At 40.0% G+C, this 57,671-nt stretch carries 54 protein-coding genes and 2 pseudogenes (2 of these 56 running past the window's edge); 26 read left to right on the forward strand and 30 right to left on the reverse strand.

Annotated elements, in window-relative coordinates; genetic code table 11:
* Positions 1-590: the 5' portion of a zinc-binding alcohol dehydrogenase family protein gene (locus FY048_RS10705; protein ID WP_446091103.1), read on the reverse strand. It extends 421 nt beyond the left edge of the window; only the first 590 of its 1,011 coding nucleotides appear in the window; its start codon is at positions 588-590; its stop codon lies beyond the left edge, outside the window.
* Between the two features lie 99 nt (positions 591-689).
* On the opposite strand from FY048_RS10705, the gene FY048_RS10710 reads away from it, so the two are divergent.
* The 10 genes from FY048_RS10710 (at position 690) to FY048_RS10755 (ending at position 9,646) form a co-directional block, all read left to right on the forward strand.
* Positions 690-1,067, forward strand: a complete 378-nt coding sequence (locus tag FY048_RS10710; protein WP_446091104.1) for a winged helix-turn-helix transcriptional regulator — start codon at positions 690-692, stop codon at positions 1,065-1,067.
* Between the two features lie 148 nt (positions 1,068-1,215).
* Positions 1,216-1,665 carry an ammonium transporter gene (locus FY048_RS10715; RefSeq protein ID WP_446091105.1) on the forward strand — a complete coding sequence of 150 codons (450 nt, stop codon included), beginning with the start codon at positions 1,216-1,218 and terminating at the stop codon, positions 1,663-1,665.
* A 35-nt stretch (positions 1,666-1,700) separates the two neighbouring features.
* A complete protein-coding gene (gene topA, locus FY048_RS10720) occupies positions 1,701-4,337 on the forward strand; it encodes a type I DNA topoisomerase (RefSeq protein WP_446091106.1) in 2,637 nt (878 codons plus the stop codon).
* A gap of 88 nt (positions 4,338-4,425) precedes the next feature.
* Positions 4,426-5,184: a hypothetical protein gene (locus FY048_RS10725; RefSeq protein ID WP_446091107.1), complete on the forward strand. Its 759-nt coding sequence runs from the start codon at positions 4,426-4,428 to the stop codon at positions 5,182-5,184.
* Between the two features lie 135 nt (positions 5,185-5,319).
* Complete coding sequence (locus tag FY048_RS10730) at positions 5,320-5,892, forward strand: HdeD family acid-resistance protein (protein WP_446091184.1); 573 nt, start codon at positions 5,320-5,322, stop codon at positions 5,890-5,892.
* 114 nt (positions 5,893-6,006) lie between these two features.
* Positions 6,007-7,986, forward strand: a complete 1,980-nt coding sequence (locus FY048_RS10735; protein WP_446091108.1) for an ATP-dependent helicase — start codon at positions 6,007-6,009, stop codon at positions 7,984-7,986.
* Between the two features lie 72 nt (positions 7,987-8,058).
* On the forward strand, positions 8,059-8,298 hold the full coding sequence (locus tag FY048_RS10740) for an RNA recognition motif domain-containing protein (protein ID WP_003654760.1): 240 nt from the start codon (positions 8,059-8,061) through the stop codon (positions 8,296-8,298).
* 9 nt (positions 8,299-8,307) lie between these two features.
* A complete protein-coding gene (locus tag FY048_RS10745; protein ID WP_446091109.1) occupies positions 8,308-8,670 on the forward strand; it encodes an ASCH domain-containing protein in 363 nt (120 codons plus the stop codon).
* An 81-nt stretch (positions 8,671-8,751) separates the two neighbouring features.
* Positions 8,752-9,255, forward strand: a complete 504-nt coding sequence (locus FY048_RS10750) for a DUF6586 family protein (RefSeq protein ID WP_004794811.1) — start codon at positions 8,752-8,754, stop codon at positions 9,253-9,255.
* Positions 9,256-9,367: 112 nt separating this feature from the next.
* A complete protein-coding gene (locus tag FY048_RS10755; RefSeq protein ID WP_002114792.1) occupies positions 9,368-9,646 on the forward strand; it encodes a hypothetical protein in 279 nt (92 codons plus the stop codon).
* Between the two features lie 34 nt (positions 9,647-9,680).
* On the opposite strand, the gene FY048_RS10760 is transcribed toward FY048_RS10755, so the two are convergent.
* The 4 genes from FY048_RS10760 to FY048_RS10775 all read right to left on the reverse strand — a co-directional run bounded on the left by FY048_RS10760 (position 9,681) and on the right by FY048_RS10775 (position 13,562).
* Positions 9,681-11,390: a cation:proton antiporter gene (locus FY048_RS10760; RefSeq protein ID WP_446091110.1), complete on the reverse strand. Its 1,710-nt coding sequence runs from the start codon at positions 11,388-11,390 to the stop codon at positions 9,681-9,683.
* Positions 11,391-11,541: 151 nt separating this feature from the next.
* Entirely contained in the window at positions 11,542-11,697 is a 156-nt protein-coding gene (gene rpmG, locus FY048_RS10765) for a 50S ribosomal protein L33 (protein ID WP_003654787.1), read from the reverse strand.
* 12 nt (positions 11,698-11,709) lie between these two features.
* Positions 11,710-11,946: a 50S ribosomal protein L28 gene (rpmB, locus tag FY048_RS10770; RefSeq protein ID WP_000048256.1), complete on the reverse strand. Its 237-nt coding sequence runs from the start codon at positions 11,944-11,946 to the stop codon at positions 11,710-11,712.
* A 167-nt stretch (positions 11,947-12,113) separates the two neighbouring features.
* Positions 12,114-13,562, reverse strand: a complete 1,449-nt coding sequence (locus tag FY048_RS10775) for a coniferyl aldehyde dehydrogenase (protein ID WP_016139340.1) — start codon at positions 13,560-13,562, stop codon at positions 12,114-12,116.
* Between the two features lie 112 nt (positions 13,563-13,674).
* Here FY048_RS10775 and FY048_RS10780 point away from each other — a divergent pair, with 112 nt between their 5' ends.
* The 5 genes from FY048_RS10780 (at position 13,675) to FY048_RS10800 (ending at position 17,511) form a co-directional block, all read left to right on the forward strand.
* Positions 13,675-14,367 carry a TetR/AcrR family transcriptional regulator gene (locus tag FY048_RS10780; RefSeq protein ID WP_005302132.1) on the forward strand — a complete coding sequence of 231 codons (693 nt, stop codon included), beginning with the start codon at positions 13,675-13,677 and terminating at the stop codon, positions 14,365-14,367.
* Between the two features lie 75 nt (positions 14,368-14,442).
* Positions 14,443-15,306, forward strand: a complete 864-nt coding sequence (gene purU / locus FY048_RS10785) for a formyltetrahydrofolate deformylase (RefSeq protein ID WP_016139339.1) — start codon at positions 14,443-14,445, stop codon at positions 15,304-15,306.
* A 381-nt stretch (positions 15,307-15,687) separates the two neighbouring features.
* Positions 15,688-16,443: a TonB family protein gene (locus FY048_RS10790; protein ID WP_424614153.1), complete on the forward strand. Its 756-nt coding sequence runs from the start codon at positions 15,688-15,690 to the stop codon at positions 16,441-16,443.
* A gap of 43 nt (positions 16,444-16,486) precedes the next feature.
* Positions 16,487-17,107 (forward strand): MotA/TolQ/ExbB proton channel family protein, encoded by a 621-nt coding sequence (locus FY048_RS10795; RefSeq protein ID WP_042894723.1) that lies wholly within the window; start codon positions 16,487-16,489, stop codon positions 17,105-17,107.
* Positions 17,107-17,511: an ExbD/TolR family protein gene (locus FY048_RS10800; protein ID WP_446091111.1), complete on the forward strand. Its 405-nt coding sequence runs from the start codon at positions 17,107-17,109 to the stop codon at positions 17,509-17,511. Before FY048_RS10795 ends, FY048_RS10800 begins: the two co-directional genes overlap by 1 nt.
* Before the next feature lie 57 nt (positions 17,512-17,568).
* On the opposite strand, the gene msrA is transcribed toward FY048_RS10800, so the two are convergent.
* From msrA to lgt, 7 genes and pseudogenes are all read right to left on the reverse strand, one after another.
* Entirely contained in the window at positions 17,569-18,093 is a 525-nt protein-coding gene (gene msrA, locus FY048_RS10805) for a peptide-methionine (S)-S-oxide reductase MsrA (RefSeq protein ID WP_252610459.1), read from the reverse strand.
* A gap of 100 nt (positions 18,094-18,193) precedes the next feature.
* Positions 18,194-19,249 carry an Lnb N-terminal periplasmic domain-containing protein gene (locus FY048_RS10810; RefSeq protein ID WP_446091112.1) on the reverse strand — a complete coding sequence of 352 codons (1,056 nt, stop codon included), beginning with the start codon at positions 19,247-19,249 and terminating at the stop codon, positions 18,194-18,196.
* Positions 19,250-19,263: 14 nt separating this feature from the next.
* Positions 19,264-19,773, reverse strand: coding sequence for a dihydrofolate reductase (locus FY048_RS10815; RefSeq protein ID WP_446091113.1), 510 nt, complete (start codon positions 19,771-19,773; stop codon positions 19,264-19,266).
* Positions 19,774-19,817: 44 nt separating this feature from the next.
* Positions 19,818-20,660 (reverse strand): thymidylate synthase, encoded by an 843-nt coding sequence (thyA, locus tag FY048_RS10820; protein ID WP_003654809.1) that lies wholly within the window; start codon positions 20,658-20,660, stop codon positions 19,818-19,820.
* 160 nt (positions 20,661-20,820) lie between these two features.
* A pseudogene (locus FY048_RS10825) lies at positions 20,821-21,190 on the reverse strand (hypothetical protein); the annotation flags it as partial.
* Positions 21,191-21,201: 11 nt separating this feature from the next.
* A complete protein-coding gene (locus FY048_RS10830; RefSeq protein WP_446091114.1) occupies positions 21,202-21,561 on the reverse strand; it encodes a hypothetical protein in 360 nt (119 codons plus the stop codon).
* Positions 21,562-21,639: 78 nt separating this feature from the next.
* Positions 21,640-22,458, reverse strand: coding sequence for a prolipoprotein diacylglyceryl transferase (gene lgt / locus FY048_RS10835; RefSeq protein WP_092707274.1), 819 nt, complete (start codon positions 22,456-22,458; stop codon positions 21,640-21,642).
* 93 nt (positions 22,459-22,551) lie between these two features.
* Between lgt and FY048_RS10840 the strand changes: the two genes are divergently transcribed.
* Complete coding sequence (locus FY048_RS10840; protein WP_446091185.1) at positions 22,552-23,331, forward strand: NRDE family protein; 780 nt, start codon at positions 22,552-22,554, stop codon at positions 23,329-23,331.
* Positions 23,332-23,380: 49 nt separating this feature from the next.
* Here the strand turns inward: FY048_RS10840 and FY048_RS10845 are convergent, their stop codons facing one another.
* The 5 genes from FY048_RS10845 to FY048_RS10865 form a co-directional block, all read right to left on the reverse strand.
* On the reverse strand, positions 23,381-25,714 hold the full coding sequence (locus tag FY048_RS10845; protein WP_446091115.1) for a PhoX family protein: 2,334 nt from the start codon (positions 25,712-25,714) through the stop codon (positions 23,381-23,383).
* 176 nt (positions 25,715-25,890) lie between these two features.
* Entirely contained in the window at positions 25,891-28,071 is a 2,181-nt protein-coding gene (locus tag FY048_RS10850; RefSeq protein WP_446091116.1) for a PhoX family protein, read from the reverse strand.
* 174 nt (positions 28,072-28,245) lie between these two features.
* The gene (gene tatC / locus FY048_RS10855) at positions 28,246-29,016 is read right to left on the reverse strand and encodes a twin-arginine translocase subunit TatC (RefSeq protein WP_004794778.1); all 771 of its coding nucleotides are present in this window, start codon (positions 29,014-29,016) and stop codon (positions 28,246-28,248) included.
* Positions 29,013-29,447, reverse strand: coding sequence for a Sec-independent protein translocase protein TatB (gene tatB / locus FY048_RS10860; RefSeq protein ID WP_446091117.1), 435 nt, complete (start codon positions 29,445-29,447; stop codon positions 29,013-29,015). The genes tatC and tatB overlap by 4 nt, the downstream gene beginning before the upstream one ends.
* Before the next feature lie 12 nt (positions 29,448-29,459).
* The gene (locus tag FY048_RS10865) at positions 29,460-29,678 is read right to left on the reverse strand and encodes a Sec-independent protein translocase subunit TatA (RefSeq protein WP_003654829.1); all 219 of its coding nucleotides are present in this window, start codon (positions 29,676-29,678) and stop codon (positions 29,460-29,462) included.
* A gap of 252 nt (positions 29,679-29,930) precedes the next feature.
* Here FY048_RS10865 and FY048_RS10870 point away from each other — a divergent pair, with 252 nt between their 5' ends.
* Positions 29,931-30,806: an AEC family transporter gene (locus FY048_RS10870; RefSeq protein WP_446091118.1), complete on the forward strand. Its 876-nt coding sequence runs from the start codon at positions 29,931-29,933 to the stop codon at positions 30,804-30,806.
* A gap of 209 nt (positions 30,807-31,015) precedes the next feature.
* On the opposite strand, the gene rdgB is transcribed toward FY048_RS10870, so the two are convergent.
* The 7 genes from rdgB to FY048_RS10905 form a co-directional block, all read right to left on the reverse strand.
* Positions 31,016-31,642, reverse strand: a complete 627-nt coding sequence (gene rdgB / locus FY048_RS10875) for an RdgB/HAM1 family non-canonical purine NTP pyrophosphatase (protein ID WP_446091119.1) — start codon at positions 31,640-31,642, stop codon at positions 31,016-31,018.
* Between the two features lie 174 nt (positions 31,643-31,816).
* A complete protein-coding gene (locus FY048_RS10880; protein WP_017391301.1) occupies positions 31,817-32,404 on the reverse strand; it encodes a tetratricopeptide repeat protein in 588 nt (195 codons plus the stop codon).
* On the reverse strand, positions 32,401-32,994 hold the full coding sequence (gene metW, locus FY048_RS10885; RefSeq protein WP_001217230.1) for a methionine biosynthesis protein MetW: 594 nt from the start codon (positions 32,992-32,994) through the stop codon (positions 32,401-32,403). The genes FY048_RS10880 and metW overlap by 4 nt, the downstream gene beginning before the upstream one ends.
* Entirely contained in the window at positions 32,994-34,154 is a 1,161-nt protein-coding gene (gene metX, locus FY048_RS10890) for a homoserine O-succinyltransferase MetX (RefSeq protein WP_446091120.1), read from the reverse strand. The genes metW and metX overlap by 1 nt, the downstream gene beginning before the upstream one ends.
* A gap of 84 nt (positions 34,155-34,238) precedes the next feature.
* Entirely contained in the window at positions 34,239-35,936 is a 1,698-nt protein-coding gene (leuA, locus tag FY048_RS10895; protein WP_446091121.1) for a 2-isopropylmalate synthase, read from the reverse strand.
* A 490-nt stretch (positions 35,937-36,426) separates the two neighbouring features.
* Positions 36,427-37,110, reverse strand: a complete 684-nt coding sequence (locus tag FY048_RS10900) for a Fe2+-dependent dioxygenase (RefSeq protein WP_446091122.1) — start codon at positions 37,108-37,110, stop codon at positions 36,427-36,429.
* A gap of 107 nt (positions 37,111-37,217) precedes the next feature.
* On the reverse strand, positions 37,218-39,506 hold the full coding sequence (locus tag FY048_RS10905; protein WP_446091123.1) for a TonB-dependent receptor: 2,289 nt from the start codon (positions 39,504-39,506) through the stop codon (positions 37,218-37,220).
* Between the two features lie 414 nt (positions 39,507-39,920).
* On the opposite strand from FY048_RS10905, the gene tig reads away from it, so the two are divergent.
* The 4 genes from tig (at position 39,921) to FY048_RS10925 (ending at position 44,343) form a co-directional block, all read left to right on the forward strand.
* Positions 39,921-41,255: a trigger factor gene (gene tig, locus FY048_RS10910; RefSeq protein WP_016139317.1), complete on the forward strand. Its 1,335-nt coding sequence runs from the start codon at positions 39,921-39,923 to the stop codon at positions 41,253-41,255.
* A 193-nt stretch (positions 41,256-41,448) separates the two neighbouring features.
* Positions 41,449-42,054 (forward strand): ATP-dependent Clp endopeptidase proteolytic subunit ClpP, encoded by a 606-nt coding sequence (gene clpP / locus FY048_RS10915; RefSeq protein WP_003654845.1) that lies wholly within the window; start codon positions 41,449-41,451, stop codon positions 42,052-42,054.
* 106 nt (positions 42,055-42,160) lie between these two features.
* Positions 42,161-43,474 (forward strand): ATP-dependent Clp protease ATP-binding subunit ClpX, encoded by a 1,314-nt coding sequence (clpX, locus tag FY048_RS10920; protein ID WP_042894773.1) that lies wholly within the window; start codon positions 42,161-42,163, stop codon positions 43,472-43,474.
* Between the two features lie 152 nt (positions 43,475-43,626).
* The gene (locus FY048_RS10925) at positions 43,627-44,343 is read left to right on the forward strand and encodes a DUF2846 domain-containing protein (protein WP_446091124.1); all 717 of its coding nucleotides are present in this window, start codon (positions 43,627-43,629) and stop codon (positions 44,341-44,343) included.
* Positions 44,344-44,367: 24 nt separating this feature from the next.
* Here FY048_RS10925 and FY048_RS10930 read toward each other — a convergent pair whose 3' ends face one another.
* The 5 genes and pseudogenes from FY048_RS10930 to FY048_RS10950 form a co-directional block, all read right to left on the reverse strand.
* Entirely contained in the window at positions 44,368-44,922 is a 555-nt protein-coding gene (locus FY048_RS10930; protein ID WP_446091125.1) for a DUF2059 domain-containing protein, read from the reverse strand.
* 141 nt (positions 44,923-45,063) lie between these two features.
* Complete coding sequence (locus FY048_RS10935) at positions 45,064-46,590, reverse strand: fumarate hydratase (protein WP_446091126.1); 1,527 nt, start codon at positions 46,588-46,590, stop codon at positions 45,064-45,066.
* A gap of 229 nt (positions 46,591-46,819) precedes the next feature.
* Complete coding sequence (gene pta / locus FY048_RS10940) at positions 46,820-48,964, reverse strand: phosphate acetyltransferase (RefSeq protein ID WP_446091127.1); 2,145 nt, start codon at positions 48,962-48,964, stop codon at positions 46,820-46,822.
* Between the two features lie 41 nt (positions 48,965-49,005).
* Positions 49,006-50,208 (reverse strand): acetate/propionate family kinase, encoded by a 1,203-nt coding sequence (locus tag FY048_RS10945; protein ID WP_446091128.1) that lies wholly within the window; start codon positions 50,206-50,208, stop codon positions 49,006-49,008.
* A pseudogene (locus tag FY048_RS10950) lies at positions 50,190-50,310 on the reverse strand (hypothetical protein). The gene FY048_RS10945 and the pseudogene FY048_RS10950 overlap by 19 nt, the downstream one beginning before the upstream one ends.
* Positions 50,311-50,968: 658 nt before the next feature.
* Between FY048_RS10950 and edd the strand changes: the two are divergent.
* The 4 genes from edd to FY048_RS10970 all read left to right on the forward strand — a co-directional run bounded on the left by edd (position 50,969) and on the right by FY048_RS10970 (position 55,547).
* Complete coding sequence (gene edd / locus FY048_RS10955; RefSeq protein ID WP_446091129.1) at positions 50,969-52,822, forward strand: phosphogluconate dehydratase; 1,854 nt, start codon at positions 50,969-50,971, stop codon at positions 52,820-52,822.
* A gap of 20 nt (positions 52,823-52,842) precedes the next feature.
* Positions 52,843-53,472 carry a bifunctional 4-hydroxy-2-oxoglutarate aldolase/2-dehydro-3-deoxy-phosphogluconate aldolase gene (gene eda / locus FY048_RS10960; protein ID WP_005302210.1) on the forward strand — a complete coding sequence of 210 codons (630 nt, stop codon included), beginning with the start codon at positions 52,843-52,845 and terminating at the stop codon, positions 53,470-53,472.
* Between the two features lie 186 nt (positions 53,473-53,658).
* Entirely contained in the window at positions 53,659-55,017 is a 1,359-nt protein-coding gene (locus FY048_RS10965) for a GntP family permease (RefSeq protein WP_016139310.1), read from the forward strand.
* 17 nt (positions 55,018-55,034) lie between these two features.
* On the forward strand, positions 55,035-55,547 hold the full coding sequence (locus FY048_RS10970) for a gluconokinase (protein ID WP_446091130.1): 513 nt from the start codon (positions 55,035-55,037) through the stop codon (positions 55,545-55,547).
* A 72-nt stretch (positions 55,548-55,619) separates the two neighbouring features.
* Here the strand turns inward: FY048_RS10970 and FY048_RS10975 are convergent, their stop codons facing one another.
* Complete coding sequence (locus tag FY048_RS10975; protein WP_016139307.1) at positions 55,620-56,885, reverse strand: glutamate-5-semialdehyde dehydrogenase; 1,266 nt, start codon at positions 56,883-56,885, stop codon at positions 55,620-55,622.
* Positions 56,886-57,184: 299 nt separating this feature from the next.
* On the opposite strand from FY048_RS10975, the gene FY048_RS10980 reads away from it, so the two are divergent.
* A protein-coding gene (locus FY048_RS10980) for an alpha/beta fold hydrolase (RefSeq protein ID WP_446091131.1) crosses the window boundary here: on the forward strand, positions 57,185-57,671 show its beginning. It continues 827 nt past the right edge of the window; the window shows 487 of its 1,314 coding nt (coding positions 1-487); it begins with the start codon at positions 57,185-57,187; its stop codon lies off the right edge, out of view.

Below are 57,671 nucleotides of genomic sequence, written 5' to 3' on the forward strand. Positions count from 1 at the left end.
TAGTCAGCACCAAGTTGCTTAACCCATTCTTTAGTTTCTGCTCGTGAAGCTGTCGTAATAATCGTGAGGTTAGTCAACTGCTTGAGTAGCTGGATTGTGATTGAACCTACTCCACCAGCTCCGCCAATCACTAATATTGATGTATTTTCTGGGGTAACTTTGGGCACTTGTAACCGATCAAATAGCATTTCCCACGCTGTGATAGCAGTTAAAGGAAGAGCAGCTGCTTCCGTTGTTTCTAAAGTTTTTGGTTTATGACCCACAATGCGTTCATCAACCAACTGTAATTCACTATTGCTGCCTTGCCGATTGAGTGCGCCTGCATACCAGACTTCATCTCCGACTTTAAATTGAGAAACTTGATCTCCAATTGATTCAACGACACCTACTGCATCCCAACCAAGAGTCTTCCATTGATTATTTTCCGGGTTTACGTTGTTACGAATTTTTGTATCTACCGGATTAACTGAAATCGCCTGAACACGAACAAGTAAATCATGGCCTTTTGCCACGGGAGTGTCGAGTTCAATATCAACGAGTGCCTCTGGCGATGTAATGGGACCTGCTTTCTGATATGCCACAGCTTTCATAAGAATAATTCCTCTTGTTAGGAGTTTGATCATAACGTAAGCTTAAATTTGGTGACTACAGACAAATAACGCTCATAGTGTCAAAAAGGATACTGTAAAATGGCAAAATTACGACATTCAAGTTTTGACTGCTCTCCGGGTTGTTCAGTTGAGGCAGCCATTAGTTTGATTGACGGAAAGTGGAAATGCGTCATTCTTTGGCATTTATTTAATGAAGGCACCTTACGGTTTAATGAAATTCGAAAGCGTGTTCCGAGCATTACCCAAAGAATGCTGACAAATCAGTTACGTGAGTTAGAGCAAGACGGAATTATTCATCGGGAGGTTTACCCTCAGGTTCCACCTAAAGTGGAATATTGCCTGACCGAATTAGGGCAAAGTCTTGAGCAGATTTTATTTGCTTTAAAACTCTGGGGAGATGCCCATATCGACCGATTTGGAAAGTTGACACTTGTTGATGATAGTCAAAACTCTTAAATATATTTGAGTGACAACATTGCAATTTGCACGGTGAAATACTGATATTTTGGGTCTTGCGATCTTATCGGGCATTATTTTTCTGATGTAACTTGCGTTTTCTGGTCAGCTTATGCAACTCTAATAAAAGAGATTAATAGGTTTTGCTATGGACAATATGGGAATTTGGGTTACCGTTATCATTGTTCTTTTCGTACTAGGCTCCATTTTTGGTTTAAGAGTGAGCCCACGTGAAAAGGCACTTGGTATTATGCGAGATAAAGCCCGCAAAATAGGGTTGCATCCACGTGTAATTGTTGCACCTGAATGGACACATGTCCCAATGGCTACTGAAAAACGTGCCAGCATGGTTGCTTATTATAGTGTATTGATTCCTGATGCCCGTTTAACTTTAATGCGTGCTCGTGTTGTAGACGGCAAATTAAAAGTGATTCAGGGTGATGAGAAATTTAATGATTCTCCCATTGCATTAAAAGGGATTTATGCTATTGATATGCAGGCAAACTGTGTAGGGCTTTATTGGGATGAGGAATCAGACCTAAGAGCAACACAATTAGATGAGATGAAGGCTTATCTGTTGACCTTAGCTAAAGCCTGATTTTTAAATTTATTGGTATAGGAATAACATTTTATATGGCGAATACCTCGCGCTCTGCATCTCAAAGCACAGCATCTACTGCACCTGCTGCACCTAAACGTGCCTTAGTGATTGTGGAGTCGCCTGCCAAAGCGAAAACCATCAATAAATATTTGGGTTCGCAATTCATTGTAAAGTCTTCTGTAGGTCACGTACGTGACTTGCCAACAGGTGGCAGTAAATCAACAGAGAAAAAGCCGGCTGCCCGGACTAAACTCACCGAAGCCGAAAAAGAACAAAAAGCTAGTCAGGCTTTAGTTAATCGTATGGGCGTCGATCCTGAACATGGTTGGGAAGCTCACTACGAAGTTCTGCCTGGTAAAGAAAATGTTGTAGCTGAACTCAAAAAACTCGCCAAAGATGCTGATGCAATCTATCTCGCAACGGACTTGGATAGAGAAGGGGAAGCCATTGCTTGGCACTTAAGAGAAGTTATTGGTGGTGATGACAGCCGTTATCACCGCGTGGTATTTAACGAAATTACCAAAAATGCCATTCAAGAAGCATTTAAACAGCCAACACGCTTAGATCTAAATCGTGTGAATGCTCAGCAAGCACGCCGTTTCTTAGACCGTGTTGTGGGCTTTATGGTTTCGCCATTACTTTGGGAAAAAATTGCCCGTGGTTTATCAGCTGGACGTGTGCAGTCAGTCGCAGTAAAACTGGTTGTAGAACGTGAACGTGAAATTCGTGCTTTTATTCCAGAAGAATATTGGCAAGTTTTTGCAGATACTCAGTCTAAAAAAGATGATATTCGTCTTGAAGCATTTAGACAGGCTGGTAAAACCCTTAAATTGAAAAATAAAGCTGAAACTGATGCTTTATTAGATGTTTTAAAAGGGGCTGAATATAAAGTTGCACAGCGTGAAGATAAACCAACTAAGGTTAATCCAAGCGCACCTTACATTACTTCAACTTTGCAACAGGCTGCGAGTACACGTTTAGGCTTTTCTGTTAAGAAAACCATGATGTTGGCTCAGCGTTTATATGAAGCTGGTTTTATTACCTATATGCGTACTGACTCAACTTTCTTGAGTGATGATGCGGTAAGCATGGTACGTGCGCATATTGAAAGCCAATATGGTGAAAAATATATACCAGCAAAGCCAAACCGCTATGGTAACAAAGCGGGTGCCCAAGAAGCCCATGAAGCGATTCGTCCGTCAAATGTTGCGCTTACAGGTGATCAGCTTGCGGGTGTAGAGCGTGATGCTCAGCGTCTATATGATTTGATCTGGCGTCAGTTTGTTGCGTGTCAAATGACACCAGCAGAATATTTATCTTCTACTTTGATTGTTGAAGCAGCGAATGTTGAGTTAAAGGCGAAAGGCCGTACGCTTGTATTTGAAGGTTTCACTAAAGTACGTGGTGCGAATAAGTCAGATGACGACATTATTTTACCTGCTATTAAAGTAGGTGAAATCTTAAAGTTAGAAAAGTTAGATCCAAGTCAACACTTTACTAAACCACCTGCACGTTTTACTGAAGCATCTTTAGTTAAAGAGCTTGAAAAACGTAGTATTGGCCGTCCTTCGACCTATGCTGCGATTATTTCTACCATTCAGGAACGTGGTTACGTTAAGTTAGAAAACCGTCGTCTTTTCGCCGAAAAAATGGGTGAAATTGTGACGGATCGTCTGGATGAAAGTTTTAATAACTTGATGAATTATGCGTTTACGGCAGACCTCGAAGGTCAGCTTGATAAGGTCGCAACAGGCGAGCGTAACTGGAAAGAGTTACTAGACGCTTTCTATGGTGACTTTAAGAAACGCCTAACCAATGCTCAGGGTGAGCAGGGAATGCGCCGTAATCAACCAGTTGAAGTACCAGCAGTACATTGCCCTGAATGCTCACGTCCAATGCAGATTCGTACGGGTACAACGGGTGTGTTCTTAGGTTGTTCTGGCTATAACTTGCCGCCGAAAGAACGTTGTAAGGGTACGTTGAACTTAACACCTGTTGAGTCTTTAGCTGCGCTATCTGATGATGATGGTGCTGAAACTGCAGACTTGATGTCTAAGCATCGTTGTGAGAAATGTGGCACTGCCATGGACAGCTATGTGATTGATGGTGGTCGTAAACTTCATGTATGTGGTAATAACCCTGACTGCGATGGTTTTGAGCTTGAAGAAGGTGAGTTCAAGATTAAGGGTTATGATGGGCCAACGATCCCATGTGATAAATGTGATGGTGAAATGCAGCTTAAGACTGGTCGTTTTGGCCCGTATTTCGCTTGTACAAGCTGTGACAATACCCGTAAAGTCTTGAAAAGTGGTCAACCTGCACCTCCACGTGTAGAACCGATCAAAATGGAACATTTACGTTCAGCGAAACATGATGACTTCTTTGTATTGCGTGATGGTGCGGCGGGCTTATTCTTGGCAGCGAGTAAATTCCCGAAAATTCGTGAAACACGTGCGCCAAAAGTTGCAGAATTACGTAGTGTGGCAGCTCAGCTTGATCCAAAATATCAATTTATTTTACAAGCGCCAGATGTAGACCCTGAAGGTAATCCAACAATTGTGAAATTCAGTCGTAAGAATCAATCACAATATGTAGGTTCAGAAACCCCTGAAGGTAAACAAACAAAATGGAGCCTAATTTATCAAGATGGTAAATGGGTTGAGGGCTAATCAAGTCCAATATAAAAAATGCTAGCTCAGCTAGCATTTTTTATTTCTAAAACAATAAAAGAAAATTTTAATTTTATGGGGAATAAGAATGTGGAAAAACATTCGGGTTTTATGCTTATTAATTATTTTATTGATTGTTGCTGTTCAAGCATGGCGAGATCAAAATCAAGATTGGAATCGACCAGTTGTCGTTGTTTTACATCCTATTAATGCAGATGGTTTAGAGATAACACAGGCCTATATTCATCAGTTGAAAAACGAAAATTTTTGGGCAATCAGAAATTATTTAAGTGAGTGGTCACAGCATTATCGCGGGCAATCAGGAAACTTTGAAATTCGCTTGGGACAGCCGTTACAGCAACGACCACCTGAGGTTCCTCAAAATGCCAATGTCTTGCATGTTATTTGGTGGAGCTTAAAATTTCGTTTCTATGCATGGCGACAAAAACAACCCGAAGACAGTGGAGCATCACTCAAACTTTACTTAAATTATTATGATCCGAATTACCAAAAAGTCCTGATCCATTCGACTGCTTTAGAAAAAGGTCGCATTGGTAGTGTGAATTTATTTGCGACCAAAACACAAGCTTCACAAAATCAGGTTGTGATTGTTCATGAGCTATTACATGGCTTTGGGGCACAGGACAAATATGATTTAAAAACAGGACAACCTATTTACCCTTTAGGTTATGCCCAACCTGAAAAAGTACCTCTATATCCACAAACCGATGCCGAAATCATGGGTGGTCAAACGCCTTTGTCTGAGCAGAGCAGTACAATGCCGAATGGTTTACAAGAAACAATAATAGGTTTACCTACTGCCAGAGAAATTGGCTGGGTGAAATAAAATTGTGGATAAATACTGCTTTATCCACATCAATTGTTAAGAAACGATGCAGATTTTATACAGACAAAAAATGTGAAGTGCATCACTATTATTAGGTAGATGAAATTCTAATACCTGATAATAAGAGTAGCCATGATGAAAACTGTAGGTAATGATTTAGTACGTAATCAGTTACATGCTGACCGTAAATGGTATTTGATATTGGGCTTTGTGCTGATTGGTTTTGGCCTGATTTTATTTAGTTCATTACCATTTGCGACCTTTTCTGTCGTTTTTTTATTTGGAATACTCATGATGGTCTGCGGTGTTTTGCATCTCGTCGCTGCTATGAGTGTTTTTAAAGGCGCAAGCCGATGGTTGTGGGCCATCTTTGGTGTGCTTTATTTAATGGCTGGTTATTATGCGTTTTCTACTCCAGTCACTACAGCAGTAGTGCTGACAAGCCTATTGTCTATAGCGCTGATCATTGCTGGTGCTATACGTACTATAAATGCAATTTTACTTAAGCCAATTACTGGGTGGGGCTGGACCCTGTTTTCAGGGTTATTAACGCTCGCTACAGGTATTTTAATTTTAGTTTCTAAAGATTCACCTTTTTGGGTATTAGGAATGTTCCTTGCTATTGATATTTTATTTCAGGGAATTAACTTTCTAGGTTTGGCCTCTGCCATTAAACATCTTCCTTCTAGTTCAAAAACAGTATCTTAAAAATAAGATTTAACCAAAGAGCACTTTAAGTGCTCTTTTTGTTTTTAGGATGGGCAGACCCATCTGTTATCGGGGTCTGTTAAACTATGTCTTGGTGTTTTAGCGATATGTGTTATGAGTCTTGCAAAATTAATTAATGAACTAAATGCTCAGCAAAAAAAAGCAGCTACTACGTCTGCGCAAAACTGTTTAGTTTTGGCGGGCGCTGGTTGTGGCAAGACTAAAACTATTGTTGCTCGTGCAGCTTATTTAATTGATCAGGGCTTGCCAGCGAACCAAATCCAGATTTTAACGTTTACTCGACGTGCTGCGAGTGAGATTGTTGCGAGAGTAGAACAACATGTGGGAGCACAGGCAAAGGGTCTGCGAGCTTCAACTTTTCATACTTTTTGTATGTATTTGCTACGCCGTAATCCGCAAGCTTTTGGATTAAATCAATTTAGTATTATTGATCGTGATGATCAGTCGCTTATGTTTCGTTTATTAAGAGGCAAAGATAAAGATAATGTCTTACCTAAAGCCGCAGAGCTGTGTGATTTATATTCTTATGCGAGAAATACTCAAATAAAGCTTTCTGAGGCATTAATTAAACAGCTTCCAGATGCATATGAGCATAAGACTCAAATTGCAGATTTAATGAAGACCTATGAGCAGCGTAAAAGAGAGCGTAATTTTTTAGATTACGACGATATTTTATCGATTGTGGCTGTCCATTTACAAAATTCAGAAGCATTAACGAATTGGGTAGCAGGTTTTTGTCAGGCATTGCTAGTTGATGAAATGCAAGATACCAATCCTTTGCAATGGGCTTTATTACAGCCCTTGATTGGCAAAGTGAAGCTATTTTGTGTTGGCGATGATGCCCAGTCGATTTATGGTTTTCGAGGTGCAGATTTTGAAAATATCCATTCTTTTAAAGAGCGGATACCTGACGCAGTTATTCATACACTGGATTTAAATTATCGTTCGACTCAAGAAATCTTAGATTTATCAAACTGGTTGTTGGCGCATAGCCCAATTGATTATCAAAAACAGCTACAAGCACATCGTGGGCAAGGGCAAAAGCCTCAGCTGCACCTATTTGGTAATGAATATGAAGAAGCAAACTGGATTGCACAGGACTTAATAACGCGACATCAGCAAGGTGCTAGCTGGCACGACCATATGATTTTGGTGCGTTCAGGCTATAGTGCACGATATCTGGAAGGGGCTTTCATTGCTGCTGAACTACCTTATCGTTTTATTGGTGGTGTAAAACTTCTTGAGTCTGCCCATGTGAAAGATGTGCTTAGCCTGTTACGTATTGTAAGTAATCCTCACGATGATTTGGCGTGGATGCGTTTTTTAACCTTGTGGGATGGTATTGGTGATGTTGGTGCAAGTAAGCTCGCGCAAGAGTTGATGGGAATTGCTGATGTTGAGGAGCGCTGCAACCGATTAGAACGTCATGGCAAAGTTCCTTTGCAAGCGATTTTAATTTTAAAACAGCTAGATGTATTACAGCAGCATGTTGAAGCAAGCATTGGCTTGGCACTCGATGCTTTAGGTGAACAGCTAGAGCAAAATTATAAAACTAAAGATTGGTCACGCCGGTTAAAAGACTTTGATTTGGTCAAGCAACTTGCGCGTAAACATGCATCTTTAGGTGAATTCCTCGAAGAATATGTTCTTGAACCTATTTCAGTTTCTGAAATTGAGAAAGCGGCTGATCAAGATTTAGTGACGTTAATTACGATTCATTCCGCTAAAGGTGCCGAACAGAAAGTCTGCTATGTACCTCATGTATCACCAAATCAATATCCTTATGCAAGAGCACAGGGCGATTTTGATGATGTCGAAGAAGAGCGCCGCGTATTGTATGTTGCATTAACACGTGCAGAAAATGAATTAATTTTGACCAAGCAAAACCTCAATACATGGTCAGAAGACAATTATGACGAACAAGGTCGTAAAATCGAAAGTTATTTCCTAAATGATCTTCCTGCACATTTGGTTCAGGCAAGGATTCATAGGCAAGTACCTCAGCCATTTGCTAAAAAGCAATGGAACCGTTCACCTACAGTAAATTTAGGTTTTGGTATCGATCTGGATTAAACTACTGTATAAGACACTGTGATTACTTAAATATATTGGCTGCTCCCTTTAATTGCCAATTAAGGTTAGAAAATGAAGATATTAGTTCGTAATTTAGATCGTGCTGTGAGTGAAACTGAAATTTTAGAGTTATTCAAAGCATTTGGTAAAGTTGAAACGTGTGTTCTTGTTACTGATAAAGACACAGGTAAATCAAAAGGTTTTGGTTTTGTTGAAATGCCTAACCCACGTGAAGCAATTAAGGCAATTAAAGGCTTAAACCTGCTTAAAGTTAAAGGCAATGGAATTCGCGTTAAAGCAGCTGAAGAGTAAGTCTTTAGTGTGAAAAGACAGTTTTTAGCTCTTTCGATTGTAACGCCAAATGGTACTCGTATCGCTGAAGGTATCAAAACACTTGAAGTGCGTTCATGGGTACCTACAAAACTGCCAATCAAAGATCTATTAATTGTCGAGAACCAAAATTTTTTGGTTAAAGATACTGATGAAGAAGAGGGAGTTGCTGTCGCTTTGGTTGATGTCGACTCTATTCATGCTTGGCGAAATGATGAAATTGAGCAAGCATGTGCAACTGCTTGGGACGAAGGGTATTTTGCTTGGGTTTTAAGCAATGTTCGTCCTATAAAGCAGCCATTAAAAACTTTAGCTAAACGTAAAATTTATCAAGTTGAGCTGGATTTACCATAAATAACGTTGATTTTATTAGTGGAGTCGTTAAGCTAAAGAATAGCTGTTGCAATAGCGATTTTAGAACAGGAAAGTTTATTTATGTCACGTGTTGCTCGTTATCATGCCGATCGTACCAATCAGAAGCTCTATTTTGCGCGCTTAGCGTGTCAACAGGCAGAACAGACCGATCATGTGCAGCAGATACAAGCTTACCGTGAAGCAGCAGTCTTTCATTTACATGGTGCAATGTTAGCTTTCTTACAAGAACTCGTACGTTATTACCGTTTAAATGAATTGCAACCCACTTTAAAATCTATTGAAGAACATATGGCGGCAAAAGGACAAGTTTCTCCAGAAGTGTCCGTTTTGCAACAATTGGCGAAAGATGGTTTTGTTGCAGAGCTCAAACGAGCTTACCGTATGTGTCAATATGCACCAGAACCTAAAGAGCCGACCCCAGAAGAAGAAACATCTTCTAATCTCATTATCAAAGTGACTCAAGGTCCTCAATCTTGGTTGCCAGATGTTAAGATTTTGCGTGAATGGCATCGCGAATTAAGCCATTTAATTGATGGTTTTCGTAATGAAATGGTCGAGTTCTAAAATTAAACTGCCCGAACGCTTGAAATTTAATCCGGGTGTGCCTATATAAATAAGACAAGAGATGCAAAGTGCAAGGGTGCTTTGCCACCATGTTGAAACATGGAGGAAATATATGTCTATACAGCAATTGAAAGAGTTATTTGGAAATCAAGAAGCCGTTTTGGAATTAGTCCAACTCGAAGGTGGCGAACTCGCCTTGCGTAATGCAGGTTCTGAGAATGAACCCTTGGTTAAAATTCAATTTAGCGATGAAGTAAAAGCAATCTTGGGTGAGCAAACTCCAGTTGTTGCTCAGCATATGATTCAGGCTGCACTGTTTGGACTGCTCGAAAAGCAGGTAAACGAATGGCAGGCTGAAGTACTAGATGAACAGCCTAAATTCTTGAGTTAAAAAAAGCGTACTCTTGAGTACGCTTTTTATAGGGTTAATGAATAGTTGACTGATGGGCAAGCTCGATCTGATTTAATATATGATGGCTCATATTCTTTGCCATTTCCTCTTTGGCATAGAACACTTCACCAATATTTTCATCTCTGATTACTGCGGCTTCTTCTTTACTTTCTGCGCAAATTAACACCTGAATTTGAGGGTTTAATTGCTTAGCAATCGCCACAATACGATGAATATCTAAAATATCCATAGGTGAGATCACCAAGAGTCTTGCATGCATGATGTGTGCTTGAATTAAAACACCTGGTTCGGTTGCAACACCACTCACAGCAGCAATATTCGACTGACGTAGCTTTTCTACGATTTCACGATTCTCTTCGGCAATAACGACTTTAATATTTTCATTAATTAAATTTTCAGTGATACGTCGTCCCACACCGCCATATCCAATAATGACAACCTGATCGCGTAAGTAAGCCTGATCAACTTCATCGGGTAACATGGCTAATGGGTCACCACTACGTTCAAGAAGTCGGGCTAGGTGAGAGCGCTCACGAATCCAGCGTTGTACGGGCTCAATGGCTGAAAATATAAAAGAGTTCAGCGTTATTGAAAATAAAGCACCAGCTAAAATCAGATTTTGTGCTTCTAAAGTTAATAAACCTAATGAGACACCAAGAGTGGCTAAAATAAATGAGAATTCACCAATTTGGGCCAAACTCGCACCAACTGTAAGCGCTGTATTAAGTGGATAGCGAAAGAATAAAACCAAAGCCATTGCAGCAAGTGTTTTACCTACCATAATAATTGCGATAACGGCCAAAATATGGAGCGGACGTTCAACCAGAATATGTGGATCAAACAGCATGCCCACAGAAACAAAAAACAGAATTGAGAAAATTTCACGGAGTGGAAGTGTTTCTTCTTCTGCGCGGTGGCTAAAGTCTGATTCTTTAACAACCATTCCTGCAAAGAATGCCCCTAATGCCATTGAAACCCCAAAAATGGCATAAGATCCGTAGGCAATTGAAACAGCAGCGGCAACAACAGTAAGGGTGAATAACTCTCTTGAACCTAAACGAGCAACAAACTGCATAATAATAGGAACAACACGTTTACCTACAATCAGCATAAAGGCAATAAAGCCAATTACTTTTAATAACGTGAGCCCAAGAGTTAACCAGATATTGCCATCTGCACCTTCTGGTGCTTTCCCGCCGAGTAAAACTGCTGTAGCTGGAAGAAGTACTAAAACAAGTACCATTACTAAATCTTCGACTAACAGCCAACCCACAGCAATTTTGCCGTTGACTGAATCTAAAAGACCTCGGTCTCCTAAAGCTTTTAATAATACAACAGTACTCGCACACGACAGGCTTAAGCCAAAAACCAGTGCAGAACCAAAGCTCCATCCCCATAGCAGGGATACGCCAACGCCTAACAGAGTGGCGACTGCAATTTGTAAAATCGCGCCTGGTACAGCAATACGACGAACCAGCAGCAAGTCATTTAATGAAAAGTGCATCCCTACACCAAACATCAGGAACATGACCCCGAGTTCTGCAAGCTGGTTAGCAAGATGCATATCAGCTTCTATGCCCGGTGTATTTGGGCTAATAATAATTCCGGCAATTAAATAGCCGATAAGAGGGGGAAGTCGTAATCGGGCCGCAAGATAACCAAAAAAGAGGGCAACACCGAAACCAACAGCAAGTAAAACAATTAAATCTACGTCATGCGGCACTAAAAACTCCTTTTACGTGAGTTAGGCTAAAGACAAGCATAAAAAATGCCAAGGCGAAATATGTGGAAAGTTTAACAAAAAAAAGCGAGCTATAAAAAAAATGCAAAAAAAAACGACTTCATTGTGAAGTCGTTTTTTTTCGAGGCTAAAATTATTTGATTTTAGCTTCTTTGAAAATCACGTGTTGACGGATTTTTGGATCAAATTTTTTGATTTCCATTTTTTCCGGCATAGTACGTTTGTTCTTAGTCGTGGTATAGAAATAACCTGTACCAGCTGTAGAAACGAGACGAATCTTATCACGCATTGTTCAGACTCCTTAGATCTTTTGACCTTGAGCACGAAGGTCTGCAACAACCTTTTCGATACCCAATTTGTCAATAATACGCATACCTTTAGTGGTTAAACGAAGACGTACAAAACGTTTTTCGCTTTCTAACCAGAAACGGTGGTGGTGCAGGTTCGGCTCGAACCGGCGCTTGGTTTTGTTGTTGGCGTGTGAGACGTTGTTACCAACGACTGGACGCTTGCCGGTAACTTGGCAAACCTTAGACATGGTGTAACTCCATTGATTCAGCCAACAGCAAATCTGTGGCCAGTCATACTAAATGTAAACGGATGAATTCATTCAAGGGGCGTTTTATACCAAAAATACGATTAAAAGACAAGCGGAATTGGTAAAAACGAGGCATGATTTAGTATAACAGATCATGCCTTGATCAGTTAGCGTAACAAGGTTTTCGAAATGAAACGATGAATGGGCTTATTGAAGGGTGGAAGAATGTATTTAAGGCTATAAAGTTTTGGATTAGACATCACCGAACGTTCATGAGAAAGGCTAAAAAAGCCCTCTGGTCCGTGATATTTACCCATACCTGATGCACCAATTCCCCCAAACGGTAAATCATCTTGAGCCACATGGGTAATCACCATGTTAATTCCGAAATGTCCTGAGTGGGTATGTTGTGCAATATAGTCAGCACGTGCCTGATCATAGTCAAAATAATACATCGCTAAAGGACGCGGGCGACTATTAATGAATTCGACGACTTCTTCTATTTGGTCATATTCCAAAATTGGCAGGATAGGACCAAAAATTTCATTTTGCATAATATCCATTGCAGTCGTTACGCCTGTAACTAAAGTCGGCGCAATTTTACGGATATCATCTAAAATTTCATTTTGAGGATTAATTTCAATAATACGAGCACCTTGATCGCGAGCATTTTCAAGATAGCCCTGAATGCGGTTGTATTGCTTGTCATTAATAATAGACGTGTAATCTTGATTATTGCGGAAATGCGGATACATGCCAGCCACAATCAATTTAAAGTTTTCGATGAATTCTGCAGTTTTCCCGCGTGGCAAGAAAATATGGTCAGGTGCAACACACGTTTGACCCGCGTTCCATAATTTACCTACAGCAATACGCTGAGCTACATCTTTCATATCCATAGATGCATGCACAAGGGCAGGAGATTTTCCGCCTAATTCAAGAATCACTGGAACTAGATTTTGAGCTGCGGCTGCCATGACTGTTTTACCAACAGAAGTTGAGCCTGTGAAAATCATTTTGTCAAAAGGCAAATGACTAAATGCATCTGAAATAACGCCCCCACCATTTACTACAGCAACTAATTCTTGTGGGAACGCTTCTGCTAATGCACTTTCAAGAACTCGCCCAAAGTTAGGAGAGGCACTCGAAATTTTGATCATGGCATGGTTGCCCGCTGCCAGTGCACAAATTAATGGCCCAACTGAAAGAAGTAATGGGTAATTCCATGGTGTAATAATACCAATTACACCCATAGGTTGGTATTGTACCCAACCTTTTGCTGGCTGATGTAATACACTGATATGGCGCTTTGAAGGTTTCATCCACGCTGTCAGATGTTTACTGTAATATTTGATTTGTTCCAAACTGGTGAGTAACTCACCAATTTTTGTTTCCATAACTGCACGATTGCCATAATCAAGGTTAATTGCGTCGGCAATCTGATCTTGATATTTTACCAAGACTCTTTTAAGACGAGCTAAACGATCAATACGCTCTTTAGCAGTGGGTACCGGATGACGTAAATAAGCACGCTTTTGTTGTTCAAGCAAATCATGTAAATGCTTAACATCATAAGGAAGCTGAGTCTCTGGATTTGTTTTTGTTTGACTGTTCATCGGTACTTACCAAATACATTGATATGTTTATTTTTTAGAGTAAATACTCTAAATAGTCAAGTCAGTTTATGTGTTCAAGTCTTAACCATTTGAATTATTAAAGGTTATTAAAATGTCTCAACCTAAAGCTCTGAAGACAAAAGACCGGATTTTACAAATCAGTTTGCAGCTTTTTAACGAGCGAGGTGAACGGTCAGTTACAACCAATCATATTGCTGCGGAGTTAGGTATCAGTCCTGGAAACTTGTATTATCATTTTCGGAACAAGCATGAAATCATTAAGGAATTAATGTATCAATATCAGGCCGAGACTTTGGAAGTGCTTTCTTTACCTGACGATAGACCATTAACGACCAATGATAAAATCAACTATTTTCAAGTGCTCAGCGGCCAGTTATGGAGCTACCGTTTTATTCATCGTGATGTTTATCATTTAGTTGAAAGTAACGAAGACTTTAAAAAGATTTATCCGCGTTTTGCGGGGCAGGTGATGCAGCAGGGCCAAAAGATTTATCAAGCCTTTGTAGATGCAGGTCTTATGAAAATGACGGCTTCGGAAATTGAAGCCCTCATTATTAACCTCTGGATTGTATTAACAAACTGGACAAACTTTTTGTATATGTCTGGTCATATTAGTGACAATAACCATTTAGAAGAAAAATGGGTTTGGCAAGCATTACGCCAAATGGTTTTCCTTGAAGGCCCTTATCTTATGGGGGAAAGCCGAGCAACTTATGAGCAGTTGCTTGAATCTCTTGGCCCTTCAGATCTATTTGCTAGCTTATCATCCTTAAAAGACGAATAGTTGTGCTTGTTTATTTAGGGCGCTAGAATACTCGGCCTATTAAAACATTTATCTCAATTAAGTGATATTAACCAAATGAATATGACCACTGCCAATACAGCCCGTTTACTGATTACTTGTGAAGACAAGCCAGGGATCGTACAAGCGGTATCGAGCTTTTTGTATCATCAAGGTGCAAACATTACCGCGCTTGATCAGTATGCGACGGAAGCTCAGGGCGGACGTTATTTCATGCGTGTTGAATTTGAACTTGATCATTTACAGTCGCGTAAAGATGCCTTAATTCAGACTTTTGCTGCGAACGTTGCTGAGCGTTATAGCATGCAATGGCGTCTTGCTTTCGTAGGCGATGTTAAAAAAGTTGGTATTTTAGTTTCTAAAGTTGACCATGCATTGCTTGAGTTGTTATGGCGTCATGCACGCGGTTCGTTACCTTGTGAAATTACTCATGTCATTTCAAATCATGAAGATTTACGTGAATCTGTTGAAAACTTCGGTATTCCATTTTCTGTAATTAAAGTTACTAAAGACAATAAAGCTGAAGCTTATGCGCAAATTGATGAAATGATGCAAGGTAATGATTTATTAGTTCTTGCACGTTACATGCAGATTTTAAGCGAAGATTTTGTTGCGAAATGGGAAATGAAAATTATCAATATTCACCATTCTTTCTTGCCAGCTTTTGTGGGCGCTAACCCGTATAAGCAAGCTTATGAAAAAGGTGTGAAGTTGATTGGTGCGACAGCTCACTATGTGACTGCCGACCTTGACCAAGGCCCAATTATTGAACAAGACGTTGAACGTGTGAGCCATAATTATAATGTTGAGCAATTACGTGAGTTAGGTGAAGATGTAGAGCGTAATGTATTGGCTCGTGCAGTGAAGTGGCATTTAGAAGATCGTATTATTGTTGATGGTAATAAGACTGTTGTTTTTTAAATAATACTTATTATAAAAAAGCACGCTTCTTGCGTGTTTTTTTATATTTAAAATTAATTTGAAATGATATAACATATCAATAATAAGTAGGTTTATCGTAGGATTAGATCTGTTCATAGTGTAATTAGTCTAACTATTTTAAGTTTGGCTAAACAAATCGTGAACAGGGGATATCTATTCATGTAACTATGAGAAAACTAAAGCAAAGATACTCAACTGGTAACAATCCCTGATAGAGAGTAAATGTTTTTCTCAAAAAATAGTTGCAAATGAAAACACTTCTCATTTATTATTGTGGCACTTTATTGTTCTATCCGATGTTTGAAATCGTTTCTATAAATAGAAATCTGAAATCATCATCCATTAGGTAATTAGATTCTTATGAGTCAATCTTCCGCAGCCTTAAACGCTCCCAATCCGATGAAAAAGAAAGTCATCACAGCACTAATTGCAGTTGCAATTGGTCATATCGGGGTCTTATGGGCAGTTAGCCATATTAAGCCTGCTGAATTAAAGCCAATCGATAAAAAACCTTTACAGGTACGTTTCGTAAAAATTCAAGATCAGCCAAAACCACTACCTCCTAAACCAAAGGAACCGCCAAAAAAACCGGAACCTAAAAAAGAGGTAAAAGAAGTTAAAGTTGTTGAAAAACCTGTGACACCACCGAAAAAAGTGGAAAAGATTCAACAGGTGAAAAAGGCTGAAACACCAAAACAAACAGTAAAGACAGAACCTAAAGTTGAAACCAAAGTGGTGACAACGACGACTACTGTTACTGAAAAAGTCGTTGAAAAACCAAAGCCAGTGGTACAAGAAGCACCTAAAGCTCAACCCGCTCCAGATCCATCACCAAAACGAGTTTCGATTGGTGGTTCGGGTGTACAGTGGAGTCGTTCACCACGATTAACAGTTTCTTCAAAAGATTTACAAGGCGAAGCACGCTCTATCATGGTACTGATTGAAGCCGATGAAAAAGGCAAGATTATTAATGTGCGAGTGACCAGAAGTAGTGGTATTTCAAGTCTAGATGACAAAGTTGTCCGTGCTGTTCGCGGTGCGAAATTTAAACCTTATATGGAAAACGGGGTTGCTTACCCAATTAAAGCAGAGCAACCTTTTGATTTAACCCCTTAAATGAATTTGAGTCCCAACGGCTAACCTTAATCAGGAGTTCAATATGAACTTTTCAATCTATTGGCAACATGCAGATGCAGTGAGTAAAACCCTGTATTTCATCTTATTGGCAATGTCGATTGCTACCTGGACAGTTTTCATCTTACGTTTGATGGGGACTCGCCAATTAAAGCAACAAGCTTATGCTCAACTTTCTCAGGCTATTACTTCGCTAAAAGCAAAGTTACAACCTTTGACTTTTGAACAGCGTAAAGCGGTTGCAGAACAGGCTCTACTTCGTCAAATTTCTGCTGAAAAAGTCAATGCTGAAAAAGGTATTTCTGTTTTAGGAACAATTGCTTCAATTGCACCATTCGTTGGTTTGTTTGGTACGGTATGGGGTATTTTCCATGCACTTGTTGCAGTAGGTAAAAGTGGACAAGCAGGTCTGGCTCAAGTGGCTACACCAGTAGGTGAAGCGCTTATCATGACGGGTCTTGGTCTTGCAGTTGCGATTCCTGCGGTATTGGCTTATAACATCTGTGTACGTGCTAACCGTGGTCTTGCTCATGATTTACAAGATCAAGCGCACAGCCTGTTAATTGACACGATGTTGCAGCAAGACTCAACTGTAAAGTCTGATGTTAAAACTGCACAGCAAAGTTATGTTGGAGGTCAAGCTTAATGGCTTTTCAATTGGGTGAAGACCACGATAGTGGCATAAATGAGATGAACCTCATTCCGCTAATCGATGTTATGTTGGTGTTAATGATCATCTTTTTGGTCACAGCAACAGTTGCCAACCCATCGATTCCATTAACGCTTCCTAAAACAACTGCTGAAATTATTGATCCACCACCAAAAGCAATTACGATTAGTATTAATGCAAATGGTGAAGTGGCTTGGGATACTCAAGTAATTAGCCTTGATGAGCTTCAAAAACGTTTTCAAGAAGCAGGTCAAGGTGATGTTAAACCAACAGTTCAGCTTCGTGCCGATAAAGAGTCGAAGTACGATACTGTTGCACAGGTAATGTCTCGCGCCAGTGAAGCCGGACTGAGCGATATTGCCTTTGTCAGTGAAAACTAAAATTTAGTTTACCTAATAAAAAAGCAACCAAATCGGTTGCTTTTTTATTGCTGTAATTTATTGATCTTTCATAAGATGCTGGAATTTACTATAGAGCTTGAGCAACTTAGGTGGTATTGCAAAGTTGCAATAACCTTGTGAAGGATTCTTTGCATAGTAATTCTGATGATATTCTTCGGCTGGATAGAACGTCGGAACAGGGGACAGTTCAGTCACAATATCAAGATCATCATCTTTTAGCGTTTGAATTGTATGTTCTGCTGCCTGCTTTTGCTCTTCATTATAATAGTAAATAACAGAGCGGTATTGCGTGCCCATATCATTACCTTGGCGATTTAAAGTCGTTGGATCGTGAGTCGCGAAGAATACATCGAGTAACTGGGAGTATGTTACTTGTTCTTCATCAAAATCTACCAAGATCACCTCAGCGTGCTGGGTATCTCCTTGGCATACTTGCTCGTAAGTAGGGTTAGTCGTGTGCCCACCTGCATAACCACTAGTTACTTTTTCTACACCGCGTATTTGTAAAAATACAGCTTCGACGCACCAAAAACAGCCGCCGCCAAATAATGCCTGTTGCATTGTTTTTCCCTCTATTTCCTACCTATTACAATAGGGTTTATGTATTTAAAATACAAAGTAAAGCATGTATAAAAAAGTAAAGAAAAGTGCATTACTTATTTCATTTAGCTTTAGGTAAACCTTGTCGAACGATTTGAGAGAAGTGTTCACTACTCTGATCTGAAAGCTGTTCAAAATTTGCAGTACGTGGGTTGATATGCGCAATTTGATACCACTGTTTTAAACTGACGTTTTGATTAAGTGCTTTAAGATCATATAAATAATTAGGTAAGTAACCTGAAGCGATTAGACGATAATCTTTAGGAAGTTGATATGGGTTAATCGCTTGAACCATATCAAAAATGAGAGTTGTACAGTTACTCGTGAGTGTATTGTACCACTCTGGTTTTGTACGTAACTCATCTGATTTTTTAAGATATTCTAAAAATAAAGCTTTTTGCTCAGATCGAGGCATGTTGATAGGAAAATTATAAACTTGCTCTTTGCGGACATTACTACGCGTATAGACAATATCTTTTTCATCAGAAGCAATTAAGCTCAGTTCATATTTTCTAAAAAAACCACCGATTGCCGAAAACTCTTCAGTTTTTTCTTTGCGAATCTCGATTGAGAAGACTAAAGGTTGTTGGTGTGCAAATTCAAAACTGACCAGTGTATGGGCAATTTGTGGTCCCATCCAGTAAGAGGCAATGATGTTTATTCCATTTAACTGGTTGAGGTCAAAAGTTCGAGTTTCCCAGCGAACATCATAGGTTCCATCGGGGTGCCAGTTGAAGTTACGGACATTATGCAAAGTGACTACATCGCCATGCTTTTCATAGCTCAGCATATTGGCAACTTCAGGGTTCCAGTCACGGTCTTGACGTGCAGTAATTGAAAAATACCAAACGAGAGAGCAGGCAAATGCTAAAAGGTAAATCAGGATATCTGTACGGCGGCTAACAAGATGGCCTTCAACATATAGGCCCGCCATACTCAGCGCAAAAGCAATCCAGATGCCAATGAGTATGCGGCTGCCTAACCAGCCAAAAGGTTGTTGAACCCAGAGCGCTACGCATACCCAAATACTAGAAAACACAATAAACAGCGTGAATAGACTATGTAACAGCCCAAAAACTAGAGCAATAATAAATTCACGTGTTCCGATATTGTGCATAGGCATCCATTGAATTATTTTTTATAAGTGGCAAACTCGAATGAAGTCCCTGATTTTTCATCAACTTGCTGTTCACTTGCAGTTTTATGAAATTCACTCGGTATTGTTGGATAATGTGCATCACCTTGCACATCTAAGTCAACATGAGTAAGTTCAAGACGGTCTGCAATTGACAAAGTTTGCTTGAATATCTCACCGCCACCAATGATGAACAATGCCTGCTTTTCAGTATTTTTTACATCTTCTAAAGCTGCATTTAAAGCATCTTCAATTGAATAGGCAATTTTAACGCCATCAAATTGCCAGTTAATATCACGGGTAATGACCCAGTTCACACGGTTTGGTAGAGTACGGCCCATAGACTCAAGGGTTTTACGACCCATCACAACCACACCACCTTGGGTGATTTCTTTAAAATGTTTTAAGTCGGCAGAAATATGCCATGGCAACGCATTGCCTTTACCAATACAGTGGTTTTTATCCATTGCCACAACGTGAACAACTTCTACATTTTGCCATGCCATAATCTTATTCTCTAAACCGTAACCTAATGAAATTTGAGTCGTTGTTATACTGCAACTGGTGCTTTAATTGCAGGATGCGACTCATAACCTACAATTTCAACATCTTCAAATTTGAAATCAAATAAGTCTTTTACTTCTGGATTCAGTTTCAATTGGCAGAGTGGTAAAGGTTCACGTGTCAATTGAAGTTGTGCTTGTTCAAAATGATTGACATAAAGATGCGTATCACCGCCTGTCCAAACAAAGTCACCGACTCCTAAACCGCACACTTGAGCAATCATATGGGTGAGTAGAGCATAGCTCGCAATGTTAAAAGGCACGCCCAAGAATACGTCTGCACTACGTTGATAAAGTTGGCATGACAGCTTGTTATCTTGTACGAAAAATTGAAAAAGCGTGTGGCAAGGTGGTAAGGCTACTTGTCCAGCTTCGTTCGGGTTCCAACCAGAAATAATTAAACGACGTGAGTTTGGGTTGGTTTTAATTTCATTGATTAACCATTTAATCTGGTCAAAACCATCTTGATTATAAGTACCGTCAGCATTTTTGGTTGCGCCGAAATTACGCCATTGATGACCATACACTGGGCCAAGCTCATGCTCTGGGCGGCCAAAACGAGCAGTTTGTTCTGCTGTTGCCCATTCGTCCCAAATGGAAACTTTATTATCTTTTAGATATTGGACGTTGGTGTCGCCTTTTAAAAACCAAAGTAACTCAATCACAATAGAACGGAAGTGAACTTTTTTTGTGGTGAGTAAAGGAAAACCTTTAGAGAGATCAAAACGCATTTGATGACCAAATACAGAACGGGTTCCTGTGCCTGTACGGTCGCCTTTGTCACCGCCATTATCAAGGATATGTTGTAGAAGGTCTAAATATGCACGCATAACACTCTCGAGTTCGGATTAATTCCATAAAATAAAGGGGGAGATAGCTCAACGATAAATAATTACGCAATAGAGCTGCTTCATCATGAACCACTGAAGATGATACCTGTTGTAGCTCAAGATGAAAATCTAAAAATGGTTCTATAGCATTTCAATGGGTGTAATTAATCAAATCGCTTGGCACGATTTTGATAAATTGAAACAAGGAAAAAGCCAACCAGTACAAAGCCTAAAGCTTGTATCGCAAGAATCCATTTGTCCTGAGCAGGAAGCAGATACATCAAAATAACAATGATAAAAATAGGATAGATGCTGCTTAAAAGTCCAACGCTCGATTTATATGATTTGTTATTTGAAATTTTGCTATTTAAGTAATGTCCAACATGTAAACCAAAACCGAAAATAAGGCTGAGTACTGTATAAATAGGAGACAAGGGCTGAACTTGATTAGCTACGTAAACTGCCACACAAACGGCAACAATAAAGATGAGTTTGATATGGCGCGGAGCGTTGTACCAATAAGCCAACATGAAAACAAAACCTATTTATTAAAAAGTGATTGCGGTGAAAAAATAAAAGCTGCCAGCGCCATAAAAGCAATTCCCTGAACGCCCCAGATCAGCAAGTTAGGCATTGCTTTAACAAAAATTAGAGCGAATAGAAGTGCGATAGGTATCCAAGTCAAGAGGCGGTAAAATAACCCAGTCGGATTTTTTTGAGCAAAGTGCAATTTAAAGTAACGGCAAATTAAAAAAATTACCCCAGTTCCAGTAAACATCAGAATCGTATCTAAAGGCAGTGGTTGGTATTGATATAGCGCAATGCAAATAAGCAGCGTAATAATTAAAATCACTAGTTTTTTAAATGTCGGGACTTGCGTGTTAAACCAGAATTCCAGCATGGTATATCTTCATCTTGGGAGAATAAAAACTGTAGCATAAAAAAGAAAAGAGGAGCCGAAACTCCTCTGATTTAGATGTTAACTATTCTTTTGTGGACCCCAGTCGTAAATTTTCTTTTGATAGGCATACCACATCATCCAAAGGCCAATTAGCAACATTGGAATTGTTAGAATCTGTCCTTTCGTCATCCAGCCAAACAGAATAAAACCTTGGTCGGCATCAGGCTGACGGAAGAATTCCATAACAAAGCGGGCAACGCCATATCCCATTAGGAATAGGGCAGAAACAGCCATACGTGGACGCGGTTTTGAACTAAACCACCACAAGATAATGAATAGAATCAAACCTTCACAAAGCGCTTGATAGATTTGTGATGGATGGCGAACCAGGTGTAACGGATCCGTTGGGAAGATCATACCGAATGGATAATTCGGGTCAGTTACAGCACGACCATATAACTCTCCACCAATAAAGTTACCAATGCGTCCGAACATTAAACCAGTTGGTACACAAGGGGCAATAAAGTCGAGCGTCTGGAACCATGTTTTTTGGTATTTTTTACACCAAAATAGCATAGCAACCATAACACCGAGAAAGCCGCCGTGGAAACTCATGCCACCTGTCCAGACTTGAAATAACCAAATCGGATTTTCGAGGAATTTATCAAACTCATAGAAAAGGACATAGCCGACACGACCGCCCAGAACAACACCTAGGGCACCATAGAACACTAGGTCGGAAACCATGTCTGATGTCCAGCCATCACGTTGTTTCGCACGGTAGGAAGCAAGTCCCCAAGCACATAAAAATGCCAATAAATACATGAGTCCATACCAATGGACTTGAAGAGGTCCTAAGTGTATTGCGACCGGATCGATATTAGGATAGGTCAGCATTGCTGCTCCTTGATCTTACGTTTTGACAGATTGTAGCGGAATGATGTGAAAAATGTTGTACATTCAATGTGTAAAGATAGGGAACAAGAATTAATGTGTATTGTGGCTTTAGCATGGCATGTTCTGGATGATATGCCCTTGTGTCTTATGTCAAATCGGGATGAGTTTTATCATCGTCCAACAGCTTTGTTGCATCAGTGGAAACATACACCAATTGTTGCAGGGCAGGACTTACAGTCGGGTGGCACTTGGATGGGCGTTACCCCTCAAAGTCGATGGGCTGTTTTAACCAACTTTCGTGATGGGCGAGACCAAAAAACTTATGAAACTTCTCGGGGCCATTTGGTTCAGGCTTTTTTAGAATCTGATTTATTGCCGATTCGATTTGCTCAACAATTAGAACAGCAGCAACAGAACTTTGCTGGTTTTAATTTGTTTATGGGAAATGCTGACCAAGCTGTCTATATGAGTAACCGAGGTGAAGCTCCTCAAGTATTGGCTAACGGTGTTTATGTAGTTTCCAATGGCTTGATGTCTGAACATTGGGAAAAAACCAGACATTTACGAACGCGCTTTACGCAAGAGTTTTTGCCTATGCTTCAACACCAGACAGAAGAATTAACCTTGCAAAATGCGGCGTGGGATATTCTGGAAGATGAGCGTAAGGTCACAACGGCATTATTACCGAATACTGGCATTCAAGCAGAAATGGAAGAGTTATTATCATCCACCTTTATTCAAAGTCCCGTGTACGGAACACGCTGTTCGAACTTTCTAAGAATGACCAATAATGAATGGCTTTGGTTGGAAAAGACTCAACAGGGTGAATACAGCGGTCAAATTGTTCAGCAGCAGGTTCTCTTAAATCGATAGAAATAAAAATGCCGATCAATTGATCGGCATTTTTATAGGCATAAACAAATTAGCCTGCGATTACACCGCCATCTTTACGGGTAATCACAACAGTTGCTGAACGTGGACGTGCAGTTTTGTTGCTTGGGTCTTTCTGGGTTGCTGGCCAGTTACTGTCTGGTGTCGCATAATTTTTAGAATCTTCACCAGGATGTTGAACATTAATAAAAATAGCTTTGTGGTCAGGTGTCATGGCAATGCCTGTAATTTCACATTGCTTTGGTCCAACCAAGAAACGGCGTAATGTTGAGTCTGTAACTTTAGCGCCGACTAACGTTTGTTGGCCATTTGAAGTAGTTGCAGCAGCGCCATCACCAATCTGACCAGGTAGTGCAGCAAGCATCATACAGTTCGTAACATCAGTATATGCGCCATCATCTGTTTGAATCCAAAGCACACCACGTGGGTCAAACCACATCCCGTCAGGAGATGACAAATCATTGTTGTCTGTGAGACCCGATAAGTTGATGTTTGAAGCCATAGATGCTTCTGCACCAAATAGGTAGATATCCCATTTGAAGGTTTCAGCAGTCGTTTTGTCATCGGTTTCTTTAAAACGAATAATGTGACCGTTCACATTACCTTTTTGGGTGGTTGTTCCATCCTTAAGGTCTGTATAGTTACGTGGATTGGCTGCATCAGTTGCATAATCTTTACCACGGTTTGAGTTATTGGTTAGAGTTACATAAATTTCGCCGTTTACTGGATTGACTGTACACCATTCTGGGCGGTCCATTTTGGTAGCACCGACTGAGTCGCCCGCCAAACGTGCAAATGTCACAACGTCCGCTTGAGATTTGAAAGGGTAGGTGGTGTTGCTTTCATTTAAGCCATTTTTACCATAGCTAAGTTCAATCCATTGACCTGAACCATCGTTATTAAACTTGGCAACATACAATTTGCCAGCGTTCATATATTTGTCGCCAGTCGTATAACCGCCGTTTACATCTTTGGCATCCCACACTGCGCTAGAGACAAATTTGTAGATGTATTCACCGCGAGAGTCATCGCCCATATAAAATGCTAATGGTTGACCTGCTACAGCACGGCAAGCACTGTCTTCATGTGCAAAACGGCCTAACGATGTTCTTTTAACTGGGTTTAGACGGTTATCAAAAGGATCAATCTCAACCATCCAACCGAAAGTATTTGGTCCGTTGCGATAGTCCTGTGTAGGCTGTGCAGCTTTTACATCGGCATTCCAGCGGTCATACAAGTCTTGTGACTCAACTTGACCAATTGCTGTTTCCCAGCCGTAGCGTGAACTTGTGCCTAAATAAATTTGTCGCCCTTGTCCATCAACATTAGGGATTAACTCACCGTTTTTATCTTTTAAATAAATGATCTTGCCCTCTGTATCTTTTTTAGGAGCACCTTTTTCATCTTTCTCATAGAGGTAAAGTTCATCTTTTTTAACGCCTAAACCATAACGTTTTAATGCAATTTTTTCTGCATCGGTACGTGCATATTCATCGCTACCTGAACGTTGGAAATAACCAATAAAGTTTTCTTCGGTAGTTAAGTATGTGCCCCAAGGCGTATAACCGTTACCGCAGTTATTATGGGTACCACGAGTTTGACGACCAGCAGGTGAGAAACGAGTTGCAAGCAAACTAGACCCAGCAGCAACACCTGCAAAATTCATCTCTGTTGATGCTGTAATGCGGCGGTTAAAAATTGATTTTTTATCAATTACTACTTTTTGAGTTGTTGCATCTTTCTTGATATGAACAATTGAAACGCCATGTGCATTGGTTTCACGAATCACTTCATCTTCAGGGCGGCGTCCATTAACTTTTGTTGGGCCTTTAGGGTGCAAGAAGGTCTGGTTGATATATTCGTGATTCATTACCAACAAACCTTCAGTCGAAACACTTTCATCAAAGTTGTTTTTTGACGTATTTAAACCAAAGAAATGCATACCGTCATGGCAATCACCAGAACGGAACTGGAAGCTTGGACCAGATGGAATATTATTGTCATCCCAGTCGCCAAAAGCAGGGTTGATTGAATCACCTAAAGCGTAAATGACATTTGCTTCATAGCCTTCTGGTACAGTCACAATATCGTTGTGGTTTTTTGCAACTGCCGTGAAAGTTAATTTTTCTGGTTTTTTATTTGGGTCTACCGGTGGGATTCCACCGTTGTTAGAACCTGAGTCATCATTACTATCATTACAGCCTGTTAAAGTAGAGGCTAAAGTTAAAGCTACAGCACCGCTTGCTGCTTTAGTAATTAAACTACGGCGACTTACATGTTGTTCTAAAATGTCACGAAAGTGGATGTTGTCAGAAGTATTATTGTCCAGTTCTTGATCTTCATGATATGGCGTCAGCTCTGTCATGGGAAATTCCTAAGTAAGTAAAGAAATAAAGAGATTGTTCTAAAAATCTTCATTAGCTTAGTTGGGTAGTGTGACGAGGCTTTGACGTTTTGATGATAGGTTTGTGAAATATTTGATCGTTTAGTCAAAAAAAGAAACCTGCACAAGGCAGGTTTCTTCTATTTTGGTGAAAGAGATTATTTTTTTACAACAGATGGAGCAATTGGGTCGGCAGTGATATAGCCAACCGCTGCTGCAAATTTATTGCTGTAGTTTGTATTAATGGCTGTATCAATTTGCGAAAGTAAATCTGCACTGATACCAGTACGAACACCGTTAGTTTCTTTGTAGAAACGGTTCCATTCATCACCTGGATGTTGGAAGTTACTCATGATGTAAGTCCAACCATTTACTTCATCAACTGCGTGTAGACCTGTTGACTCTGCACCTGCTGGTGTAGACAAGATACGGATGAGCTGTTTAGTGTCGACATTGTAAGCCCATAAGAAGTTATTTAAGTGGTTACCAGAGTCTTCACCGATAAATAACGTACGTAACTTTTCAGAGAACTTCAAGTTGTCAGGGCTAGCAATCTGTTCTGGGTCAGCAGTGTTACCTAAGCTGTCAAAGCTAATGTCTTTACCTTTAATGAGAAGACTAGATTGGCTAGGTACCCATTCACTGTTAATTGCTACATTTGCGCTGTCCTTTTGACCTCCTGTCAGTTTATGCTCCAAAATACCACCAGCCGTGATTTTTGGGAATTTAACGTTGTGCTCAGCAAGGTAACCGCTACCACCTTCAACCATTGAATCAACAATGTTAGCTAAAGCTGAATATGCGCGTTTATCTGCAATATTTACAGTCGTACCTTCGTTCTTAGTCAATGCCATTGAAGCGCCAACGTAAGCAGCATAACGGTGTGTCTCAAGGAAAGCAGCTGCAAGTTTAGTTTTGTCGCTGTTATCTTTAAGCTTTAGATAAACACCAGTTTTGCTCAAATAAGTAAATTTGAAACCTTGTGCTTCTAATTCTGCTTTTTGAGCAGCTTGTTGGAGTTTTAAACGATCTTTCGCAGCTTTTGCTAAAACTTGTTGTTCAGGAGTACCTTTATCGCCTGCATCAATAGCATCTTTTTCTGCTGTCGTTGCATCGTTTGGATATTTGGCAATTTGTAGAACTGATTCGAAAATATCAGTTCCTTTAATACCGCTCTTGATTAGGTTCTCAATCTCTACACTTGTTGCATGACCAAGCTTGATCCATGAGATCTGACCTGTCGTTGTATCTGTAAGTACTGTTGTATATTTTGCAACGTAAAGTGTGCCGGCAGATAAGTCTTTCTCTTTATCTGCAACGAACATGAAGAGACCACCATTGGTGTAGTCGTCACCCATCAAAACTGTACGGTTATCTGGGAAAACTTGCACAAGCTCATGTGAAATACGGCCTAAACAGTAGTGCTTTGTCACACGACCCGTACCATCTGCATTTACGGTAATTTCTGGTAAATGACCGTAGTTATATGGGTTTGCTGCATTTTCATCACCATACACATTTTTACTGAATGCTTTAAGTGTTGAAAGTGATTGACCTAACTTTTGGTTGAAAGCATCTGGCTCATATTCTTCACTCGATAAATGAGTTCCCCATGGTGATAAGCTTGCACCACAAGTAATCCATAGGCCATGTGCACTTGAAGTGTCTACATTGTGATATTTAATTAAAGTCAAATGACCAGTTTTCGGGTCTTGATCTAAAGTTAGCACTGCTATCGGAGATGATAATTTACCGTACGTATCACCACCATTTTGGTCTTTTGATAAATATTCAAACTGAACCACATGGAACACCGGGTTACCAGTTACACCTAATGCTTTCTTGTCTGCATCTGTGAAATCTTTGCCAGTTGCTTGTTTGAAGCTAATCAGAGAACTACCATCTGGACAGTCAGAGAAGAATTGACGTTCTTTACCTGCAACTGATTTGTCAATAATTGGCTTATTATTAATGTCAACATAACCACCCGCGATAATCTTTCCGCCTTTACCATCAGGAACTTCTGTACCTGTTAAGAAGAATGGTTTGTAAGCAAGTTGATATTCAGTTTTACTGCCATCTTCCCATGAAATAGCAAGCTTTGATGCACATGCTGTTGTTGCGATCTCTGCTACAGTAGACGGTGCAGGCATTGATGTGAACGTTGCATTTTTAAAGTTAATTGGTTTTGATGGAGTGGTAACGTCTGAATCATCATTGCTATCGTTACATCCTGCTAACGTTGCTGCCGTAGCCATCGCACCTAATGGAAGAAAAGGGATCCCCGTAAACCATTTTAAAATGTCGCGACGTGTTGGGTGGTTAGAAGCAGTTGTCATAATAAATCCGTAACTTTTGTGAGTATATTTGTTGAGTTGATTCTATGGACTGGAAATGACACTTTTCTTACATTTTTAAGTCACTTTGAAGACAGTTTATGGCTTTGTAGATTAAAAAGTGGTCTATATAAAAAAGCCTGAACTTAGAGGTTCAGGCTTTTCTTAAAAATTATTTTATTCAGCAGATTGAGCTTTTCTTTTCTCAAGAATTTTACCGAACAATAATCCAAGTTCGAAAAGCAACCACATCGGGATAGCCAACATCACCATAGAGATTGCATCAGGTGGGGTAATGAACATCGCTACAAAAAAACAGCCCACAATGATAAAACGTCTTTTTTCAGCAAGACTTTTTGTATTTACCACACCAATTAAAATCAGTAGAAGCGTCGCGATTGGAATTTCAAAAGTGACACCAAAAACTAAAAACAGCTTTAAGCAAAAGCTTAGGTAGCTATTAATATCCGTCATAGGTGCAACAGTTTCAGGCGATACACTAATAAAGAAATGTAAAATTGCAGGAAGTGTAATGTAGTATGCAAAGGCAACTCCAGCATAGAACAAAACAATACTGCCGATGAGTAATGGCAGCGCTAAATGACGTTCTTTTTGATATAACGCTGGGCGGACAAAAGTCCAGATTTCATAAAGAATAAATGGCATTGCCAGCACAAGCGCGACAAATAAATTGAGCTTAAAAGGCGCCATAAAGGTTGCAGTTACATCAGTAGCAATCATTGAAGATGATGCAGGAAGTTGCAGCCTTAAAGGTTCAGATAATAATTGGTAAGTGTTATTTCGAAAGGGTAATAAGCAAAAGAATAAAAATAATGTTACCCCGACAATCCTAAATAAATGACGTCTTAAAACGACCAAATGGTTCATGATTGGCATTTGGTCTAAATTTTCTTGTGTATTTACAGTCGTTGAAGGCAGTTGGTTCATACGGCAATCTTCAATTTTACGGGAGGTGTTTCTAAAGTGTCGCTTTGAGATGCCAAAGGTGTAAATTTGGCAAGAAAGGGCACTTCATAATTACCCGATACAGGGGAGTACATCGTAGACTGAGATATCGTTTCAGCTACCTCAGTTTTTTCTGAGTTGTCTGAAGTAGTCTGTTTTTGTATTTCTTCAAGTTGTTGTTGTACTTTACGTTCTAGTGCTTCAATGCGGTTGAGTTCTTCTTGCATTTCTTTTCGAAATTCAGAAAGACGCAACTCTTGATCAATCTCATTTTGCAAATTGGTAATATAACGTTTTAGGCGAACATACCAGCGACCAGCAAAGCGTGCGGCTTCTGGTAGTTTATCTGGGCCTAAAACTAAAATTGCAATAATTGCAAAACAGAGTAGCTCTGTCATTCCTACATCAAGCATGGTGGAAAACCTTTAGCTTTTCACTGATGTGCTGTCAGGGGTTTTGACTTGGGCATCAATTGTACGTGGAGTATTAAGCGCAGCAGCTTCGTCTTCTTCACGAACTGATTTTTTAAAGTCTTTTACTGCACCGCCTACGTCTTTACCGATATTTTTTAATTTAGATGTACCGAATAATAAAATAACGACAATTGCAAAAATAACGACGTGCCAAATAGATAAACCGGCCATGATCTTATACCTCTTTTCAGTTCGCTTTATATCAACAGGTTGCTATGACAACAATGTGACATTTATATGTCATTTTTAAGACAATAGCCGTCAGTCAAAATCTAAAAAGGTAGTTCTATAAAGGCTGTATTTGATTTTTTATTTTAGAGATAGCTGGAAAATATACGCTTAAATTACTTGAAAAGGAGAGTACATTTCATTTTGAAAAGGTGTAGCATAACAAACTGATTTTGATGGGTGAAAGGATAAAACGTGGCATTATTGCTCCCAATATTTGCTTTTATTGTCGGACTTCTGCTTGCCCAGACTTCTATTTCAGAAACTTTAAAACCTATCCTTTCAGCATGGCTTGCACGCTTGCTTATTCCAGTTGTTATTATTTACAACATGGTATTTTATCAACCGGGTAGTTTGAGTTTAATGCTCTTTAGCTTCGGTTCTGCATTTCTTCTGTTCTTTGCTTATTTAGCGTTATTTAAAGACAGGTTATTAGCGCTTTGTGTGAGCTATACCAACATGGGATGGCTAGGCTTTCCTTTTGCCATGGCATTATTTGGTCCTAAAGCTACTGCTCCGATAGTGGCGCTATATATTGGTGTTTCGATTTTTGGAAATGCATGGGCCGTAACTGCTGTAACGACGGCACCGCAAAGCAAGCTCAACATATTAAAAAAGGTTTTAAGCTCTCCACCTTGTATCTCGATATTCTGTGCACTTGTCCTCAGACTTTTAGGTGCTCAACATATTGAACATCCAGCTATACATTGGATTTATGAGGTAGCTAAATTTGTAATGACTTTTGCTGGGATGTGTGTGCTCGGAATGTGGTTACGCTGTACCCGAGTTTATGCCAAAGACTTAATTTACAGTACCAAAGCTCAAACATTTAAAGTGGTATGTGGACTTATTCTTTGTGGACTAACGTATAGATTTCTACCAATTCCAAATATAAGTCAGCACATTGGAGTGATGTTTTTAATGTTTTGTCTGCCACCAGCAGCCAATATTGTAGCGCTTGAAACACATTATCAAGGAACGGGAAGATCTGCTGCTTATATCGCATCAGGGACGATTGTGAGTTGTGTGTGTATTGCGATTTATGCTGTGTTTTTGCATCTTTATTTCTAGGGAAGCCAGTTAGATCATCCGGCCTTAGAATAGTGGTTATATGCTTGTTTTGTGTATGTAGGTAATATTTACTTTTGTTTCGTCAAAAGTAACAAAACCATTTGTCGAACTGACGACACATCCTTGATGTTGCAGTTCGACGGGCGAAATCCATGTCGCCTAGCACGATAGCAAATGGCTTTAAAGTTAAACTAAAACCGATAAAAGTTTTACTTCTGCAAACTCTCTCTAAATAACTGCATCGCTTGCCCGCGATGACTAATCTTATTCTTGTCTTCTTTAGACAGTTCAGCGCTAGAAACTTGTAACTCAGGCAACCAGAACAGTGGGTCATAACCAAAGCCATTTTCACCACGTGCAGCTTCTAAAATTTCGCCGTGCCAGATGCCTTGGAAAATCTGTGGTAAAGGGTCTTCAGCATGGGTTATTAAAGCAAGCACACACACAAACATGCCTTCAATCACTTCACCATTTTTACGAAATGGTAAAAGATCATTTAATAATTTGGCATTGTTCGCTGCATCGTCACCGTGTTCTCCAGCATAGCGTGCTGAATAAATACCAGGTGCGCCGCCTAAGGCAGGAACACAAATGCCTGAGTCATCAGCCATAGCAGGTTTACCTGAAATTTGAGAGGCATGACGAGCTTTAATAATGGCATTTTCAATAAAGCTTAAGCCATCTTCAATTGCATCGGGAATATTAAGGCGACCTTGAGGAATAATTTCTACAGGTAACTTAAGCTTTTCAAAAAGTTTTTCAAACTCAGTGACTTTACCTTTGTTATTGCTGGCAAGAACTAAACTGCCCTGATCAAACCAATGTGGGGTAGACATAATAAAACCAAACTTTATAGCTAATATCGAACGTGAGTTATGTTACGTGTTTTTTAAGAGGGGATATAGAGGGAAACAAATAGAATATAAATGAGACGATCTAAACTAAAACCACCTTGTAGAGCATACAAGGTGGTTTTAGTCGAGTAAGGTTTTTTTACGGATGAACCGTTATTATTGTGCTTGAATCCATTTGTCTGCACGGTCACGTGCTGTACGGATTTGTTCTTGAGTCAAGTTAGCCGCAAGAGCAGTTTTCTTACCTTCTGATAAGCTAATTACTTTATTGTCGAGCATGCCATCACGAGTTGAAAGCTCATACCACTGGTAAGCACCTACGTAGTTTTTCTTTTGCTCTTCCATCATCGCGAGGTTATAGCTTGCACGGTTATCACCATTGCTTGCTGCTTTCTCGAAGTATTTGCGAGCCATTGACTCATCTTTTCTAACACCAATACCGTCGGCATACATACGGCCTACGTTTAATTGAGCTGGTGATAAACCTTGATCAGCTGCTGCTTTAAACCATGTGAAAGCTTGCTTTTCATCTTTTTCTACATCTTTACCATATTGGTAGTGTGTACCAAGGTAAAATTGTGCGCCTGCTTGACCAGCTTTTGCAGCTTTCTGAAGGTCACTCACCCCCATTGTTGAAAAGCGTGCAGCCTGACTCGCAACCGATTGTGGCTGGGCGATATAATCTGCATGAGCCTGCATACTTAGCAGTCCTGCAAATAGTGTGCTAAATAATGTCTTTTTCATAGTGCACTCACTCGATAAATAGCGACTTCACCAAACAAATTAGGAACATGTTTGCTTAACAGGCTTCCCTGCTGATTTCCATTGACGGCGAGTCGATTAATAATTTGTATCTGATTTTCCGCACAAAGTGCTTCGAAATCTTTAAATGTACATAAATGAATATTGGGGGTGTTATACCACATATATGGTAAAGCATCCGATACAGGCATCATTCCTTTTAATGCAAGAAAAGAGCGAGTCTTCCAATGCGCAAAGTTTGGAAAAGTAATAATTGCCTGTTTACCCACACGCACCATGTCTCTTAATAAAACATCCGGTGCATCTACAGCTTGCAAAGCCTGTGCCATAACCACATAGTCAAAAGACTGGTCGGCAAAACGGCTCAAACCGAGATTCAAATCTTGTTGAATAATATTTAACCCGCGACTGACGGCAATTGCAATCTTTTCTTGATCAATTTCTAAACCATAAGCACGAATTTGATGCTTTTGGCTCATATGAGCGAGTAATTCACCATCGCCACACCCTAAATCGAGTACGCTTGAGCCGGGTTTAATCCACTTTTCTGCCAGTTGTTGATCAATACGCATTAGCTTGCCTCCAGTGATGTCGATTTTAAATGTTCTTCACCGCCTAAGAAAGCGCGCATGGTTTTGACATACAGTGGAATCGGGAATAAGAACGAGTCATGACCCTGTTCTGCATCAATATCGAGGTAACTTACTGGCTTATGATTGGTAATAAGTGCATCTACAATTTCTTGAGAGCGACTAGGGGCAAAACGCCAGTCTGTTGTAAATGACACAATCAGGAACTGACATTTGGTTTTACTCATCGCTTCTGTTAACGAATGATTGTATTCACGTGATGGATCAAAATAATCCAAAGCTTTGGTCATGATGAGATAAGTATTGGCATCAAAGTTACGGCTAAACTGTTCGCCTTGATAACGAAGATAGCTTTCAACCTGAAACTCGACATCAAAACCATACATAAATTTGCCAGATTTTAAATCACGGCCAAATTTTTGTTTCATTGCTTCTTCTGAAAGATAGGTGATATGGCCCACCATGCGAGCCAAAATCAGGCCGCGTTTCGGGTAACTATCATTTTCTAAATAACGACCATGATGGAAGTCTGGGTCAGACAAGATTGACTGACGCGCCACCTCGTTAAATGCAATATTCTGTGCTGAAAGCTTTGGTGCACTGGCAATAATCACACATTTTTGTAAGCGTTCAGGATAGTCTACTGACCATTGTAGTGCCTGCATGCCCCCTAAAGAGCCACCAATAACGGCATACCAAATATTTATACCCAAAAGGTCTGAAAGCATGGCTTGCGTTTTGACCCAGTCACGTACTGTAACTAATGGGAAGTCCGGTCCATAAGGGCGATTATCATTTTCAGGATTTGGTGACGTTGGGCCAGTTGAACCACTACATCCACCAATATTATTTAGTGAAACTACAAAAAACTTATTCGTGTCGATTGCCTTACCCGGACCAATACAGCCATCCCACCAGCCAGCTTTTTTATCATCCTCATGGTGATAACCCGCTGCATGATGATGTCCGGAAAGAGCGTGACAGATTAAAATGGCATTTGATTTATCTGCATTTAAAGTGCCATAAGTTTCAACCATTAATTCAAAACGTGGCAAAACACGACCACATTCAAGATGTAATGGTTCTTCAAATTGGAACTTTTGCGGAGTGACTAACCCCACTGAATCAGCTGGAAAAGACACGGGAACATTTCGCCTTTTAAATCTTTCAGGAATAAAAAGAAAGGATACCAAGCTAGGTATCCTTTCAAAAGAGTTTTTTTAAAATTAAACAGCGGCAGCAATAACTTGCTCTGTACTTAAAACACCTTGATCAATCAAGCGGTTGGTACATGCAATAATTGCTTCAATTGATGAGGTGACTGTGTTGTCGTGAACACCCGCACCAAATGAGCCTCTGCCTGTACCTTTCACTTGAAGTTCAATCAAGGTTAACGCTTTCGCATTTGCGCCAGAACTAATACTGCGTTCTTCATAGTTCAACACGTCAATTGGTAACTGAAGCGCATTTAAGAATGCAGAGATTGGTCCATTACCTTCACCGCGAAGTTGTTGAGTTTCACCTTCAACATCAACATCAAGTTCGATGATTTGAGTGCCATTAATGTCAGATAATCTGTAGTTTTTGACTGTGTAATGGTGATTTTTCACATCAGCATAAGTGTCTTTAAATAAGGTCCAGATTTCTTTTGCATTAATTTCTGTACCATTATCATCAGCATATTGTTGAACAACCTGACTGAATTCGATTTGTAAACGACGAGGCAACACAACGTTGTAGTTCGCTTCTAATAAGTAAGCGATACCGCCTTTACCAGACTGACTATTTACACGAATAACTGCATCGTAGTCGCGGCCCAAATCTTTCGGATCGATTGGCAAGTAAGGCATGTCCCAGATTTCTTCGTTTTTCTGGTACTCAAAGCCTTTTTTGATTGCATCCTGATGTGAACCCGAGAATGCTGTAAATACCAAGTCACCTGCATATGGATGACGAGGGTGTACAGGTAAGCCAGTACATTCCTCAACCGTTGCAATCACTTCATTAATGTTAGAGAAATCTAACTCTGGCGCTACACCTTGGGTGTACATGTTCAACGCAATAGCAGCAACGTCAACGTTACCCGTACGTTCGCCATTACCAAACACACAACCTTCAACACGGTCAGCACCTGCCATAATTGCAAGTTCTGATGCGGCAATACCACAGCCACGGTCATTGTGACAGTGAACAGAAATGATCACGCCATCGCGACGGGCCAAATTACGATGCATCCATTCAATTTGGTCTGCATAAACATTTGGCGTAGAAACTTCTACAGTTGCTGGTAAGTTTAAAATCACCTTATGGTCTGGACGCGCATCCCAAATTTCTGTGACGGCATCACAGACATCTTTAGCGACTTCTAATTCAGTTGCAGAGAAACACTCTGGGCTGTACTGGAAAATCCAGTCCGTTTGAGGATATTGCGCCGCATATTCTTTAACTTTTTGAGCAGCATTAATTGCTAACTGTTTTGCGCCATTAACATCTACATTCAACACCTTTTGACGGAAGGTTGGAGAGTTAGAGTTATAAATATGCACAATTGCACGTTTAGCACCTGCCAAAGATTCAAAAGTACGTTCAATTAAGTGGTCACGTGCTTGAACCAAAACTTCAATATATACGTCATCGGGAATATGATTTTCTTCAATCAACAAGCGCGTAAAATCGAAGTCGATTTGAGATGCAGAAGGGAAGCCGATTTCAATATGTTTGAAACCGATTTTTACAAGCATTTTGAACATTTTGAATTTTTGTTCCATGTCCATTGGTTCAAAAATTGCTTGGTTGCCGTCACGTAAGTCGGTGCTCATCCAGATTGGCGCTTTTGTAATTTCGTTATTTGGCCATTGGCGATCTGGTAAATCCACTCGTTGGTACATACGGCGGTATTTTTTGCTTGGGTCAGCCAACATCATGAGAAAACTCCTTGTCTCGTAGCGCAGTTGCTCTGGATATATTTAAAAGGCAACGTCTCTACTTAATATATGGTATCTAATTCAGAAAAATTAAAGGGAATTGCAAAGTACTGCTTTAGAAAGCAGACAAAATTTTTATACGCGCGCTTGGCGCAGCATCAGGAGTTGCGGATGATGTCTTGCTTGAGTAGGCTGGGCAAACAAGTAATTTGTTTTCATCTCTAGACCGTGAAATAATAAGTTTGATGGTTTGATGGTTTGATGGTTTGATGGTTTGATGGTTTGCTGGTAATCTTGATATTTAGATATATCACATCTAAACAACGATTACACCTTGTGCAAAATTCTTATAGTAATTTTAATCTCAGAAATTAGAAAATAATTTTCTAATTTTGCGCAGTTTTATGTTTTTGAGAAAAAAAATTTCATGTTTTTGCCATATTAAGGTAAAAGAAACTACATGATCTCAATAAGGCAAAAATAAATGTAGTTACAGCTCTGACCACATTCGAATTAAATTATGATAAATATTGGTGAGTTTCATGACTTCTGAATAGTTGTCGCCGTGTGCTTTACGCAATTCCCGAATACTTTCATCTAAGTTAAATAAAAGATGGCGTTTACTATCGTCGCGTACCAAACTTTGAACCCAGAAAAAAGAAGCGAAACGAGTACCAGACGTAATGCTACTGACTTCATGAAGGCTGGTCGAAGGGTAGAGCACCACATCACCTGCGGGTAATTTAACTTCGTGATAACCATAAGTGTCTTCAATAACGAGGTCACCACCTTCATATTCATCAGGTTCACTTAAAAACAATGTACAAGATAAATCGGTGCGGAGCTGCTCAGAAGTCCCACGGATAAGACGAATTGAGTTGTCCACGTGAAAACCGAAGCTTTCATGTTCATCATAACGATTAAAAAGCGGTGGAATAATTTTGTGGGGAAGGGCCGCAGCCTGAAATACTGGATTTTGCCAAATTGCTTTAATGACAATATCACTTAAATGATGGGTAAGCGGGTCTTGTTCAGAGAGTTGCTGATTTCTTTTAACCGACGCAGACAAGGTGCCAGCAGTCACTTTTCCACCTACCCAACTTGCGTCATTCATGAGCTTATGAAATTCGGCAACTTGCTCTTTGCTTAAAACATTAGGGATATGATGAATCACAGCAAACACCTTTTAATATAGTTACTTCAATTGTAAAAATAGCCTCGTGACGAGGCTATTTTATATGAACTTTAATTAATTCCATAAATAAATTATGGAATTTAATCTTAGTACTTAAAGTTAATCGCTAAGACTGCATTACGACCATTACCTTCAAACGCGTAGTGTGCTGCATGTGCACTTGTGAAATAGCGCTTATCAGAAATATTATTGATATTAAGCTGTAAGTTTACGTTCTTGTTCACATCGTATTTAGCCATTGCGTTGTAAATAGTATAAGTTGGCAAGTATTTTGGAGCAGTTGTGTTCACAAAAACTTGATCACGGTATTCAACACCAGCACCTAAAGTCAATTGAGGCATAACTTTATACGTTGACCACAAAGTCGCGCTGTTTTTAGCTACGAACGGAAGAGGTTTTCCTTCCTGAGCGATAGCATTGTATGCAGCTTCAGTGATTTCGCTATCTAAATAGCTATAACCTGTAGATACATCCCATTTGTCGGTAATCTTTCCGTTCAAGCTAATTTCGAATCCATCAACTTTACTTTTACCTGCATTAGTAGTCGTGTTCGGGTCAATTTGGATACGAGTATTTTGCTTTTCAGTACGGAAAACTGCTGCAGTTAAATTAGCACGGTTATTAAATAGGTCCCATTTAGTTCCTAGTTCAAACGTACGAGCTTCTTCTGGCTTTAGATCATTTGCACTCGCACTTGCAGTCCCTGAGTCGCTAATAGAATCTGAACCTGTATCACCTTCAGCAAGCACGCCTACAGGATTCGCTGAAGTTGCATAGCTTAAATAAATACTACCATCTTCTGTTGGTTTAAAAACTAAACCAGCTTGGTAAGAGAAGTAATCTGTATCGCTTTCTAGTTTATCACCGGCTTTATGAGGTGTACGTCCACCTACGTCCTTATTATATTTTTTCTCAGTATCGAATTTATCCCAACGAACACCTACATTAAGTAACCATTGTGGATTAAATTCAATACTATCTAAAGCATAAACACCTACATTATGACTACGCGTTGTAGATTGTGCTGTAATAGATCCGCGTTTATCAGTAAATGCACCATTTCCTGGATTATTTAAACTTGTACACCAGCCATTTGCTACGGCGGCAGCTGAAGTACAGTTTTGAATATTGCTGTCTAAAATGGTTGAGGTGGTTTCACCTGCAGCATTAGTAAATGTATGTACACCTTGATCAGTTTCTTGGAAGCTCCATTCAGTACCAACATTAAAAGAATGTTTTAATGAACCAGTATTAAATTTACCTCTTAAAGAAAGTTGATCGCTATAAGCATCGCTATCCAAAATACGGCTTAAAGCACGACGAGCTATTGTACCTCTGTAAATATTACCCTTAGAGTCATCAGCATTCGTATAAACATAATCAGATTTAGATTTGTTGTAAGTTGCTACATTCGACAAGGTAAGATTTTCATTAAAATCATGTTCTAGCTTAAACGTACCAATATGGTTTTCGCGTTTATCGAAATCACGTGCTTTCCAACCATAGTAGGTACCCGCTTTTACATCAACAGGCTTACCATCACCAGGAGTCACAATAACCCCAGCAGGAGGAGTCGTTGGGTTTGCATTGTTAAATGGAATACCTGCATCTGGTTCATCATTACTACGTAAATAGTAGTAACTTAGTGTTCCACGAGTTGCCGTATCTAGACCAAACGCCAGACTTGATGCAATACCTGCACGGGCATATTCAGCGCCGTTACTTTGACCAGCTTTTTCATTTTCATGGCCCATAATAACAACACGGCCAGCAATTCCGTTACCGAAGTCTTTGTTGGCATCGAGTTGGATATGACGATAGTTGTCAGTACCACCTTGAACACTACCTTGGTAAACGTCACCTTCATGAGCAACTTTAGGAATTAAATTGATACTTCCACCCACGCTACCGCCACCACCTAGGGCAGAAGAAGAGCCCTTAATCACTTCAACTTGTTCGATGGCAAACATATCACGGCTTTGTGAAGTTGTATTGCGAACACCATCAACATAAATAGAAGATTGACCGCTATAACCACGGATGTAAGGCATATCTGTAAATGGGGTACCGCCTTCACCTGCACCTAAAGTAATGCCTGGTTCATAGCGTAAAGCTTCGAGTAGGGTATTAGAGTTTGTATCTTTAATTAATTTTTGAGAAAGAATAGAGACTGATTTTGGCGTGTCTTTGAGGGGAGCTACGAATTTAGAATTTGCTGACTGATCTACTTTTAAAGATTCTTCTTGAGTCGCTTGAGCATGAATCGTTGGTAATTGTGAAATTGCTTCTTGTGCCATGGCTGTTGTTGCAATCATTGATAGCGATGAAGCTATCGCAGATGAAACAATTTTTTTACGTGTTCTAATCAAAGACATGACTTCAGGACTCTAAAACTAAAAGGTTATGCGAATAATAATAATTCTTATTTATATGTACAGTTTGTGTTAATTGGATTTGCCAATTGAATTGTGAAGATAAAGTGAATGATTAAATAGGGAATTGTACTTTTGTGTAGCTAATCTACTGATTCTTAGTGATTGTTTGTAAAAGCGATTAAAAATTGATTTTGATTGTAATTTTAGATTTATGAAGAATAACTAAAAAATTAGTTTTACTTAAGGCTTTATGAAAAATATTTAAAGAATCATAAAATTACTGTGAAATTTACGACAATAACGACCTTAACTTAAATGAAGTGGTCGGTTAATTTTGTATATCTGGAAAGTTGTCATATAATACAGCACTTTTAAAAAAACTGTTCCTACTCACTAATTTTTATCGAGGAAGCCATGCAAGTAACGACTGAAGCGGTTTCGGGCGTTGCCCGTCGTTTAAATGTTTCTGTACCGACGAGCCGTATTAACGAGCAATTTGAAGCTCGTTTGAAACGCACTGCCAAAACTGTGAAGATCAACGGCTTCCGTCCAGGTAAAGTGCCTGAAAACGTTGTTCGCCGCGAATACGGTGCGGGCATTTATCAAGAAGTTGTAAATGACATCATTCGTGATAGCGTTTTTGAAGCAATTCAACAAGAAAAAATCAATGCAGTAGGTATGCCGAACATTGATAAAGTTGAACATAAAGAAGATGCTTTAGTTTTTGAAGCGACTGTAGAAGTTTATCCAGAAGTTACAGTACAAGCATTCGACGGTTTAGAAGTTGAACGTAAAACAGCTGAAATTAAAGATGCTGACGTTGATGCTATGATCGAAAACTTGCAAAAGCAACGTCAAACTTGGGCTGTTACCAAGGGCATGGCGAAAAAAGACATGCAAGTGACTTTTGACTTTGAAGGCACTATCGACGGTGAAAAGTTTGAAGGCGGTTCTGCTGAAGACTTTAAACTCGTATTAGGCGCAGGTCGTATGATCCCTGGCTTTGAAGACGGCATCGTTGGTATGAAAGCTGGTGAAGAGAAAGTAATTGATGTTACTTTCCCTGAAGACTATCAAGCTGAAAACTTGGCTGGTAAAGCAGCTCAATTCAAAATCACTGTGAAGCAAGTTGAAAAATCAAAACTTCCAGAAATTGATGCTGAATTCTTAAAAATCTTCGGTGTAACTGAAGAAGAAGGCGTTGAGAAATTAAAAGCTGACGTTCGTAAGAATATGGAACGTGAAGTTCGCAATGGTTTACGTAACCAAGTTAAACAAGCTGCTTTTGATGCACTTGTTGCTGCGAACGAAGTTGAAGTTCCAACTGCAATGGTTGCTCAAGAAATTGACCGTCAACGTCAACAAATGGTTCAACAGTTCACTCAACAGTTCGGTGGTGCAGGCGCGCAATCTTTTGACAAGAGCATGCTTCCTGACGAATTGTTCAAAGAGCAAGCAGAGCGTTCTGTTAAGCTTGGCGTATTAGTGAGCAAAGTTTTAGCTGACGCTAAACTTGAAGTTGATCAAACTCGCGTTGATGCTTACATTGACGACATGGCTTCTTCTTACGAAGATCCAACTGAAGTGATTGAATACTTCAAAAATGATGCTCAACAACGTGCTCAAATTGAAGCTGTTGTATTAGAAGATCAAGTTGTTGATCACATCTTAGCTGCTGCTAAAGTGACTGACAAACCTGTATCTTATGATGATTTATTAAAAGAACAACAAGCTCGCCGTATGGGCTAATCTTTTAAGAAGTCAGAAAAAGGCGCTTTAAGCGCCTTTTTCGTTTTTCAATATGTGGTTAATTTGAGTGCGACATTAAGTACTTAGGTATAAATAATATAATATTTCAGTGCGAACCTTTTGCAATTTGAGAAATTATCCCGCATATTGTTGCCATAGGTTAAGTCACAAAAAATTTAGGAATAAATAACGTATGTATGTTCCAACAATTGAAAATGCTTTAGTTCCTGTTGTGGTTGAACAATCTTCTCGCGGCGAACGTTCTTTTGATATTTATTCACGACTTTTACGTGAGCGCGTCATTTTTTTAACAGGTGAAGTTGAAGACAACATGGCAAATCTAATTGTTGCCCAAATGTTGTTTTTAGAAGCTGAAAACCCTGATAAAGATATCCACCTTTATATCAACTCTCCAGGTGGTTCTGTGACAGCGGGCATGGCTATTTATGACACGATGCAGTTTATTAAACCTGATGTTGTGACATATTGTATGGGTCAAGCTGCGTCAATGGGTGCATTCTTGTTAAATGCTGGTGCTAAAGGCAAACGCTATTGTTTAGAAAATGCCCGTGTCATGATTCACCAACCATTGGGTGGTTTCCGTGGTCAAGCATCGGATATTGAAATTCATGCGCGTGAAATTCTATTTATTAAAGAACGTTTAAACCGCTTAATGGCAGAGCACAGTGGTCAAGACTACGAAACAGTTGCTCGTGATACTGACCGTGATAACTTTATGACAGCACAGTCTGCTAAAGAATATGGTTTGGTTGATCAGGTGCTAAGTAAGCGTCCATAAGGACCTTCTTAATATAAATAACTTGAGATGTTGAAAAAGATCTCCATTTAGTTATTTATGCAGTGCATCTTGCCCTAATATTTAAGATTCTATTTGTGGAGTGAATATGTCCGAACATCCTCAAGGACAAAAACATTGTTCATTTTGCGGTAAAACGCAGTCTGAAGTCGGGAAACTGATTGCAGGTGAGGACGCATATATTTGTAATGAGTGTGTGGATGTCTGCTTAGACCTTGTACAAACCAGCCAACAGGTTGAAGCAGGGGACTGGGCGAGTAAGGCATTACCAAAACCACATGAAATACGTGCTGCGCTTGATCAATATGTGATTGGTCAAGATCTTGCCAAAAAGACATTATCTGTTGCGGTTTATAACCATTATAAACGCCTAAAAGTTGGTCATAATGGCCAGGTGTCTAAGGAAGTAGAAATTGCTAAAAGTAACATTCTACTGATTGGACCTACAGGTTCGGGTAAAACTTTACTTGCGCAAACATTGGCTCGCCTTTTAGATGTTCCATTTGCAATGGCAGATGCAACGACATTAACCGAAGCTGGTTATGTGGGTGAAGATGTTGAAAATATTGTACAAAAGCTTTTGCAAAAAGCTGACTACGATGTAGAGAAAGCTCAGAAGGGCATTATCTATATTGACGAAATTGACAAGATTACGCGTAAATCTGAAAATCCGTCAATTACGCGTGATGTTTCTGGTGAAGGTGTACAACAAGCATTGTTAAAAATGATTGAAGGTACAGTTGCTTCTATTCCTCCGCAAGGTGGACGTAAGCATCCGCAGCAAGAGTTTATCCAAATTGACACTTCGAATATCTTGTTTATTTGTGGTGGTGCATTTTCTGGTTTGGAAAAAATTGTACAGCAGCGTCAAGAGAAAGGCGGTATTGGTTTTACAGCTGATGTTAAAAACAAAGATGAAACCAAAAAACTTGCTGAATTGTTCCGTCAGGTTGAGCCAACCGACTTAGTGAAATTTGGTTTAATTCCAGAATTTATTGGTCGTTTACCGGTGATAGCGACTCTTGAAGAGTTGGACGAAGAAGCATTAATGCAAATTTTGACTGAGCCAAAAAATGCATTAACTCGCCAGTATCAATATCTTTTCACCATGGAAAATGTTGATCTGATTTTTGAAGATTCTGCATTGCGTGCGATTGCGAAGAAAGCACTTGAACGTAATACGGGCGCGCGTGGTCTACGTTCTATTATGGAGAACGTACTGCTTGAAACCATGTACGATTTACCAAGCCGTAATGATGTCGGAACAGTCATTATTAATGAGGCGGTAATTAATGGTGAAGCAGAGCCTGTTTATCAGTCTGAGCGTCAGCCTAAAGAAGCTGTAACACATGAAAGTGTTGCAAAAGCTGATTTAAAGGTGATTGATTCGAAGTCTGCATAGATTTCATTCATCTAAAAAGCATGAATCGCTCCGGTGATTCGTGCTTTTTTTGTTTTCAATTTATGTGGGTGGTGTTAATCTTAAAAATACAAAATACGCATAGTTTTGCGGTGTAAAAAATAAATCAAAAACAAAACGCTTTGAGGGATGCCATGCGTTATTTAATCGTATCTTTGTGCTGTGCCGGACTGTTTGTGGGCTGTCAAAGTTCATCTCATTTAGAAAAAAATACGGGTGAATTGACTGCCACCTTACCCAAAGTTAATGTTGAAAAAGAACCCGGACTATTAGATCAATATCACGTAGGTGGTTTTGCGATGGGTGGTTGGGTTAATCAAAAATTGGGTCAGACCTTTGCTCCGATCAAACCGCAAAACGCACAAGCTGCTGTCGTTTATCTTTATCGACCAGACACGAAATGGAATCGTCAGGAAATCGCAGCGATTAACCTTTTTGTGAATGGTAAGCGGATTCCGAGCCTTCTGCATAATCATTATTACTGGATTGAATTGCCAGCAGGGACTTATCGTCTTTCTGCGAGCCGCCCTTTATTGGGGATTCATTTTCAAGAGCCAAAATATATGGATATAACTGTTGAGGCTGGAACGTCTTATTATTTGAAATATGATGAAGAAAATAAAATGGACCGAGGTGAACACACTGGGCCATTTATGTTAATGCAAGATAATATTGGCCGTAGAGAAATTGCCTTTACCGAATTGAAATCTTCAAGCTACAATTTCGTGGCAGAAGATGCATCAGGCAAGATTAGACATAAGCCACAAGAATTAAAACCTGCCAAATATGATGAAAAATCAGATGTGCATCTGATTAAGCCTTTTAAATTATGGAATCCTTTAACTTGGTAACGACCTGCAAAAGATAAAGAAAAGTTAAGACTTTTCTTTATCTTTCATCAGTGGAGCAATAATTTTAAGCATCTCTTCTTGCATATGATCTCGTGCTTTAGGGTCATTAAAGGTCTGTTGTCCTAACTCCATCATATATTCTGAAATTTGCCCCATAATTTGTACATTTTTACGTGTAATCGATTGGCCTTCTGGGGTTTTTAAAAATTTAAGATTCGCTTGGATCTCTTCTTCAGAATATGTCTTTAAGTAAATATCTTGTAAAGCTTGCACAGTTTTAGGATTGCTGATCAGTTGGTTACTTGAATCTTTCAATAGTAAACCGAGCTTTTTGGCAGCTTCTTTTTCTTTCGGGCCTAAGGTTTTAATGCCAGTAATATTACTAACAATCTGTTCTGCCTGTTGATCATAATAAGGCGTTAATTCATTAATTGATTCTTTAAGCAGGTAATCAATTTGGCTCATTTGCATGAGTTCTTTTACTGAACTTAATTTGGCAGGAGAAGCAAATAAGCTTGTCGTAATGCAGCTTAGGCAGAGGCTAATTGAAAGATTTTTAAGAATAGGGCGAATAGTCATGAAATGACCTATATTCAATATATGGCGAGAGAGTGCATTTATTAATAGCACAGATTGAAGAAGTAATTGTTACAATTCTTTTCAGATTTTAAAATAAAAAAAGAATGCATAAAAAAGCACCGAATCCGGTGCTTTTCTTGATTAGCCTGCCGCAGCGTCGACTACTGGAATTTTTCCAATTTTTGCTTGCCAGATTTTTGGAGCGATTGCATGAATTGATGTACCGTTTACATCAACTGCAACAGAAACAGGCATATCTTCAACTACGAATTTGTAGATTGCTTCCATACCTAAGTCTGCAAACGCAACAACTTCAGCTTCGCGAACAGCTTTAGATACAAGGTAAGCTGCACCACCAACTGCCATTAAGTAAGTTGCTTTATTGTCTTTGATTGCTTCAATTGCTGTAGGACCACGATCAGCCTTACCAATCATGCCAAACAAGCCAGTATGCTCAAGTACTTTACGTGTGAACTTGTCCATACGTGTTGCAGTTGTAGGGCCAGCAGGACCAACCACTTCGTCACCCACTGGATCAACTGGGCCAACGTAGTAAATAAACTTACCTTTAAGATCAACTGGTAATTCTTCACCGTTGTCGATCATTTCAACCATACGTTTGTGCGCAGCGTCACGACCTGTGTACATTGTTCCGTTAAGGAGTAATGTGTCACCTGGTTTCCAAGAATCCATTTCTGCTTGAGTAATGGTATCAAGGTTTACACGTTTAGATTTTGAAGAGTCCCAAGTTACAGATGGGTAGTCTTCAAGTTTAGGTGCCTGAATATGAGCTACACCTGAACCATCAAGCTGGAAGTGTGCATGACGAGTAGCAGCACAGTTAGGAATCATACCTACTGGTTTGCCCGCAGCATGACATGGGTAATCTTTAATTTTAATATCAAGAACAGTTGTTAACCCGCCAAGACCTTGAGCGCCAATACCAAGTGCGTTTACTTTTTCAAAGATTTCGATACGAAGTTCTTCGATTTTGTTTTCTGGGCCACGACGAAGTAATTCGTCCATGTTGATTTCTTCCATGAGTGCTTCTTTAGCAAGCATCATGGCTTTTTCAGCAGTACCACCAATACCAATACCGAGCATACCTGGAGGACACCAGCCTGCACCCATTGTTGGTACAGTTTTAAGTACCCAATCAACAATCGAGTCAGATGGGTTAAGCATCGCAAGTTTAGATTTGTTTTCTGAACCGCCACCTTTAGCAGCAACAGTAATATCTACTTTGTTACCCGGAACGAGTTTGTAGTGAATTACAGCAGGGGTATTATCTTTTGTATTTTTACGACCAAATGCTGGGTCTGCAAGTACAGATGCACGAAGAACGTTGCTATTTTCAAGGTAACCTTGGCGAACACCTTCATTTACTGCATCGTCTAAGCTCATTGTTAAATCAAATTTAACATCTAAGCCCACTTCAAGGAAAACGTTAACAATACCAGTATCTTGGCAAATTGGACGATGACCTTCCGCACACATGCGAGAGTTAATTAAAATTTGTGCAATTGCATCCTTTGCAGCTTGGTTTTCTTCGCGATCATAAGCACGGCTCATCGCTTGGATAAAGTCTTGCGGGTGATAGTACGAAATAAACTGTAGGGCGTCCTTGATCGATGTAATCAAGTCATCTTGTTTGATAATCGTTGTCATACCAGAAAATCTCTTGAGCGGGCTGTTAGCTAGCGGGCTAAATTATATGACAAAAAGATCGTTTTGTGGGAGATTGGTTGATCTTTTGACCGAAAGTCGCATAGGACTATATAGGGAACATTTAAACGTCAGAGATAGGAAAATTATTTATTTTGAAACGATTAAAATAAAAAAAAGCCATTTGAGCGGACATCAAATGGCGAGAGGTAGAAACAGATAAAATTATTAATTATTTAGCAGCAGCTTGCTGTTCAGCCTGAATTGCTGTTAATGCAATGGTAAAGACGATGTCATCTACCAAAGCTCCGCGAGACAAGTCGTTGACTGGTTTGTTTAGCCCTTGCAGCATTGGTCCAACGCTCACCACATTTGCAGCACGTTGTACTGCTTTATAAGTCGTGTTGCCTGTATTTAAATCAGGGAAAATAAATACATTGGCACGGCCTGCAACTCGCGATTCTGGTGCTTTTTGGCGTCCAACGCTTTCAACTGAAGCTGCATCGTATTGAAGTGGTCCATCAATAAGTAAATCAGGGCGACGTTGCTGAGCAATTTGAGTGGCTTGTTGTACCTTCTCAACATCAGCACCTGTTCCAGAAGTTCCAGTTGAATAGCTGATCATGGCAATACGCGGGTCAATCCCAAATGCTTTCGCTGAGTCGGCTGACTGAATCGCAATTTCAGCCAGTTGTTCTGCTGTAGGGTCTGGATTAATCGCACAGTCGCCATATACATAAACTTCATCTGGTAAAAGCATAAAGAAGATGGATGAAACCAGTGAATAATCCGGTGCTGTTTTGATGAGCTGGAATGCAGGACGGACAGTATTCGCTGTGGTATGTACTGCACCAGAAACTAAGCCATCTACTTCGTCCAAGGCTAACATCATTGTACCGAGTACTACGGTGTCTTGAAGTTGTTCTTTCGCCTGAAGTTCGTTGAGTTTACCTTTACGCAGCTCGACCATTGGCGCTACATATTGGTCGCGAATACTATCAGGATCAACAATTGCTAATCCGGCTGGTAATTCAATACCACGAGCTTTTGCAACATCCTGAACCACCTCTGGTTTTGCGAGCAAAATGCAGTCAGCAATACCACGTGCCTGACAAATTGCCGCAGCTTGAATGGTGCGTGGCTCATCGCCTTCAGGAAGTACAATTCGTTTTTTCGCTGCAATTGATTTTTGCACTAGTTCATGACGGAAAGCCGATGGAGATAGGCGAGGGGTAGCTGCATTGTTACTGTGCTGCTTAAGCCATTCGACATCAATATGACTTGAAACAAATCGGGTCACTTGCTCTGCACGTTCAGTATCATCGACAGGAATTTCATTACCAAAGTCAGATAAACGCTGAGCAGTTTCTAATGTATTGAGGCGTGTATGTAAAATTGGCAAGCCTTGCTTGATCGCACTTTGGCAAAACTCTAAAAGCTCAGGAGCTGGTGCTTCACGTTCAGTAAGAACCAAACCTGCGAGTGGAATACCATTGCTGGTTGCCAAACTGCTTGCAAGTAATACATCTGTACGTTCAGATGCACTAATAATCAGTTCACCCGCAATAAACTTATTGAGTTCATATTCAATGCTTGAGGCAATTAAACTCGAATGCAAAATACGGCGTGTTTTAGCTTCACCTTGATGTACCCATTGCCCATCAATGACGTTCGCAATATCTAATGTTCTAGGTACGCTTAGCGTATTACTAAATGGGACTAAACCAATAATCGGTAAATCGCTAGAGCCAAAATAACGATTATATTTTTGCAACTCACTTGTAAATTTTGCGATGTCTTCAGTTGGGCGTAATGATGGATCAAACGCAACAGGAATTTGTGCTGTTTCTTCAGTTAACCCACGGGTACGCATAAAGAGTACGCCCGCAGTACGATTTGAAGCTGCACCGCCAAATTGACGTAAATGAGCATCTACTTTTTCTGCGGCTTTTTTCGGATTTTGAATATCTGCTGTGCTGACCAAGACGACTTCTGCATCAAGCGCTTGTGCAAGACTTGCGTTGAGTTCACTGGCAAAGTGGTCTTGTCCGTTAGGTAATAAGCCTTCCACAATAATGACATCGTGGTCTGCTGCAACACTACGGTGAAGGCTAACAGCTTCTTCAAGTAATTCATCTACTTCCCCAGCGGCAATAAGCTGAGTTAATTTTTCATGCGAAATAGATTGAACTGTTTTACTTTGAAATAAATGACCGAATAATGAAGTGGTTCGATCAAGATGCTCTTGGTCTTCTTGAGAAAATGGTTTTAAAAAGCCTGCTTTAATCCCGTTGCAATCAAGTGCGTAAATCATACCTAAGCAGGCAGAGGTTAAACCAACCCCTTCGCCTGTAGGAATCAATAAAATTGTATTCATATAAACCTATAAATAAATATCGAGTTTTCGCTGAGCTCTAATTAAGCAAGGCTTGCTACAGATGCTATATTTTCTGCCGCTTCAACAACTTGACGAGTTTCTTTGGCAATACGGCCTTCTTCATCTGTAGGAATGACCCAAATTTGTGGACCAGTTCCATTATCGATTCGGCCTTCAGTGCCACGCTTTAGGTTATTGTTTTGATCTTTATCAAGCTGCAACCCAAAATGAGGTAAATAAGCTAAGGTTTTTTCACGAATATAAGCTGAGTTTTCGCCAATACCGCCTGTGAAAATTAAACCGTCCAGAGTTGGTAAACCACAGCTTAATGCTGCAAGTGATTTTGCAAGGCGATAGCTAAAGACTTCAATTGCAAGACTAGCATCTTCATTGCCATTTTCAGCCGCTTCAATCACTGTACGCATGTCGTTAGACAATTGCGATAAACCAAGTAAGCCACTTTCATTATTTAAAACTTTATCAATTTTTGCTAAATCCCAACCTAGGTTTTTCGCAAGAAAGCTATGTAAACTTGGGTCGACGTCACCACTACGGGTTCCCATTACCACACCTTCAAGTGGAGTGAGGCCCATAGACGTATCAACACTTTGTCCATTCCATACTGCGCAAGTTGAACTGCCGTTCCCTAGATGCGCTGTTAACCATCCACCTTTTTTCAAGTTACCTGCGAGTTCACTTGCTTTATCAGATACATAGGCGTGGCTTGTACCATGGAAACCATAACGGCGAACGTTATGATCTGTAAATAAAAACTTAGGAATTGCATAACGGTAGGCATGCGGTGGCATGGTTTGGTGGAATGCTGTGTCAAATACGGCAACTTGAGGTAATTCAGGAAATAGGCGTACAGTTGCGTCAATACCAATTAAATGTGCAGGGTTATGAAGCGGAGCCAAAGGCGTTGCTGCACGAATACGTTCAATAATTTCAGGAGTGAGTAATTCGGCTTTGGTTAAACTACCACCGTGTACAACACGATGTCCGATTGCTTGCGGTTTGTAGTTGGCAAGACGTGCAAGTAAAGTTTCTAAAGCTTTGGCATGGTCAGCATAGGGAATTGAAAGTTCAAGTGGTTCTCCCCCAACTGTAACTCCCTTGATACGAGCGTCAGCTGCTCCCAAGTTTTCTGCTAAACCGTAAATACGGTCTTCACGACGCTCTGAAACCAGCGCGTATTTAATAGATGAAGAGCCGCAATTGATAACTAATACTGATATAGCCACGTTGAAATACCCAAGTCCTGATTTAAAATAGTTTCCCTAACTTCCTGTTCAAGATGTATTATTTTTTTCATACAGATTGAACGGGTTGTCCTGTTTTAACATGTGTTGTTTTTCTGTCCAAGATAGACTTTAGGCCATTAGACTTAAGCACTATCGACCATCAAATTATTTGTCACTAATATTTGTCCAGTATAAAGCTTAACCACTGTATTCCTTGTTTTTTTATGAAGATAGAAACGGTTTTTTTGTATACATTTATGAAAAATAGAACCTGAACCAAATATGTATTTTAAATGCCAAAAGCTGATCGTTTATTAAAAGGGTGAACAACTTCGTTAAATTAAATTTTAAGCATATATTACAAATAATATACGTAATTGAAATTAAGATTTAACGGTATTAGTGGGAATTAAAAAGAATAAAACATAGGGTTATTAGAACTAAAAATTAGAGTGAAAAGCCCATCGCTTCTATAGTGATAAATATATTTTATTGTATTGATTTACAATAATTTTACCGTATTTTTAAGGGCTGGCTTAACTGTAAATACACCTAAATATTAAATAAATCTTTTGTCTCAAACATAAACTTACTATGCCTTTAAAGCTTGTGCTGAGGTCATTACAGCAGAATTGGCTGGGGTTGCATGTCTCTTTTTGCCTGAATAATATTGTTCATCCTTTTTCAAATGATTATAAAAAATATATCATTTGGTCTATTTTTATTTTCCGGCTTATCCGGTTGTACAGGAGCGTCCAGCATGGACTTGCCGAATCCAATATTGGCAAAAGTGACCGAGCGTGTAATCGCACGTAGTCAAAAAACTCGTTCTGCATATTTACAACGTATTGAACATGCACAAGGCAAATTTCCTGCTCGTGGGGCACTTTCATGTGCCAATCTGGCTCATGGTTTTGCCGGCATGGAAGATAATGAAAAATTAATTATTAAAGTGGGTCGTGAGCCAAATATTGGCATTGTGTCGTCATATAACGAAATGTTGTCGGCTCATGCACCTTATAAAACATTTCCAGATTTAATTAAAACAGCCGCTCGTGAAAATGGGGGAGTAGCACAGTTTGCTGGTGGTGTACCTGCAATGTGTGACGGTATTACCCAAGGTAATGCTGGCATGGAACTATCATTGTTCTCTCGTGAAACGATTGCAATGAGCACAGCGATTGCATTGTCTCATAACATGTTTGATGCAGCTTTATGTTTGGGTGTTTGCGACAAGATTGTACCAGGCTTGTTGATTGGTGCTTTGCAGTTCGGCTATTTACCGACTATTTTTGTGCCAGCTGGCCCAATGAGTAGTGGCTTATCTAATGATGAGAAAGCCAAAATTCGCCAGCAATTTGCAACGGGTCAAGTTGGCCGAGATGCTTTGCTAGAAGCTGAGTCAGCTGCTTATCACGGACAAGGGACTTGTACTTTTTACGGTACAGCCAACAGTAACCAGATGCTGATGGAAGTGATGGGTTTGCATTTGCCAAGCGCTGCATTTGTTCATCCTCACACACCATTACGTGATGCACTTACCGCAGAAGCTGCAATTCGTGTACTTGATTTAACAGTTGAGCGTGGAAACTACACACCGATTGGTCATGTTGTCGATGAAAAAGCAATTATAAACGGCATCGTGGCGTTACTCGCTACAGGTGGTTCAACCAACCATACTTTGCATTTGATTGCGATTGCTCGCGCCGCTGGCGTCTTGATTGACTGGGATGACTTCGATGAGTTATCGGCTGTTGTTCCATTGCTCGCAAAAATCTATCCAAATGGTAAGGCCGATGTAAACCATTTCCAAGCTGCTGGTGGGGTGGCTTTCCTCATTCGTAACTTACTTGAAGCTGGCTTGTTGCATAACGATGTAACGACAGTGGCTGGTAAAGGTTTGCAGCATTACACCAAAGAACCAAAACTGATTGATGGCAAGCTCACTTGGGTTGATGGTGTGGTTCAAAGCATTGATGACAAAGTTCTACGTAGTATTGATGCGCCGTTTCAACCAGATGGCGGCTTGCGTTTAATGCAAGGTCGACTTGGTCGTGGTGTCATCAAGATTTCTGCAGTTGCGCCAGAGCACCGTAAAGTTAAAGCTCCGGCAATCGTGTTTGATTCTCAAGAAGCAGTACAAGCAGCGTTTGATCGTGGTGAGTTACATCGAGATTTTATTGCAGTTGTTCGTTTCCAAGGTGCGCGTGCTAACGGTATGCCTGAATTGCATCGTTTAACTCCTGTGTTAGGTGTTTTACAAGACCAAGGTTTCCACGTTGCTTTAGTCACTGATGGGCGTATGTCTGGTGCTTCAGGCAAAGTTCCTGCGGTGATTCATTTATCTCCTGAGGCCTTATTAAATGGGCCGATTGCTAAAGTGCAAACAGGCGATATGTTGATTATTGATGCTGAGGCAGGCGTACTCGATGTTGAAATAGATGAACAGACTTGGCAGTCGCGTCCTGTTGCACAGCCAGAACATCAGGCAGAAAACGAAGTCGGTTTTGGCCGTGAATTATTTGGTGTTTTCCGTGCTGCTGCTGCGCCAGCTGAACATGGAGCATCTGTATTTGGTGCATTAGTTGGTGAAACTTCACCAGAGCAGATTTGAGTCAAAGGAACTGAAAAATAATGATTAAAATTGAAGATATCGTCAAATTAGGCCCAGTCATTCCAGTATTGGCGTTTGATTCTGCTGAGCAAGGTGAAGATGTATCACGTGCTTTACATGCTGGTGGTGTAAAAGTCCTTGAAATTACATTGCGTACCGCTGCGGGTCTTGCTGCTATTGAGCGTGCGAGCCAATTGGCGGATGACATTGTGGTGGGTGTGGGAACGATTACCAAGCCAGAACATTGTGCTCAAGCTAAAAAAGCAGGCGCTCAATTTGGTGTATCTCCTGGTTTGACCAAAGATTTGCATTTGGCTGCACAAGATGCTGGCTTACCTTTATTACCGGGTGTGATGACACCAAGTGACCTGATTCAGGCGATTGAGTTAGGTTATGAGATTGTGAAGTTCTTTCCAGCTCAACAAGCAGGTGGGGTTGAGATGCTAAAAGCATTTTATGGTCCATTTCCAAACTTACGTTTTTGCCCTACAGGTGGAATTACGGCAGAGTCAGCGCCAGATTTCTTAAAGCAACCAAATGTAGTGTGTGTAGGTGGTTCATGGTTGACGCCTAAAGCTGCTGTCGCTGCACAAGACTGGGCTGAAATTACTCGCTTAGCGCAAATTGCGAGTCAGTTGAGAGCATTGTAAATGTAGTCAATATTTATAAAAAATGAAGTGCATTCTATGTGCTTTAAGGCTGTATTGAGGTGGCCAGTTTGTGCTGGTCACACCTAAATATAAAAATTTAGTGTCTTAACAGTAGGAATTACTGTGGTTGAAGACCTTTGTTTGGGCAGTGTGCCTAAATAGCATTATTCCAAGGAGAAGTATCACATGGAGACCGTTCAGGGTGGCATGTTGCTTATCTACACTGTAATCGCGATTATTGCATTGGTTGTCATGATCGCGAAGTTCAGAATTTATCCATTTCTTGTTCTTATTATTGTTTCACTCGGTTTAGCTTTAGCTGTTGGCATGCCAATGGGCGATATTGTTAAGTCATATGAAGCTGGTACTGGTAAAACCTTGGGCCACCTTGCGATTGTCATCGCACTCGGAACGATGCTCGGCAAAATGATGGCTGAGTCGGGTGGTGCTGAGCGAATAGCAATTACTTTAATTAAATGGTTTGGTGAGAAAAATATTCACTGGGCCATGATGTTTATTGCCCTTATTGTTGGTCTTCCCGTATTTTTCGAAGTCGGTTTCGTTCTACTCATTCCAATCGCATTCAATATTGCTAAACGCACAGGTAAATCCCTACTGATTGTTGGTTTACCAATGGTGGCAGGTTTGTCTGTAGTGCATGGTTTAATTCCACCGCATCCAGCGGCCTTGTTGGCGGTACAGGCCTATCACGCGGATATTGGTAAAACGATTGCTTACAGTTTGTTGGTGGGCATACCCACTGCGATTGTGGCAGGGCCATTGTATGCGCTATGGATCAATAAATATGTCAAATTGCCTGAGAACAATCCATTGTTTAAGCAGTTTGTTGAGGCAGATACAAAAGAAACTCGTGAGCTACCAAGCTTTGGGATTACCTTATTTACGATTATGTTGCCTGTCGTATTAATGCTGATCGGAAGTTGGGCTGATCTTTTCTTTGCCCCGAAAACTTTTGCAAATGATTTACTACGTTTTATTGGTACTTCTGATATTGCATTACTTATTGCTGTACTGGTCAGCTTTATTACCTTTGGTACGATGCAGGGCTTTAACCGTGAGCAAATTGAAAAATTCTGTGGCGGTTGTTTAGCTTCTATTGCCGGAATCATGTTGATTGTTGGTGCTGGTGGTGGTTTTGGTGGCATTTTACGTGATAGTGGTATTTCTAATGAAATCGTCTCTACAGCTTTAAAGGCAAATTTGTCGCCGTTATTGTTAGGTTGGTTTGTTGCAGCACTGATTCGTTTGGCAACAGGTTCTGCAACGGTTGCTATGGCTACTGCTTGTAGCATTGTGGCTCCAATTGCAGCCACGGCTGGTGTTGCCGTTAGGCCGGAACTTTTAGTGCTTGCCACAGGCTCAGGTTCATTGGTTTTCTCACATGTAAATGATGCAGGATTCTGGTTAATCAAAGAATATTTTGGTATGACCGTGGGGCAGACACTCAAGACTTGGTCAGTATTGGAAACGATCATTTCAGTGTTGGGTTTATCTTTCACGCTACTGCTTAGCACTATTTTATAATTAAAGGTGAGTAATCCATGATTGTGATTGCAATGGGTGTCTGTGGAACAGGTAAAACCCTGATTGGTGAGTTGTTATCAGAGCGTTTGGCTTGTGAGTTTCTCGATGGTGATACGCTTCATTCGGCTGCAAATAAAAGTAAGATGAGCCAAGGGATTCCTTTAACTGATGATGATCGTCTGCCATGGTTACAGGCCATTCGTCAGGTCATTGAAACCAAACAAAGAGATGGTGAAACAGCTGTATTTACATGCTCATCTTTAAAGCGCATGTACCGCGATATTTTGAGAGGGCAAGACCAGAATGTTAAGTTCGTCTACCTCAAAGGCTCGTATGAGTTATTGCAACAAAGACTTGCAGCAAGATCTGGCCATTTCTTTGATCCATCATTGCTACAAACTCAGCTGGATACATTAGAAGAACCAGATCTTCATGAAGCAATAACGATTGATATTGCTTTGACGCCTGAACAGATTGTTGCGCAAGTCATGCAGCAACTTGGTGTGGTTGGTGATGTCTGCCAAGAATAATCATAGAAAAGTTTAGCTTATAAATAAAAACGCCTGATATTGATCAGGCGTTTTTTTGAAGTGTTAAATCAGTTATTGGCGAATTTGCCCGTCACCTAACACAATCCATTTTTGAGAAGTTAAGCCTTCTAAGCCAACAGGACCGCGGGCATGGATTTTATCGGTAGAAATACCAATCTCTGCGCCTAAGCCATATTCAAAACCATCAGCAAAACGAGTTGAGGCATTAATCACGACTGAGCTTGAATCTACGCGAGCCAAGAACTGACGAGCCAAGGTGTAGTTTTCAGTCACAATTGCATCGGTGTGATGTGAACCATATTTGTTGATATGGTCAATTGCTTCATCAATACCACTCACTACTTTAACAGCAAGAATTGGCCCTAAATATTCGGTATACCAATCTTCTTCTGTAGCAGGTTTTACCGATGCACCCAAAATACGGCGTGTTTCTGGACAGCCACGGAGCTCAACTTGTTTTTCAGCATACAGTTCGGCAATGCGTGGTAAGAAAACATCTGCAATTTTTTCATCAACGAGCAGGGTTTCCATCGCATTACAAACGCCATAACGATGTGTTTTGGCATTTAAAGTAATAGGTAAGGCTTTTTGCAAGTCTGCCTGTGCTTCAACAAATACATGGCAGTTACCATCAAGATGCTTAATGACAGGAATACGAGCTTCATTGGTTACACGTTCAATTAAGCTTTTGCCGCCACGAGGAACGATTACATCTACATATTCAGTCATGGTAATGAGATGACCAACAGCCGCACGGTCAGAAGTGTTAATCACTTGCACTGAATGTTCAGGTAAGCCAGCAACTTTTAAGCCATGCTTAATCGCTTCAGCAATTGCTTTATTTGACTCAAGTGCTTCTGAACCACCACGTAAAATAATGGCGTTGCCCGATTTAATCGCTAAAGATGCAGCTTCAAGGGTTACGTTTGGACGTGATTCGTAAATCATCCCAACAACACCTAGAGGTACACGCATTTTTCCAATTTGAATGCCTGTGGGGCGATATGCAAGATCAGTAATTTCCCCAATTGGATCGACAAGTGCGATCACATCTTTAAGACCTTGCAACATTCCTTTAAAACGTGCGGGTGTCAGTTCAAGACGATCAAGCAATGCGCTGTCGAGCTGATTGCTACGACCTTTATCCATGTCGATTTGATTCGCTGCCAAAATTGCTGCCTGATTATTTTCTAAAGCAGTATAAATAGCAGAGAGTGCATGGTTTTTTAGTGAGGTAGAAGCACTTGTAAGGACACGAGAGGCCTGACGTGCTTGTTGCCCAACTGTTTGCATATATTGTTCAATTGAATCGTGCATAGCATTTTTTAATCATTTACCAATGACTAAGATAGTAGCAGTCAAATGCGGAACAATGAATGGCTTTTTTTGAAAAATGTGACCGCCATAAAAAAACATTTAAATATTTTGCAAACTATTAGCGACTTAAACAAGATGAGCGGTCATTTGAGCGATTGCGTATATTTCACACAATTGTTTAGAATGTTATTGTGCAATACAAACTAATACAAATTTTAAAGTTTTGTGCATAAAAGGTTACGTGTTCAAGAAGGAACTCTTGCAGCATAAAAAAATTACAGCAAGGAGGAAGCAAGGATATGAATTCCATTATTCAAATGGATTCGGAGATCAACCAAGCTTATGCCGGTTTTGGCTTTTTCGATATCTACCATAGAGATAGTTTTAAACAACCTGCTCGGACAACATGGATTGACGGCTGGAAAATTGAATATATGGCGATTGCCGATCCAAAAACGATTCACAATACGCCAATTGTGATTGTGGGCGGTGCTTTCCAGAATTTTAATTCTTATAAATATTGTGTTGAACAATTATTTGAAAGCGGTCCGGTTATTTTAATTGATTTACCTTCTATGGGCGCAAATCAGCAAATTACTAATCGGGACACAGGAGTATCTGCGGGTACTTTAGAGCTACCTGATTTGTCTAAAATGTTGGGACGCTGGTTAGATATTGTTGGACTACAAAAAGTTTCTGTGATGGGAATGTCTTTGGGATCAGTAATCGCATCTTGCTTCGCTTATCATCGTCCAGAATTAATGGATCGCATGATTTTGATGGGTG

The organism is Acinetobacter sp. 1124_18A (assembly GCF_052824995.1).

Coding starts and splice junctions, on each gene's coding strand:
- FY048_RS10710 (WP_446091104.1), top strand. CDS start 690: ATGGCAAAATTACGACATTCAAGTTTTGACTGCTCTCCGGGTTGTTCA.
- FY048_RS10715 (WP_446091105.1), top strand. CDS start 1,216: ATGGACAATATGGGAATTTGGGTTACCGTTATCATTGTTCTTTTCGTA.
- topA (WP_446091106.1), top strand. CDS start 1,701: ATGGCGAATACCTCGCGCTCTGCATCTCAAAGCACAGCATCTACTGCA.
- FY048_RS10725 (WP_446091107.1), top strand. CDS start 4,426: ATGTGGAAAAACATTCGGGTTTTATGCTTATTAATTATTTTATTGATT.
- FY048_RS10730 (WP_446091184.1), top strand. CDS start 5,320: ATGAAAACTGTAGGTAATGATTTAGTACGTAATCAGTTACATGCTGAC.
- FY048_RS10735 (WP_446091108.1), top strand. CDS start 6,007: ATGAGTCTTGCAAAATTAATTAATGAACTAAATGCTCAGCAAAAAAAA.
- FY048_RS10740 (WP_003654760.1), top strand. CDS start 8,059: ATGAAGATATTAGTTCGTAATTTAGATCGTGCTGTGAGTGAAACTGAA.
- FY048_RS10750 (WP_004794811.1), top strand. CDS start 8,752: ATGTCACGTGTTGCTCGTTATCATGCCGATCGTACCAATCAGAAGCTC.
- FY048_RS10755 (WP_002114792.1), top strand. CDS start 9,368: ATGTCTATACAGCAATTGAAAGAGTTATTTGGAAATCAAGAAGCCGTT.
- rpmG (WP_003654787.1), bottom strand. CDS start 11,697: ATGCGTGATAAGATTCGTCTCGTTTCTACAGCTGGTACAGGTTATTTC.
- rpmB (WP_000048256.1), bottom strand. CDS start 11,946: ATGTCTAAGGTTTGCCAAGTTACCGGCAAGCGTCCAGTCGTTGGTAAC.
- FY048_RS10775 (WP_016139340.1), bottom strand. CDS start 13,562: ATGAACAGTCAAACAAAAACAAATCCAGAGACTCAGCTTCCTTATGAT.
- FY048_RS10780 (WP_005302132.1), top strand. CDS start 13,675: ATGTCTCAACCTAAAGCTCTGAAGACAAAAGACCGGATTTTACAAATC.
- purU (WP_016139339.1), top strand. CDS start 14,443: ATGAATATGACCACTGCCAATACAGCCCGTTTACTGATTACTTGTGAA.
- FY048_RS10790 (WP_424614153.1), top strand. CDS start 15,688: ATGAGTCAATCTTCCGCAGCCTTAAACGCTCCCAATCCGATGAAAAAG.
- FY048_RS10795 (WP_042894723.1), top strand. CDS start 16,487: ATGAACTTTTCAATCTATTGGCAACATGCAGATGCAGTGAGTAAAACC.
- FY048_RS10800 (WP_446091111.1), top strand. CDS start 17,107: ATGGCTTTTCAATTGGGTGAAGACCACGATAGTGGCATAAATGAGATG.
- msrA (WP_252610459.1), bottom strand. CDS start 18,093: ATGCAACAGGCATTATTTGGCGGCGGCTGTTTTTGGTGCGTCGAAGCT.
- FY048_RS10810 (WP_446091112.1), bottom strand. CDS start 19,249: ATGCACAATATCGGAACACGTGAATTTATTATTGCTCTAGTTTTTGGG.
- FY048_RS10815 (WP_446091113.1), bottom strand. CDS start 19,773: ATGGCATGGCAAAATGTAGAAGTTGTTCACGTTGTGGCAATGGATAAA.
- thyA (WP_003654809.1), bottom strand. CDS start 20,660: ATGCGTGCATATTTAGACCTTCTACAACATATCCTTGATAATGGCGGT.
- FY048_RS10830 (WP_446091114.1), bottom strand. CDS start 21,561: ATGCTGGAATTCTGGTTTAACACGCAAGTCCCGACATTTAAAAAACTA.
- lgt (WP_092707274.1), bottom strand. CDS start 22,458: ATGCTGACCTATCCTAATATCGATCCGGTCGCAATACACTTAGGACCT.
- FY048_RS10840 (WP_446091185.1), top strand. CDS start 22,552: ATGTGTATTGTGGCTTTAGCATGGCATGTTCTGGATGATATGCCCTTG.
- FY048_RS10845 (WP_446091115.1), bottom strand. CDS start 25,714: ATGACAGAGCTGACGCCATATCATGAAGATCAAGAACTGGACAATAAT.
- FY048_RS10850 (WP_446091116.1), bottom strand. CDS start 28,071: ATGACAACTGCTTCTAACCACCCAACACGTCGCGACATTTTAAAATGG.
- tatC (WP_004794778.1), bottom strand. CDS start 29,016: ATGAACCAACTGCCTTCAACGACTGTAAATACACAAGAAAATTTAGAC.
- tatB (WP_446091117.1), bottom strand. CDS start 29,447: ATGCTTGATGTAGGAATGACAGAGCTACTCTGTTTTGCAATTATTGCA.
- FY048_RS10865 (WP_003654829.1), bottom strand. CDS start 29,678: ATGGCCGGTTTATCTATTTGGCACGTCGTTATTTTTGCAATTGTCGTT.
- rdgB (WP_446091119.1), bottom strand. CDS start 31,642: ATGTCTACCCCACATTGGTTTGATCAGGGCAGTTTAGTTCTTGCCAGC.
- FY048_RS10880 (WP_017391301.1), bottom strand. CDS start 32,404: ATGAAAAAGACATTATTTAGCACACTATTTGCAGGACTGCTAAGTATG.
- metW (WP_001217230.1), bottom strand. CDS start 32,994: ATGCGTATTGATCAACAACTGGCAGAAAAGTGGATTAAACCCGGCTCA.
- leuA (WP_446091121.1), bottom strand. CDS start 35,936: ATGATGTTGGCTGACCCAAGCAAAAAATACCGCCGTATGTACCAACGA.
- FY048_RS10905 (WP_446091123.1), bottom strand. CDS start 39,506: ATGTCTTTGATTAGAACACGTAAAAAAATTGTTTCATCTGCGATAGCT.
- tig (WP_016139317.1), top strand. CDS start 39,921: ATGCAAGTAACGACTGAAGCGGTTTCGGGCGTTGCCCGTCGTTTAAAT.
- clpP (WP_003654845.1), top strand. CDS start 41,449: ATGTATGTTCCAACAATTGAAAATGCTTTAGTTCCTGTTGTGGTTGAA.
- clpX (WP_042894773.1), top strand. CDS start 42,161: ATGTCCGAACATCCTCAAGGACAAAAACATTGTTCATTTTGCGGTAAA.
- FY048_RS10925 (WP_446091124.1), top strand. CDS start 43,627: ATGCGTTATTTAATCGTATCTTTGTGCTGTGCCGGACTGTTTGTGGGC.
- FY048_RS10930 (WP_446091125.1), bottom strand. CDS start 44,922: ATGACTATTCGCCCTATTCTTAAAAATCTTTCAATTAGCCTCTGCCTA.
- FY048_RS10935 (WP_446091126.1), bottom strand. CDS start 46,590: ATGACAACGATTATCAAACAAGATGACTTGATTACATCGATCAAGGAC.
- pta (WP_446091127.1), bottom strand. CDS start 48,964: ATGAATACAATTTTATTGATTCCTACAGGCGAAGGGGTTGGTTTAACC.
- edd (WP_446091129.1), top strand. CDS start 50,969: ATGGACTTGCCGAATCCAATATTGGCAAAAGTGACCGAGCGTGTAATC.
- eda (WP_005302210.1), top strand. CDS start 52,843: ATGATTAAAATTGAAGATATCGTCAAATTAGGCCCAGTCATTCCAGTA.
- FY048_RS10965 (WP_016139310.1), top strand. CDS start 53,659: ATGGAGACCGTTCAGGGTGGCATGTTGCTTATCTACACTGTAATCGCG.
- FY048_RS10970 (WP_446091130.1), top strand. CDS start 55,035: ATGATTGTGATTGCAATGGGTGTCTGTGGAACAGGTAAAACCCTGATT.
- FY048_RS10975 (WP_016139307.1), bottom strand. CDS start 56,885: ATGCACGATTCAATTGAACAATATATGCAAACAGTTGGGCAACAAGCA.